The organism is Caballeronia sp. NCF2 (genome assembly GCF_023631205.1).
Taxonomy (GTDB): Bacteria; Pseudomonadota; Gammaproteobacteria; order Burkholderiales; family Burkholderiaceae; genus Caballeronia; species Caballeronia zhejiangensis.
Genome location: NZ_JALQDN010000030.1, coordinates 1 through 56,268, shown reverse-complemented (window position 1 = coordinate 56,268; position 56,268 = coordinate 1). Strand labels below are relative to the sequence as shown.

General features: G+C 63.1%; 58 protein-coding genes, 1 tRNA gene, 1 pseudogene and 1 riboswitch (1 of these 61 only partly in view). Of the genes and pseudogenes, 53 read left to right on the top strand and 7 right to left on the bottom strand.

Going from position 1 to position 56,268, the window contains the following annotated elements; all coding sequences use genetic code 11:
• Window positions 1-184, top strand: the 3' portion of a protein-coding gene (msrQ, locus tag NCS02_RS12875) for a protein-methionine-sulfoxide reductase heme-binding subunit MsrQ (protein ID WP_008344065.1). Its footprint begins 455 nt before the window's first position; 184 of the gene's 639 nt are visible here — the last part of the coding sequence; the start codon falls outside the window, past its left edge; it ends in the stop codon at window positions 182-184.
• A 50-nt stretch (window positions 185-234) separates the two neighbouring features.
• Here msrQ and lysA read toward each other — a convergent pair whose 3' ends face one another.
• Window positions 235-1,497, bottom strand: coding sequence for a diaminopimelate decarboxylase (lysA, locus tag NCS02_RS12870; protein WP_250519792.1), 1,263 nt, complete (start codon window positions 1,495-1,497; stop codon window positions 235-237).
• Window positions 1,498-1,541: 44 nt separating this feature from the next.
• A complete protein-coding gene (gene lptM, locus NCS02_RS12865) occupies window positions 1,542-1,823 on the bottom strand; it encodes an LPS translocon maturation chaperone LptM (RefSeq protein ID WP_250519791.1) in 282 nt (93 codons plus the stop codon).
• 35 nt (window positions 1,824-1,858) lie between these two features.
• Here lptM and cyaY point away from each other — a divergent pair, with 35 nt between their 5' ends.
• Window positions 1,859-2,176 (top strand): iron donor protein CyaY, encoded by a 318-nt coding sequence (gene cyaY, locus NCS02_RS12860; protein WP_175983047.1) that lies wholly within the window; start codon window positions 1,859-1,861, stop codon window positions 2,174-2,176.
• A 62-nt stretch (window positions 2,177-2,238) separates the two neighbouring features.
• Here cyaY and NCS02_RS12855 read toward each other — a convergent pair whose 3' ends face one another.
• Window positions 2,239-4,647, bottom strand: a complete 2,409-nt coding sequence (locus tag NCS02_RS12855; protein WP_175983048.1) for a penicillin-binding protein 1A — start codon at window positions 4,645-4,647, stop codon at window positions 2,239-2,241.
• A gap of 262 nt (window positions 4,648-4,909) precedes the next feature.
• Between NCS02_RS12855 and pilM the strand changes: the two genes are divergently transcribed.
• From pilM to ugpQ, 12 genes and pseudogenes are all read left to right on the top strand, one after another.
• Complete coding sequence (gene pilM / locus NCS02_RS12850; RefSeq protein WP_250523164.1) at window positions 4,910-5,911, top strand: type IV pilus biogenesis protein PilM; 1,002 nt, start codon at window positions 4,910-4,912, stop codon at window positions 5,909-5,911.
• Window positions 5,908-6,588 (top strand): PilN family protein, encoded by a 681-nt coding sequence (locus NCS02_RS12845; RefSeq protein WP_250519790.1) that lies wholly within the window; start codon window positions 5,908-5,910, stop codon window positions 6,586-6,588. The genes pilM and NCS02_RS12845 overlap by 4 nt, the downstream gene beginning before the upstream one ends.
• On the top strand, window positions 6,585-7,454 hold the full coding sequence (locus NCS02_RS12840) for a type IV pilus inner membrane component PilO (RefSeq protein ID WP_250519789.1): 870 nt from the start codon (window positions 6,585-6,587) through the stop codon (window positions 7,452-7,454). The genes NCS02_RS12845 and NCS02_RS12840 overlap by 4 nt, the downstream gene beginning before the upstream one ends.
• Before the next feature lie 53 nt (window positions 7,455-7,507).
• On the top strand, window positions 7,508-8,971 hold the full coding sequence (locus tag NCS02_RS12835; RefSeq protein ID WP_250519788.1) for a type IV pilus secretin PilQ: 1,464 nt from the start codon (window positions 7,508-7,510) through the stop codon (window positions 8,969-8,971).
• A 93-nt stretch (window positions 8,972-9,064) separates the two neighbouring features.
• Window positions 9,065-9,610, top strand: a complete 546-nt coding sequence (locus NCS02_RS12830) for a shikimate kinase (protein ID WP_008344080.1) — start codon at window positions 9,065-9,067, stop codon at window positions 9,608-9,610.
• Window positions 9,611-9,626: 16 nt separating this feature from the next.
• A complete protein-coding gene (gene aroB / locus NCS02_RS12825; RefSeq protein WP_034473117.1) occupies window positions 9,627-10,703 on the top strand; it encodes a 3-dehydroquinate synthase in 1,077 nt (358 codons plus the stop codon).
• A 44-nt stretch (window positions 10,704-10,747) separates the two neighbouring features.
• The gene (locus tag NCS02_RS12820; protein WP_034473118.1) at window positions 10,748-11,968 is read left to right on the top strand and encodes a deoxyguanosinetriphosphate triphosphohydrolase; all 1,221 of its coding nucleotides are present in this window, start codon (window positions 10,748-10,750) and stop codon (window positions 11,966-11,968) included.
• Between the two features lie 29 nt (window positions 11,969-11,997).
• Window positions 11,998-13,323: a sn-glycerol-3-phosphate ABC transporter substrate-binding protein UgpB gene (gene ugpB / locus NCS02_RS12815; protein ID WP_034473119.1), complete on the top strand. Its 1,326-nt coding sequence runs from the start codon at window positions 11,998-12,000 to the stop codon at window positions 13,321-13,323.
• 49 nt (window positions 13,324-13,372) lie between these two features.
• Entirely contained in the window at window positions 13,373-14,257 is an 885-nt protein-coding gene (gene ugpA / locus NCS02_RS12810; protein WP_008344088.1) for a sn-glycerol-3-phosphate ABC transporter permease UgpA, read from the top strand.
• A pseudogene (gene ugpE / locus NCS02_RS12805) lies at window positions 14,254-15,096 on the top strand (sn-glycerol-3-phosphate ABC transporter permease UgpE); the annotation flags it as partial. The gene ugpA and the pseudogene ugpE, both read left to right, overlap by 4 nt.
• A 6-nt stretch (window positions 15,097-15,102) precedes the next feature.
• Window positions 15,103-16,188, top strand: coding sequence for a sn-glycerol-3-phosphate import ATP-binding protein UgpC (locus tag NCS02_RS12800; protein WP_008344091.1), 1,086 nt, complete (start codon window positions 15,103-15,105; stop codon window positions 16,186-16,188).
• A gap of 13 nt (window positions 16,189-16,201) precedes the next feature.
• On the top strand, window positions 16,202-16,951 hold the full coding sequence (gene ugpQ / locus NCS02_RS12795) for a glycerophosphodiester phosphodiesterase (protein WP_008344094.1): 750 nt from the start codon (window positions 16,202-16,204) through the stop codon (window positions 16,949-16,951).
• Window positions 16,952-16,961: 10 nt separating this feature from the next.
• On the opposite strand, the gene NCS02_RS12790 is transcribed toward ugpQ, so the two are convergent.
• Together NCS02_RS12790 and NCS02_RS12785 are read right to left on the bottom strand one after the other, a co-directional pair.
• On the bottom strand, window positions 16,962-17,339 hold the full coding sequence (locus tag NCS02_RS12790; protein ID WP_033536968.1) for an ElaB/YgaM/YqjD family protein: 378 nt from the start codon (window positions 17,337-17,339) through the stop codon (window positions 16,962-16,964).
• Between the two features lie 294 nt (window positions 17,340-17,633).
• A complete protein-coding gene (locus NCS02_RS12785) occupies window positions 17,634-18,359 on the bottom strand; it encodes an OmpW/AlkL family protein (RefSeq protein WP_034473121.1) in 726 nt (241 codons plus the stop codon).
• 206 nt (window positions 18,360-18,565) lie between these two features.
• Here NCS02_RS12785 and NCS02_RS12780 point away from each other — a divergent pair, with 206 nt between their 5' ends.
• The 3 genes from NCS02_RS12780 (at window position 18,566) to NCS02_RS12770 (ending at window position 25,842) form a co-directional block, all read left to right on the top strand.
• A complete protein-coding gene (locus NCS02_RS12780; protein WP_008344100.1) occupies window positions 18,566-19,273 on the top strand; it encodes a transposase in 708 nt (235 codons plus the stop codon).
• A 330-nt stretch (window positions 19,274-19,603) separates the two neighbouring features.
• Window positions 19,604-24,307 carry a glutamate synthase-related protein gene (locus NCS02_RS12775; RefSeq protein WP_250519787.1) on the top strand — a complete coding sequence of 1,568 codons (4,704 nt, stop codon included), beginning with the start codon at window positions 19,604-19,606 and terminating at the stop codon, window positions 24,305-24,307.
• Between the two features lie 68 nt (window positions 24,308-24,375).
• Complete coding sequence (locus NCS02_RS12770; protein WP_008344103.1) at window positions 24,376-25,842, top strand: glutamate synthase subunit beta; 1,467 nt, start codon at window positions 24,376-24,378, stop codon at window positions 25,840-25,842.
• A gap of 69 nt (window positions 25,843-25,911) precedes the next feature.
• Here the strand turns inward: NCS02_RS12770 and NCS02_RS12765 are convergent, their stop codons facing one another.
• Entirely contained in the window at window positions 25,912-27,654 is a 1,743-nt protein-coding gene (locus tag NCS02_RS12765) for an ABC transporter ATP-binding protein/permease (protein ID WP_250523163.1), read from the bottom strand.
• Between the two features lie 231 nt (window positions 27,655-27,885).
• Window positions 27,886-28,010, top strand: a riboswitch (TPP riboswitch).
• A gap of 187 nt (window positions 28,011-28,197) precedes the next feature.
• Here NCS02_RS12765 and NCS02_RS12760 point away from each other — a divergent pair.
• The 29 genes from NCS02_RS12760 to tatC all read left to right on the top strand — a co-directional run bounded on the left by NCS02_RS12760 (window position 28,198) and on the right by tatC (window position 49,571).
• On the top strand, window positions 28,198-29,340 hold the full coding sequence (locus tag NCS02_RS12760) for an FAD-dependent oxidoreductase (RefSeq protein WP_250459027.1): 1,143 nt from the start codon (window positions 28,198-28,200) through the stop codon (window positions 29,338-29,340).
• Between the two features lie 16 nt (window positions 29,341-29,356).
• Complete coding sequence (gene thiS / locus NCS02_RS12755; RefSeq protein ID WP_175983054.1) at window positions 29,357-29,554, top strand: sulfur carrier protein ThiS; 198 nt, start codon at window positions 29,357-29,359, stop codon at window positions 29,552-29,554.
• A 23-nt stretch (window positions 29,555-29,577) separates the two neighbouring features.
• Window positions 29,578-30,384, top strand: a complete 807-nt coding sequence (locus NCS02_RS12750) for a thiazole synthase (RefSeq protein WP_008344109.1) — start codon at window positions 29,578-29,580, stop codon at window positions 30,382-30,384.
• Window positions 30,381-31,454 carry a thiamine phosphate synthase gene (gene thiE / locus NCS02_RS12745; RefSeq protein WP_250519785.1) on the top strand — a complete coding sequence of 358 codons (1,074 nt, stop codon included), beginning with the start codon at window positions 30,381-30,383 and terminating at the stop codon, window positions 31,452-31,454. The genes NCS02_RS12750 and thiE overlap by 4 nt, the downstream gene beginning before the upstream one ends.
• Before the next feature lie 97 nt (window positions 31,455-31,551).
• On the top strand, window positions 31,552-32,367 hold the full coding sequence (locus NCS02_RS12740; RefSeq protein WP_008344112.1) for an ABC transporter ATP-binding protein: 816 nt from the start codon (window positions 31,552-31,554) through the stop codon (window positions 32,365-32,367).
• Entirely contained in the window at window positions 32,364-33,131 is a 768-nt protein-coding gene (gene mlaE / locus NCS02_RS12735) for a lipid asymmetry maintenance ABC transporter permease subunit MlaE (RefSeq protein ID WP_008344114.1), read from the top strand. Before NCS02_RS12740 ends, mlaE begins: the two co-directional genes overlap by 4 nt.
• A 93-nt stretch (window positions 33,132-33,224) precedes the next feature.
• Window positions 33,225-33,821 carry an outer membrane lipid asymmetry maintenance protein MlaD gene (mlaD, locus tag NCS02_RS12730; RefSeq protein WP_239295404.1) on the top strand — a complete coding sequence of 199 codons (597 nt, stop codon included), beginning with the start codon at window positions 33,225-33,227 and terminating at the stop codon, window positions 33,819-33,821.
• Between the two features lie 10 nt (window positions 33,822-33,831).
• Window positions 33,832-34,734, top strand: coding sequence for an MlaA family lipoprotein (locus tag NCS02_RS12725; protein ID WP_250519784.1), 903 nt, complete (start codon window positions 33,832-33,834; stop codon window positions 34,732-34,734).
• A gap of 124 nt (window positions 34,735-34,858) precedes the next feature.
• The gene (locus NCS02_RS12720) at window positions 34,859-35,488 is read left to right on the top strand and encodes an MlaC/ttg2D family ABC transporter substrate-binding protein (RefSeq protein ID WP_008344118.1); all 630 of its coding nucleotides are present in this window, start codon (window positions 34,859-34,861) and stop codon (window positions 35,486-35,488) included.
• A complete protein-coding gene (locus NCS02_RS12715; RefSeq protein WP_081851876.1) occupies window positions 35,485-35,772 on the top strand; it encodes an STAS domain-containing protein in 288 nt (95 codons plus the stop codon). The genes NCS02_RS12720 and NCS02_RS12715 overlap by 4 nt, the downstream gene beginning before the upstream one ends.
• A gap of 198 nt (window positions 35,773-35,970) precedes the next feature.
• On the top strand, window positions 35,971-36,897 hold the full coding sequence (locus NCS02_RS12710) for an ABC transporter ATP-binding protein (protein ID WP_008344124.1): 927 nt from the start codon (window positions 35,971-35,973) through the stop codon (window positions 36,895-36,897).
• A complete protein-coding gene (locus tag NCS02_RS12705; RefSeq protein ID WP_008344126.1) occupies window positions 36,894-37,649 on the top strand; it encodes an ABC transporter permease in 756 nt (251 codons plus the stop codon). The genes NCS02_RS12710 and NCS02_RS12705 overlap by 4 nt, the downstream gene beginning before the upstream one ends.
• A gap of 20 nt (window positions 37,650-37,669) precedes the next feature.
• Window positions 37,670-37,909, top strand: a complete 240-nt coding sequence (locus NCS02_RS12700) for a BolA family protein (RefSeq protein ID WP_008344127.1) — start codon at window positions 37,670-37,672, stop codon at window positions 37,907-37,909.
• A gap of 151 nt (window positions 37,910-38,060) precedes the next feature.
• Window positions 38,061-39,332 carry a UDP-N-acetylglucosamine 1-carboxyvinyltransferase gene (murA, locus tag NCS02_RS12695; RefSeq protein WP_008344128.1) on the top strand — a complete coding sequence of 424 codons (1,272 nt, stop codon included), beginning with the start codon at window positions 38,061-38,063 and terminating at the stop codon, window positions 39,330-39,332.
• Entirely contained in the window at window positions 39,329-40,021 is a 693-nt protein-coding gene (gene hisG / locus NCS02_RS12690; RefSeq protein WP_008344130.1) for an ATP phosphoribosyltransferase, read from the top strand. Before murA ends, hisG begins: the two co-directional genes overlap by 4 nt.
• A gap of 46 nt (window positions 40,022-40,067) precedes the next feature.
• Entirely contained in the window at window positions 40,068-41,390 is a 1,323-nt protein-coding gene (hisD, locus tag NCS02_RS12685; RefSeq protein ID WP_008344133.1) for a histidinol dehydrogenase, read from the top strand.
• Between the two features lie 75 nt (window positions 41,391-41,465).
• Complete coding sequence (gene hisC, locus NCS02_RS12680; RefSeq protein WP_244807662.1) at window positions 41,466-42,542, top strand: histidinol-phosphate transaminase; 1,077 nt, start codon at window positions 41,466-41,468, stop codon at window positions 42,540-42,542.
• A gap of 16 nt (window positions 42,543-42,558) precedes the next feature.
• Entirely contained in the window at window positions 42,559-43,146 is a 588-nt protein-coding gene (hisB, locus tag NCS02_RS12675; protein ID WP_244807661.1) for an imidazoleglycerol-phosphate dehydratase HisB, read from the top strand.
• 41 nt (window positions 43,147-43,187) lie between these two features.
• Window positions 43,188-43,808: a YchE family NAAT transporter gene (locus tag NCS02_RS12670; RefSeq protein ID WP_008344137.1), complete on the top strand. Its 621-nt coding sequence runs from the start codon at window positions 43,188-43,190 to the stop codon at window positions 43,806-43,808.
• Window positions 43,805-44,446, top strand: a complete 642-nt coding sequence (gene hisH, locus NCS02_RS12665) for an imidazole glycerol phosphate synthase subunit HisH (RefSeq protein WP_244807660.1) — start codon at window positions 43,805-43,807, stop codon at window positions 44,444-44,446. The genes NCS02_RS12670 and hisH overlap by 4 nt, the downstream gene beginning before the upstream one ends.
• Before the next feature lie 152 nt (window positions 44,447-44,598).
• Entirely contained in the window at window positions 44,599-45,351 is a 753-nt protein-coding gene (gene hisA, locus NCS02_RS12660; RefSeq protein ID WP_008344140.1) for a 1-(5-phosphoribosyl)-5-[(5-phosphoribosylamino)methylideneamino]imidazole-4-carboxamide isomerase, read from the top strand.
• Between the two features lie 77 nt (window positions 45,352-45,428).
• Window positions 45,429-46,202 carry an imidazole glycerol phosphate synthase subunit HisF gene (gene hisF / locus NCS02_RS12655; RefSeq protein WP_008344141.1) on the top strand — a complete coding sequence of 258 codons (774 nt, stop codon included), beginning with the start codon at window positions 45,429-45,431 and terminating at the stop codon, window positions 46,200-46,202.
• A gap of 16 nt (window positions 46,203-46,218) precedes the next feature.
• Window positions 46,219-46,611: a phosphoribosyl-AMP cyclohydrolase gene (hisI, locus tag NCS02_RS12650; RefSeq protein ID WP_174447750.1), complete on the top strand. Its 393-nt coding sequence runs from the start codon at window positions 46,219-46,221 to the stop codon at window positions 46,609-46,611.
• A complete protein-coding gene (locus NCS02_RS12645) occupies window positions 46,608-46,976 on the top strand; it encodes a phosphoribosyl-ATP diphosphatase (RefSeq protein ID WP_008344143.1) in 369 nt (122 codons plus the stop codon). Before hisI ends, NCS02_RS12645 begins: the two co-directional genes overlap by 4 nt.
• A gap of 32 nt (window positions 46,977-47,008) precedes the next feature.
• Window positions 47,009-47,401 (top strand): DUF4870 family protein, encoded by a 393-nt coding sequence (locus NCS02_RS12640; RefSeq protein ID WP_008344144.1) that lies wholly within the window; start codon window positions 47,009-47,011, stop codon window positions 47,399-47,401.
• 30 nt (window positions 47,402-47,431) lie between these two features.
• Window positions 47,432-47,794 (top strand): histidine triad nucleotide-binding protein, encoded by a 363-nt coding sequence (locus NCS02_RS12635; RefSeq protein ID WP_008344145.1) that lies wholly within the window; start codon window positions 47,432-47,434, stop codon window positions 47,792-47,794.
• 155 nt (window positions 47,795-47,949) lie between these two features.
• On the top strand, window positions 47,950-48,186 hold the full coding sequence (gene tatA, locus NCS02_RS12630; protein WP_008344146.1) for a Sec-independent protein translocase subunit TatA: 237 nt from the start codon (window positions 47,950-47,952) through the stop codon (window positions 48,184-48,186).
• A 36-nt stretch (window positions 48,187-48,222) separates the two neighbouring features.
• Window positions 48,223-48,750, top strand: a complete 528-nt coding sequence (gene tatB, locus NCS02_RS12625) for a Sec-independent protein translocase protein TatB (RefSeq protein ID WP_008344147.1) — start codon at window positions 48,223-48,225, stop codon at window positions 48,748-48,750.
• A gap of 44 nt (window positions 48,751-48,794) precedes the next feature.
• A complete protein-coding gene (gene tatC, locus NCS02_RS12620; protein ID WP_008344148.1) occupies window positions 48,795-49,571 on the top strand; it encodes a twin-arginine translocase subunit TatC in 777 nt (258 codons plus the stop codon).
• A 97-nt stretch (window positions 49,572-49,668) separates the two neighbouring features.
• Here tatC and NCS02_RS12615 read toward each other — a convergent pair whose 3' ends face one another.
• A complete protein-coding gene (locus NCS02_RS12615; RefSeq protein ID WP_008344149.1) occupies window positions 49,669-50,886 on the bottom strand; it encodes a S1C family serine protease in 1,218 nt (405 codons plus the stop codon).
• 20 nt (window positions 50,887-50,906) lie between these two features.
• On the opposite strand from NCS02_RS12615, the gene NCS02_RS12610 reads away from it, so the two are divergent.
• The 7 genes from NCS02_RS12610 to NCS02_RS12580 all read left to right on the top strand — a co-directional run bounded on the left by NCS02_RS12610 (window position 50,907) and on the right by NCS02_RS12580 (window position 55,998).
• The gene (locus NCS02_RS12610) at window positions 50,907-51,653 is read left to right on the top strand and encodes a Nif3-like dinuclear metal center hexameric protein (protein ID WP_250519783.1); all 747 of its coding nucleotides are present in this window, start codon (window positions 50,907-50,909) and stop codon (window positions 51,651-51,653) included.
• Window positions 51,654-51,871: 218 nt separating this feature from the next.
• Complete coding sequence (gene petA / locus NCS02_RS12605) at window positions 51,872-52,492, top strand: ubiquinol-cytochrome c reductase iron-sulfur subunit (protein WP_008344151.1); 621 nt, start codon at window positions 51,872-51,874, stop codon at window positions 52,490-52,492.
• Window positions 52,493-53,875 (top strand): cytochrome b, encoded by a 1,383-nt coding sequence (locus NCS02_RS12600; protein ID WP_250480705.1) that lies wholly within the window; start codon window positions 52,493-52,495, stop codon window positions 53,873-53,875.
• A gap of 23 nt (window positions 53,876-53,898) precedes the next feature.
• Window positions 53,899-54,654, top strand: a complete 756-nt coding sequence (locus NCS02_RS12595) for a cytochrome c1 (RefSeq protein WP_008344153.1) — start codon at window positions 53,899-53,901, stop codon at window positions 54,652-54,654.
• Between the two features lie 93 nt (window positions 54,655-54,747).
• Complete coding sequence (locus NCS02_RS12590; RefSeq protein ID WP_008344155.1) at window positions 54,748-55,359, top strand: glutathione S-transferase N-terminal domain-containing protein; 612 nt, start codon at window positions 54,748-54,750, stop codon at window positions 55,357-55,359.
• A 62-nt stretch (window positions 55,360-55,421) separates the two neighbouring features.
• Complete coding sequence (locus NCS02_RS12585) at window positions 55,422-55,904, top strand: ClpXP protease specificity-enhancing factor (RefSeq protein ID WP_008344157.1); 483 nt, start codon at window positions 55,422-55,424, stop codon at window positions 55,902-55,904.
• 18 nt (window positions 55,905-55,922) lie between these two features.
• A tRNA-Thr gene (locus tag NCS02_RS12580) sits at window positions 55,923-55,998 on the top strand.
• Window positions 55,999-56,268: the final 270 nt, after the last annotated feature.

The window sequence follows — 56,268 nt, the reverse complement described above, 5'->3', positions numbered from 1 at the left end:
GCTCGGCCGTCGCTGGCAGACCTTGCATCGCGCGATCTATCTGATCGCCGCGCTCGCGATCCTGCATTTCTGGTGGATGAAGGCGGGCAAACACGATCTCGAACTGCCGAAGATCTACGGCTCGATCGTGATCGTGCTGCTCGGCTGGCGCGTGATCGCCTGGCTCAAAGCGCGACGCGCATGAAAAAAGCGATGCTCGTCAGGGCATCGCTTTTTCGTTCGAAGCGCGGCGCTTCAGTCCGGCAGAATCGATTCGCCGGCGAACAGCTGCTTCACTTCCTCACGCTCGCGCACGAGCCGCGCGCGTTCCCCATCGACCATGATTTCGGCGGCGCGCGGACGCGTGTTGTAGTTTGAGCTCATCACGAAGCCGTACGCGCCCGCCGAGCAGATCGCGAGCAGATCGCCGGGCGCGATGGACAGCTCGCGATCGCGTCCGAGCCAGTCGCCGCTTTCGCATACCGGACCGACGACATCGTATGTATGCGCTTTCTCGTCGCGCTTCACGACCGGCACGATGCGATGAAACGCCTCGTACATCGCGGGACGCGCGAGGTCGTTCATCGCGGCATCGACGATGGCGAAGTTCTTTTCCTCGCCCGGCTTCAGGAACTCGACGCGCGTCAGCAGCACGCCCGCGTTGCCGACGAGCGAGCGCCCCGGCTCGAAATACACTTCGCGCTGACCGTGGCCGCGCTTCTCGATGTGATCGAGCAGCGTCTTCACGAACACGCCGATATCGGGCGGCGTTTCGTCGTCGTAGGTGATGCCGAGACCGCCGCCGACATCGACGTGACGAATGCTCATGCCGTCCGCTTCGATCTGCTCGACGAGTTCGAGCAGCTTGTCGAGCGCGTCGAGATACGGGCTGATTTCGGTGATCTGCGAGCCGATATGGCAATCGATGCCGACGACATCGAGATTCGGCATGGCATGCGCTTGCGCGTACGTCGCGCGCGCATCGCTGAACGCGACGCCGAACTTGTTCGACTTGAGGCCGGTGGAGATGTACGGATGCGTTTTTGCATCGACGTCGGGATTCACGCGCAGCGAAACCGGCGCTTTCTTGCCGAGCGACTTCGCGACTTCGTTGAGCGCGTGCAACTCGGGAATCGACTCGACGTTGAAGCACTTGACGCCCGCTTCGAGCGCCTCGCGCATTTCGGCCGCCGTCTTGCCGACGCCCGAAAACACCGTGTTCTTCGCCTTGCCACCGGCCGCGAGCACGCGCGCGAGCTCGCCCGACGACACGATGTCGAAGCCCGCGCCCATGCGCGCGAACACGTTGAGCACCGCGAGATTGCTGTTCGCCTTCACCGCGACGTGCACCGTTGCCTTGCGGCCGGCGCAGGCATCGGCGTAAGCGTGATAGGCGCGCGTGAGGGCATCGCGCGAATAGACGTAGAGCGGCGTGCCGAACTGGTCCGCGAGCGACGCGGCTGAGACGCCTTCGACGTGCAACACGCCGTCGACATAGTGGAATGCGGAATCACTCATGCGTGGAATCGAAAGTGCGCCACGAAGGCGTTAAGGCTCGAGGATCAGTAAGCGGTCGACGCGGCTTTCGGCGCCGATGCACCATTGGGACTGGTTTTGAGATCGGTCTCGGGCGAAAGCGAGAGCGGCTGTCTCGATGCCGTTTCGCTGTCCGGAGCGACGTTCGAAGGCGGCGTATTCTGGAGGTCGTTGGGACGTTGCGGCAGCGGCGGCACTCTTGGCAGATACAGCGGACCGCGTTGCCCACAACCGCCGAGCGAGAGCGTTGCCGCGGCGCCGATGCTCAAAGCCGCTACAATCGCGCTCATCTTGAAAACGACTCGCATGACCGTCCCTATACGTTTAATCGATGGAGTTTAGCATGACAGACCAGGAATACCTGACGCTGGCGGAGGCCGCGCTGACGGCCATCGAGCGCTCGGTGGACAACGCCGAAGCGGACATCGAATTCGAGCGCAGCGGCAATGTGCTCACGCTGGAATTCGAGAATCGCACGAAGGTGATCGTCAACTTGCAGCCGCCGAAGCACGAAATCTGGCTCGCGGCGAAGGCGGGCGGATTCCACTACAAATACCGCGACGGCGCCTGGCGCGACACGCGCGACAACAGCGAATTCTTCGCGACGCTGAGCAAATATTCGAGCGAGCAGGCCGGCGAGCCGATCCGCTTCAAGGCATAAATCGAGGCGTAAAAAAAACGAGCGGCCTTTCGGTCCGCTCGCTTTGCTTTGCAGGGGCCGGGTTACTGCCCCTTGAACAGATTCATGATGTCCTGCTTTTCCTGCTCGCCAACCTCGGGCGCGGGCGCAGTCACGCCTGACACGCCTTCCTGCGGCGGCGCCTGGCTCACACCGATCGTTGCGACGAAGCCGCGGCCCGGCGTCATGTCGTCGTAGTACAGCTCGTTGCCGAGCGACGTGATATCGGGCGGCATCATCGGCTTGTACTCGGGCACGCCCTTCAGCGCGCGGCCCATGTAATCCATCCACACCGGCAGCGCGAGACCGCCGCCCGTTTCCTTGTCGCCGAGGCTGCGGGGATTGTCATAGCCGATCCACGCGATCGCCACGAGCGTGCGCTGATAACCGGCGAACCACGCATCGCGCGAATCGTTCGTCGTGCCCGTCTTGCCGGCCAGATCGCCGCGCTTCAGTTGATTCGTCTTCGCGCCCGTGCCGTGCTGCGCGACGCTCTGCAACAGGCTGTTCATCACGAAAGCGTTGCGCGGCGTGATCGCGAGCGGCGCGCTTTGCTGCGCGACGAGCGGCTGCGGATGCGACACGACGCGCCCGTACGGATCGGTGATATCGGCGATCAGATACGGATTCACACGATATCCACCGTTCGCGAACACCGCGTAACCGGCTGCCATTTGCAGCGGTGTGACGAGGCCGGCGCCGAGCGCCATCGGCAGATAGGCGGGATGACGGTCCGCATCGAAGCCGAAGCGCGTGATGTACTGCTGCGCGTACTTCGTGCCGATATGACTCAGGATGCGGATCGACACCATGTTCTTCGAGCGCTGCAACGCGGAGCGCATGGTCATCGGGCCGTCGAAGCCGCCGCCGTAGTTCTTCGGCTCCCACGCCTGGCCGCCCGTCTCGGCGGCGCTGAAGAAAAGCGGTCCGTCGTTGATGATCGTCGCGGGCGAGAGACCCTTTTCGAGCGATGCCGAATAGATGAACGGCTTGAAGCTCGATCCCGGCTGGCGCCATGCCTGCGTAACGTGATTGAACTTGTTCTTGTTGAAGTCGAAGCCGCCGACGAGCGCACGGATCGCGCCGTCCTGCGGCACCATCGACACGAGCGCGCCTTCGACTTGCGGCAATTGCGTGATGATCCAGTCGCCGTCGTCGTCCTTCATGAGACGCACGATCGCGCCCGGACGAATGCGCGAGTTCGGCTGCGCGCGCGACGAGAGCGCGAACTGCACGAAACGCAGATCGTTGCCGCTGATGGTTGCCGTGTTGCCGTCGATGAAGCTCGCCTTCACTTCCTTCGGACTCGCCGACGTCACGACCGCCGCGACGATCTCGCCGTTGTCGGGATGCTCGGCGAGCGCATCGTCGATGGCCTGCTCGCGGTCATCCGCGTTCGCCGGCAGATCGATGTAACCTTCCGGCCCGCGATAGCCGTGCCGGTGCTCGTAATCCATCAGGCCCTTGCGCACCGCGCGATACGCGGCGTCCTGGTCGGCGGAATCGATCGTCGTCACGACATTCAGGCCGCGCGTGTACGCTTCTTCGCGGTATTGCGCGTACAGCATCTGACGCACCATTTCCGCGACGTACTCGGCGTGCACGCTGAATTCGCGGCCCTGTCCCTTCACGACGAGCGGCTGCTGCACGGCCTGCTCGTACTCAGCCTGCGTGATGAAGTTCAGCTCGCGCATGCGTTGCAGGATGTACTCCTGCCGCACCTTCGCGCGCTTCGGATTGACGACCGGGTTGTACGCCGAGGGCGCTTTCGGCAGACCCGCGAGCATCGCCGCCTCGGCGAGCGAGACGTCCTTCAGATCCTTGCCGAAATAGACCCGCGCCGCGCTCGCGAAACCATACGCGCGCTGCCCGAGATAGATCTGATTCATATAGACCTCCAGAATCTGATCCTTCGTCAACGCGCGCTCGATCTTGTACGCGAGCAGCATTTCATAAATCTTGCGCGTGTAGGTCTTCTCGCTCGACAGGAAAAAATTGCGCGCGACCTGCATCGTGATCGTGCTCGCGCCTTGCGACGCGTGGCCGTTGGTCAGGGCGACCGAGCCCGCGCGCAGAATGCCGGTGAGATCGACGCCGCCGTGATCGTAAAAGCGCGCGTCTTCGATGGCGAGCACGGCTTTTTTCAGATGATCGGGCACGTCCTGAATGCGCACGACACTGCGGCGCTCTTCGCCGAATTCGCCGATCAGAACGTGATCGGCCGTGTAGATGCGCAGCGGCACCTTCGGCTTGTAATCGGTGAGCGCTTCGAGCGACGGCAGGTTCGGCATCGCAACGACGAGCGCGTAGCCGAGCACCAGACCCGCGCAGACGACGAGCGCGAAAACGCTGACGAAAAATCCGAGCATGAGCCTCGCCCACCATGGGCGTTTGGCTTTTTTCGGCTTCTCGGGCGGCGTGGACGGCGGGTTGGACGGGGAAGAGGATTGCATAGCACCACCAAAAACAGTCACGCGATTATAGCTGCCCGGGTTTCGGACTTTTCTTGACGCACACGGCGCACGCTGCCGCCGTGTGCGCCTGCACACGCGTCTGCCGTTGTCTTCAAGATACGCGCGATCCTGCGCGGAAGCATCCCTCCGACGCGAGCGTTGGCCATTCGGCCGAGTGTTCGCCGCGATCGGCGCTCGCGACAATTCTTCCGACAACAAGCGCCCGAACGGTTCGGTGCGCGATCGAATGGAAGGAGCGGTCATGAGCAAGGAAAACATGCTGCGCGGCACGATGCTGACGGTCACGCGGCGCTACGCGGCGGGCATCGACGTGAGCGAGGACGCGGTGCGCCTCGCCATCGTGAGCAGGCGGTTGAGGGCGAATGCGGCGGTGTGCGTCGAGCATCTGGAGTCGGTGGCGCTGCCGTCAGGTGCGGTGGTCGGCGGCGACTTCGTCGATCGCGCGCCTATCGTCGCGGCGTTGCGCGAGGCGTTCGGGCGGCTGCCGGAAAGCGGCGCTTGGCGTGCGCTGCGTTGCGCGATGGGCTTGCCGTCGTCGGCGACGCTTACGACGCAAGTTCCGCTCGCCCGACTCATCGACACCCACGAGCAGCTCGCAGCCCCGATCGGCGGCGATCCGCGCGGCTTGCTCGAGCCGGCCGTACTCGCCGAAGCCGAGCGCGCGGCGGGCATCGAACGCGGCGCGCTGGCGGTCGACTGGTCCGTGCAGACGCGGGAAGACGGCGACGCGCTGGTCGCGATAGCGGCGACGGCGCGGCGACACGTCGAGGCGCGAGTCGAGACCGCGGCGGAGGCGGGCATCGCGCTATCGGCCATCGACAGTGAGCCGGCCGCCGCATTGCGCGCGATGCGCCATGCAGGTTCCGTCGAACTGGACGCCGACGCGCGCTATCTCGTCTGCTGGCTGGAAAGCAGCGGCTTGCACGGCTGGCTCGTCGGCTCGCGCGGCGTCGAAAACGAAGTCCGGTATCCCGCGCCCGAGCATCGGAGCATTTCGGACGCGTTGCACGAACTCGCTGGCGAACACGCGCCGCTCGATTGCATCTACGTCGCCGGGCAGATCGAGTTGATGGCGCACGCGGGCCTTCCGCTTCCCGTGCTCGGCAAGACTTTCGGCTGCGCGGCATTGCCGTTCGAAGCCGCGCCTTATTGCAACGGGGTGGCCGAGATTCAGACGGTGCACAAGCATTCGCCGCGTTTCGCGGTTGCGGTAGGCCTGGCGTTGCGCGAGGTGATGCAATGAACGCTGCCATGCTCGACGGATTCAATCTGTTGCCTTATCGCGCGCGAAAGCGACGCGAGCTACGGCGGCAGCGGCTCGCGCTGATCGGCGCGGTGACGCTCGCGGGCTGCGCGGTCGTTGGCGCCGTCGCTGGCCGCGACTTGTTCGAGCGCGCGCGACTGGATGAACGGCGTGTCGCGCTGGAGACGTCGCTGCGTGCTTCGAGCGCGCAGATCGACGAACACGCACGGCTCGTGCGCGCAGAAAGCGAACGGCGGCGCGCGCGTGAGGCCGCGCAGCCGTTGGCGTTGCCGCGCGAGCGTTTCCTCGCGCTGCTCGAAGCGCTCGCCGACTCGCCTCTTCAACGCGGCGTCGCGCTTCAACGCGTGTCGCAGCGAACGAATGAGGTCGAGCTGGCGGCGCTCGCACCCGATTCGCAGGCAGCGTCGCAATGGCTCAAGCGGCTGGAGCGCCTGCGCGGCGTGCAGGCGGTGGAAGTGATCGAAATGAAACGGCGCGCGAACGGAATTCCGTCGACGCAGCCTGCCAGGCGCGCTGCATCGACGGCCTCCGACGAGCACGCCGCGCGATTCGAGTTCGTCGCGCTGGTGCGCTATGCGCCGGATCATTCGCGCGATGAAACGGCGTCGCGTCAGGCACGTCCGGTTTTGGCGGCAACGCAGGGGGAACGCCCATGAGCACGATTCCGATGAACATCGCCATGAAGACGCGCCCGCGCGGCGCGCTCCCCATCCTGCAACCGCTCGACGACTGGTCGTGGCGACGGACCGCGTGTGTCGCGCTCGCGTTGAGTGTCGTCGTGTTTGCGTTCGGCCTGCGCGCGTGGCGCATGTCGGACGCGAGCCGGCTCGATGAAAGCCGCGTCGCGTTGGCCGCGGCACAAGCGAAGGCGCAGGACGCGGCGCGCATTGCCGACGAACTGTCCGGCTTGCGAGCGCGCGCGTCGTCGGGGCGCCTCGATCCGGAGCACTGGAGCGCCGCCGACGCGTTGCGCGCGGTCGCGGATCTGGCCGCCCAGAGCGGCGTGCGCGTCGCGGACATCGAGCCTGTCGCCGTCAAGGGCGGGGCGCCGAAGCAGCGCGAGCCGTTTCCTGAGCGCGCGCTCAAGCTGCGCGCGGACGGCAGCTTCGCGGAGCTACGGCGCTTTCTCGATGCGCTCGCCGGCCTGCCGCGACTCGTCGTTCCCGAGAACGTGCAGATCAAGCGGCAGGCGAACGCGCTTGCCATCGAAGCGACATTGCGCATCTTCGAAACGTTGCCGGCGGTCGCGCCCGCCGCAGTGTCGCGCGCCAACGCGTTCGTCATCGATCCGTTCGGCAGCGCGGACGCCGCCGCGCAGGGAAGCGACATGCTGCTGGTGGGCACGTTCGTCGCACGGCGTCGCGCGATGGCGCTTTTGCAAAGCGGCCGCGACGTCGACAGCTTCGCGCCGGGGCAGAAAATCGGCGACGAACGGCTCGGGCGCGTCGTGCCGCGCGCAATCGAACTCGCCCGAGAAGACGGCATGTCGCGCAAGCTGACTTTCGCGGAGGATCGCACGTGAGCCGGTTCGCGAAGCTTTCAGGCAGATTCATCGGAATGGCGGCTGCGCTGTCGATGTCTGCGCACACGGCGTTTGCCGCCGATAGCGCCGATGCGATCGTCCCGCCGCTACCGCCGCTACCGCCGCTGCCCGCATCGTTCGACGCGCAGGCTGTCGACCCGCCTATCGTCGCGACGTCCGACGCGCAGCCCGCGAAGCCCGCGGCGGAGCAGGCGGAAACGGAGAAGACAGAAACGGCAGAGGCGCTGGAAGGCCCGCCCGTGCCTTTGCCGAAACTCGAGCGTCTGAGCGACGCATCGCAGAGCGACGACGACGGCAAGCCGATCACGCTCGATCTAAAAAACGCCGACTTGAGCGCCGCGCTGCACGCATTCGCGCGCTTCACCGGCCTGAACATCGTCGCGAGCGAAAAGGTGCGCGGACAAGTGTCGATGAATCTCGTCGCCGTGCCGTGGCGGCGCGCATTCGACACGTTCCTCGAAGTCCACGGACTCGCGATGGAGCGGCACGGCAATGTCATTTGGGTCGCGCCGCTCGCGGAACTGGCGGCGCGCGAGAAGCTGCGGTTCGAGGCCCACGCGCGCGCCGCGGACCTCGAACCGCTCGCGAGCCGTACGTTCGTGCTGCGCTATTCGCGCGCGGAAGAGCTGCGCAAGATGCTGTCCGGCTCGGGCAGCCAGCGCGTGCTGTCGAAGCGCGGTTCCGCCATCTCCGATGCGCGCACGAATCTGCTCTTCATCACCGATCTCGACGCTCGCGTGCGGCAGATCGCCGAACTCGTCGCGCTGATCGACAAGCCGACGCCGCAGGTGATGATCGAGGCGAAGATCGTCGAGGGCGAGGCGGGACTGTCGCGCAATCTCGGCGTCAAGCTGGGCATCGCGGCGCAGAACGATCCGGCGACCGGGTTCGCGGGCGGCGCGGACGGTGTGGTATACGATTTGTCGGCGGGGCCGATCAACGGTTTCGACGCGGCGACGGCCGGGCTCACGTTGTTCGTCGCGCAGGCCACCCGGCTGCTCAACGTGCAACTGAGCGCGCTGGAGGCGCAAGGGCGCGGACAAATCGTTTCGCGGCCGCGCGTCGTGACGGCGGACCGCGTGAAGTCGATCGTCGAGCAGGGCATGGAAGTGCCGTATCAGGCGAAGGTTGGCAATGGCATGTCGGGCGTGCAGTTTCGGCGCGCAACGCTCAAACTGGAGGTTGAGCCGCAGATCACGCCGCATGGCCACGTCATTCTCGATCTCGACATCACGAAAGACAGTGTCGGCGAGCAGACGGCGAACGGGCCGGCAATCCATACCAAGCATATCCAGACGCGCGTGGAAGTGGAAAACGGCGGCACCGTGGCGATCGGCGGCATTTATTCCGATGACGAACACGAAGACACGACCGGCGTGCCGGGACTGTCGAAATTGCCGCTGATCGGCTGGCTGTTTCGCAACGACGCGCGGCGCAGCTCGAAGAGCGAGCTCGTCATTTTGATTACGCCGCATGTGATCGCGTCGAGCGGCTAGGCCCGTCACGAGGGCCGCGAAACTCGACAAAGCGGGCGGTTTGCCCTTAAGCTGCCGCACGAACAAATTGCATCGAACTGGAAGGAAACCGAGTTGCAGGAAGGGCACGCGAACGCGAACATTTTTTTCGTCGGACTCATGGGGGCGGGTAAAACCACCGTGGGACGTGCGGTTGCGCGCCGTCTGCAGCGCTCCTTCATCGATTCGGATCATGAGATCGAGGCGCGCACGGGCGCCCGCATCCCGGTGATCTGGGAGCTCGAGGGCGAAGCGGGTTTCCGCCAGCGCGAGGCGAACGTCATCGACGAGCTGTCGCAGCGCGATGGCATCGTGCTCGCGACGGGCGGCGGCGCGGTGCTGCGCCCCGACAATCGCGAACATCTGAAGAATCGCGGCATCGTCATCTATCTGCGCGCCAATCCGCACGATCTCTGGCAGCGCACACGGCGCGACAAGAATCGCCCGCTGCTGCAGACCGAAGATCCGCGCGGCAAGCTCGAAGCGCTCTTTCAGGCGCGCGATCCGCTGTACCACGAATGCGCGCATTTCGTCGTGGAAACCGGACGGCCGACCGTGAACGCGCTCGTCAATATGGTCCTGATGCAACTGGAGGTCGCCGGCGTCGTCAAACCGGCCTGAAGATCACATGTCCGCCATGATTACCGTCAACGTCGAACTGGGCGAGCGCGCCTATCCCATTCATATCGGTGCAGGGCTGATCGGCCGCACCGAGCTCTTTGCTCCGCACATCAAGGGCGCGTCCGTGGCGATCGTCACGAACTCGACCGTCGATCCGCTCTACGGCGAGCAGTTGCGCGCGGCTCTCGCGCCGCTCGGCAAGAAAGTCACGACCGTCGTGCTTCCGGACGGCGAAGCGCACAAGAACTGGGAAACGCTCAACACGATCTTCGACGCGCTCTTGACCGAGCGCGCCGACCGCAAGACGACGCTGATCGCGCTAGGCGGCGGCGTCGTCGGCGACATGACGGGCTTCGCGGCCGCATCGTATATGCGCGGCGTGCCGTTCATCCAGGTGCCGACCACGCTGCTCTCGCAAGTGGATTCGTCGGTGGGCGGCAAGACGGGCATCAATCATCCGCTCGGCAAGAACATGATCGGCGCGTTCTATCAGCCGCAAGCGGTAATCGCGGACATCGGCGCGCTGCACACCTTGCCGGAGCGCGAGCTGGCGGCGGGCATCGCGGAAGTCATCAAGACGGCCGCCATCGCGGACGCCGAATTCTTCGACTGGATCGAAAGCAATATCGACGCGCTGAATCGCCGCGACGACGACGCCCTCGCGCACGCGGTGAAGCGTTCGTGCGAGATCAAGGCGTCGGTGGTGGCATCCGACGAGCGCGAGGGCGGGCAGCGCGCGATTCTCAATTTCGGCCATACGTTCGGTCATGCGATCGAAGCCGGTCTCGGCTACGGCGAATGGCTGCACGGCGAGGCGGTCGGTTGCGGCATGGTGATGGCGGCGGATTTGTCCGTGCGCCTCGGCAGGCTCGACGAAGCCGCGCGCCAGCGTCTCGTGCGCGTGATCGAAGCGGCGAAGCTGCCGGTCACGGCGCCGAAGCTCGGCGACGACCGCTACGTCGATCTGATGAAGGTCGACAAAAAGGCCGAAGCCGGTGAAATCAAATTCATTTTGCTGACTCGCTTCGGCGCGACCGAGATCACGAGCGCGCCAGATCAGGCCGTGCGCGCGACGCTCGCAGCCAGCGTCTGATCCGCGCGAGCGGCGGCCAGAACCATGACGATGCGGAGCAGCCGGTGAGCGAAGAAGAGCATCAAGTTTTGCCGGGCGCGCCGTCGACGCTCGCGCTCGAAGCGCATCTCGCGGCGTACGCCGCGCACGCGTCGCAATCGCGCGGACGGCGTTTCGCCGAAGCGCCCCCGGCGGCGCGCACCGAGTTCCAGCGAGATCGCGACCGCATCGTGCATTCGACCGCGTTTCGGCGGCTCGAATACAAGACGCAGGTCTTCGTCAATCACGAAGGCGACCTGTTTCGCACGCGCCTCACGCACAGCCTCGAAGTCGCGCAGATCGCGCGTTCCGTCGCGCGCAATCTGCGGCTGAACGAGGATCTCGTCGAAGCCATTTCGCTCGCGCACGATCTCGGCCATACGCCGTTCGGTCACGCCGGACAGGACGCGCTGCACGACTGCATGCGCGATCACGGCGGCTTCGAGCACAACCTGCAAAGCCTCGCGGTGGTCGATCAGCTCGAAGAGCACTACGGCGCGTTCAACGGCCTGAACCTGTGCTTCGAGACGCGCGAAGGCATTCTCAAGCATTGCTCGCGCGAGAACGCGCGCAAGCTCGGCGATCTCGGCGAGCGCTTTCTCACGGGCAAGCAGCCTTCGCTCGAAGCGCAGATCGCCAATGTCGCCGATGAAATCGCGTACAACAATCACGATGTCGACGACGGCCTGCGCTCCGGCCTCATCACGCTCGAGCAGCTTTCCGAAGTGAGCCTCTGGCACACGCATTTCGACGCGGCGCGCGCGGAGTATCCGGACATCGAAGGGCGCAGGCTCATTCACGAAACCATCCGCCGCATCATCAATACGCTGATCGTCGATCTGATCGAGGCGACGAGCCGCAATCTCCAACGCGTCGCGCCGCAATCGCTCGACGACGTGCGCAACGCGCCCACGCTCGTCGCGCACAGCGATGAAGTCGCGGCACAGGCGGCGCAACTCAAGCGTTTCCTGTTCAAGAACCTGTACCGGCACTATCGCGTGATGCGTATGGCCAACAAGGCGAAGCGCGTCGTGACGGGCCTTTTCGAAGCCTTCTCCGACGATCCGCGTCTCTTGCCGCCCGCGTATCAGGCGCGCGGACCGGTGACGGAGGAATCGGCGAACGACGCGGCTTCGTCGAGCCACGACAGTTCGCAGGCGCGGCTCATCGCGCATTACATCGCCGGAATGACGGACCGTTACGCATTGAAGGAATATCAACGACTGTTTGTCATCGATAACAATTAACTTATAACGTTTTATACGGAGACTCATCGATGGTCCGCAAGCCCCTGTTTCGCCTGGTCACGACCGCTGCCGCCTTGACGTTCGGCGTCAGCACCGCCGCGCACGCCGCGACGGAAATCCAGTTCTGGCACGCGATGGAAGCCGCGCTCGGCGAGCGCGTGAACGACATCGCCAACGATTTCAACAAGTCTCAGAGCGATTACAAGATCGTCCCGGTGTTCAAGGGCACGTATGACCAGGCGCTCGCAGCGGGCATCGCGGCGTATCGCAGCGGCAATGCGCCCGCGATCCTGCAAGTCTACGAAGTCGGCACCGCGACGATGATGCAGGCGAAAAAGGCCGTCATCCCGGTCTCCGACGTGTTCAAGCAGGCCGGCGTGCCGCTCGACGAAAAGGCGTTCGTGCCGACCATCGCCGGTTACTACAGCGACGCGAAGACCGGCCATCTCATCTCGATGCCGTTCAACAGCTCGACGCCCGTTCTCTACTACAACAAGGACGCGTTCAAGAAGGCCGGCCTCGATCCGAACCAGCCGCCGAAAACCTGGGCCGATGTCGAAGCCGACGCGAAGAAGCTGAAGGCCGCGGGCTATTCGTGCGGATATTCGTCGGGCTGGCAGAGCTGGATTCAGCTCGAGAACTACAGCGCGTGGCACGCCGCGCCGTTCGCGACGAAGAACAACGGCTTCGACGGACTCGATGCGAAGCTCGAATTCAACAAGCCGCTGCAGGTCGCGCACATCCAGTTCCTGCAAAACATGGCGAAGGAAGGCACGTTCACGTATGTCGGCCGCAAGGACGAGCCGGTGTCGAAGTTCTATAGCGGCGATTGCGGGATCATCACGAATTCGTCGGGTTCGCGCGCGACCATCGCGAAATTCGCGAAGTTCGATTACGGCGTCGGCATGATGCCGTACGACGCGAATGTGAAAGGCGCGCCGCAGAACGCGATCATCGGCGGCGCGAGTCTGTGGGTTCTGGCGGGCAAGGATCCGGCCGTCTATAAGGGCGTCGCCAAGTTCCTCGCGTATCTCGCGACGCCGGAAGTGGCGGCGAAGTGGCATCAGGACACGGGCTATCTGCCGGTCACGCAGGCCGCGTACGAGCTCACGCAAAAGCAGGGCTTCTACGACAAGAATCCCGGCGCGGACATCGCGATCAAGCAGATGCTGAACAAGCCGCCGCTCGCGTACACGAAGGGCCTGCGCCTCGGCAACATGCCTCAGATCCGCACGATCGTCGACGAAGAGCTCGAGCAAGTTTGGGCCGAGAAGAAGACGCCGCAACAGGCGCTGGACGCGTCGGTGCAACGCGGCGACGAACTGCTGCGCCGCTTCGAGAAGGCGGGCAATTAAGGTCACGCGCCCGCGTGTAGAAGCGCGGGCGCTTCCGGGAAATCAAAGCATGGAAAAGCGCTCTCGTTTCGATACGAGCGTCTTGCCGTATCTGCTCGTCGCGCCACAACTCGCGATCACCGCGCTGTTCTTTCTCTGGCCCGCGGGCGAAGCCCTCTGGCAGGCCACGCAAAGCCAGGATGCGTTCGGCACGTCGAGCGAGTTCGTCGGCCTGCAGAACTTCAAACAACTGTTCGCCGATCCGCTCTACCTGTCGTCGTTCAACACGACGATGATCTTCTGCGCGCTCGTCACCGTGTCGGGCCTCGTGATCTCGCTTCTGCTCGCCGCGTGCGCCGATCGCGTGACGCGCGGCGCGAAGGCGTATCAGACGCTGCTCATCTGGCCGTATGCGGTCGCGCCCGCGATCGCCGCCGTGCTGTGGTCGTTCCTGTTCAATCCGAGCATCGGGCTCGTGACGTATGCGCTGGCGAAGCAGGGCGTCATCTGGAATCACGCGTTGAACGGCACGCAGGCCATGTTCCTCGTCGTGCTCGCGTCGGTGTGGAAGCAGGTCAGCTACAACTTCCTGTTCTTCTATGCGGGTCTTCAGGCGATCCCGAAATCGCTGATCGAAGCCGCCGCCATCGACGGGGCCGGTCCGGTGCGCCGCTTCTTCGGCATCGCGCTGCCGCTCCTGTCGCCGACGTCGTTCTTTCTGCTCGTCGTGAATCTCGTCTACGCGTTCTTCGATACGTTCCCCGTCATCGACGCCGCGACCGGCGGCGGTCCCGCGCAATCGACCAAGACGCTCATCTACAAGATCTTCGCGGAAGGCTTCCAGGGACTCGACATCGGCAGTTCGGGCGCGCAGTCGGTCGTGCTGATGGTGATCGTCGTCGTGCTCACCGTGGTCCAGTTCCGCTTCGTCGAACGCAGGGTGCAATACTCATGATCGAAAACCGTCGCGGCTTCGATATCTTCTGTCACGCGGTGCTGTTGCTCGGCGTCGCGCTGATCGTGTTTCCTGTGTACGTCGCGTTCTGCGCGGCCACGATGAATTCGAAGGAAGTGTTCAGCGTGCCGCTCTCGCTCGTGCCGAGCACGCATCTGTTCGAGAACATCGCGTATATCTGGGCGCACGGCAGCGGCAACGCGGCCGCTCCCTTCGGACGCATGCTGGCGAACAGTCTCGTGATGGCGCTGGTCATCTCCATCGGCAAGATCGCGGTGTCGATCGTGTCCGCCTATGCAATCGTCTTCTTCCGCTTTCCGCTGAAGAACCTCGCGTTCTGGCTCATCTTCATCACGCTGATGCTTCCCGTCGAAGTGCGTATCTTCCCGACGGTGCAAGTCGTTTCGTCGATGCATCTGTCGAACACGTATGCGGGATTGACGCTGCCGCTGATCGCCTCCGCAACGGCTACGTTCCTCTTCCGGCAGTTCTTCATGACGCTGCCCGACGAACTGATGGAAGCGGCGCGCATCGACGGCGCGGGGCCGCTGCGTTTCTTCTGGGACGTTGTGCTGCCGCTTTCGAAGACCAACATCGCGGCGCTTTTCGTCATCACGTTCATCTACGGCTGGAATCAATATCTCTGGCCGATTCTCATCACCAACGAAGTGTCGCTGCAGACGGCGGTGGTCGGCATCAAGAGCATGATCGCGTCCGGCGACACAGCGACCGAATGGCACTACGTGATGACCGCGACGCTGCTCGCGATGCTGCCGCCGCTCGCGGTCGTCCTGACGATGCAGCGCTGGTTCGTGCGCGGACTCGTCGATTCCGAGAAATATATCATGGCTGCATTGAATCTAAAAAGCGTCAAGAAAACATACGACGGCTCGAACTACGTACTGCACGGCATCGACGCCGCGATCGAGGACGGCGAATTCGTCGTGATGGTCGGGCCGTCGGGCTGCGGGAAGTCGACCTTGCTGCGCATGGTCGCGGGGCTCGAAAGCGTGTCCGAAGGCGCGATCGAAATCGGCGGCAAGGTCGTGAACAAGCTGGAGCCGAAGGATCGCGACATCGCGATGGTTTTTCAGAACTACGCACTTTATCCGCACATGAGCGTCGCGCAGAATATGGCGTACGCGCTGAAGATCGGCGGCGCGGACAAGAAGACCATCGAGTCGCGCGTCGCGAATGCCGCGCGTATCCTCGAACTCGAACATCTGCTCGAACGCAAGCCGCGCGAATTGTCGGGTGGTCAGCGGCAGCGCGTTGCAATGGGCCGCGCGATTGTCCGCGAGCCGGCGGTGTTCTTGTTCGACGAACCGTTGTCGAATCTCGACGCCAAACTGCGCGTGCAGATGCGCCTCGAAATTCAGCGGCTGCACGCGCGTCTCGCGACCACGAGCCTTTACGTTACGCACGATCAGATCGAAGCCATGACGCTCGCGCAGCGCGTCATCGTGATGAACAAGGGTCACGCGGAGCAGATCGGCGCGCCGACCGAAGTGTACGAACGCCCGGCAACCGTATTCGTGGCGAGCTTCATCGGATCGCCGGCGATGAATCTGCTCGAAGGACGTCTGTCCGAAGACGGATCGACTTTCGAGATCGCGGGCGGCGGTCCGAAGCTGCCGGTCGCGGGCGCGAATGGCGTGACGAGCGCGATGCACGGGCGCGAGTGGATCGTGGGCATTCGTCCCGAGCACATGACGCCCGGCAACGAGAACGCGCCAAGCGCCACGCTCGATGTGGATTCGGCTGAACTGCTTGGCGCGGACAATCTCGCGCACGGCAAGTGGGGCAAGCACGACGTCGCAGCGCGCTTGCCGCATGAGCATCGCCCGCAGCGTGGCGAGCGGTTGAGCGTATCGTTGCCCGCGCGGCATCTGCATTTTTTCGATCCGGCAACGCGACTGCGCGCGAACTAAAGGAGGCGATGCGATGAGAACCTGGCCTTATCCCGCGATCGTCGCGCATCGCGGCGGCGGCAAACTCGCGCCGGAGAACACGCTCGAAGCAATCGACGTGGGCGCGCGCTTCGGTCACAAGATGATCGAGTTCGACGCGAAGCTTTCTGCTGACGACATCGTCTTCCTGCTGCACGACGACGCGGTCGATCGAACGTCGAACGGACGCGGCGCGGCAAAAGCGATGACCTACGCGCAGTTGCGCGCGCTCGATGCAGGCACCTGGTTCGGCGCCGAATTCGCAAACGCGCGTATGCCGACGCTCGCCCAAGTGCACGAGCGATGCGTGAAGCATGGGCTTGCGGTGAACATCGAGATCAAGCCGAGTCAGGGGCGCGACGTGGAAACAGGCGTGCTCGTCGCGCGTGAGGCGGCGCACTTGTGGGCAGACGCTGAAGTTGCGCCGCTGATGTCGTCGTTCTCATATGCGGCGCTGGAAGCCGCACGCGACGTCGCGCCGAATCTTCCGCGAGGGATGCTTTACGAGCGCGTTCCCGTGAACTGGCGCGCGCAAACTTCAGCGTTATCGTGTGTGTCGCTGCACGCGAACCATCGCACGCTCGATGAAGCGCTCGTCGCGCAGATCAAGGATGCCGGCTTGCGCATTCTCGCCTACACGGTGAACGATCCGGCGCGCGCGCGGTTGCTCGCGCAATGGGGCGTCGATGCGATCTGCACGGATCGCATCGACATTATTGGCGCGGATTTTCTGGAGGCGTCGTAGGGTTGAAATGTCAGCGAACGCGAGCGAGCAGCACGCCCGCAACCAGCGCCAACCCGCCAACCAATGCAATGGTTTGCCAGGGCTTTTCGTGAAGGAAGGCGTCGGCGTCTTCGAACGCTGCGCCCGCGCGCTCGCGAAGCGCCGCGTGCGTATCGTTCAGACGTGCGCGCGCGCTGACGAGCCGGTCGCTGATCTGCGCGCGTAGCGCAGCCGCATCGGCCGACGTGCCTTCGGCCAGGGTGTTTTCGAGTTCGCTGAGAAGGGTGCGCAGTTCGGAGCCGATATCCTCGGCTGCTTCGCGGCCATGCCGTGCCATGCGTCGTGCGCGGCGGCTCGTCGTGGTCCAGGAATCTCCGATGGCGTCTCGCGTATTAGGCAGTGCGTTCATAGATCGCTCCGTCGATGGATGAGTCGTGGATAGCCCGCGCGAGGTGGCGGGGAAACTTATCATGCAGCAAATTCGATGCCGATGCTTCGACGTTGCGCAAAGCTTCGGTAAGCGCGACCGCGAAACACATTCCGCGCGCGATCGCGCGTAAGAACTGCAAGCAAACCGTTTTTAGGAAGGTCACATTTACAAGGGCGATGCAAAAAGTAACGCCGGCATATGTGAATCATGCCGGCGTTATCTCTCTTTTTATGGCGCTTATATCGTCGTTACATGCTTGTGAGCAGTCTCACTTCAGAATCGATAGCCCACTCGCAAATATGTGACGATCGGGTTCAGCGTGATTTTCGCCTGCGATTGAACGTTGAGCGTGCCGACAGGCGTTTGAGCCTGCGTGTTCAACTTCGCGGTGGCCTTCAACGGAATGAACGACACGGAAAATCCGGCGAACCAGTGCTCCGTGAAATTGTAGGTTGCGCCGACATTAAACACGGGCGCCCACGAACTATCCGTGTCGACGGTGGTCGGACCATGCAGGACCGAGCCTTCGAATTGCTGATTCGTGATCTGCGCGTCGGTGAACCAGGTGCGCGTCACGCCAAGACCCACGAACGGACGGAACTTCGCCGTGGGAGCATTGAAGAAGTATTTGAATAGCAGCGTCGGGCTCCACTGCTTCGCGCTGCCGAGCTTTCCGTACTGGGACAAGGTGCCCTTGCCTTCGAGATCGAACGTGGGCGGCACGCCCATTTCGAGTTCGGCGGCAATGTGGTCGGTCGCGAAGTAGCCCAACGTGAAGCCGGCGGTGTCGGCGCTCGAAATGCCTGCGCCTGTGCCGGGAACGTCGATATTGACCGGAGATCCGCCTACACTTGTTTCTTTGAGCGGACCACTACTGTCTTGCGGGGCGAAGTGAAACCAGCCTGCTGTTGCATAGAAGGATCCAGCAGATTGCGCATGTGCCGCGGTGGACACACACGCTAATGCCGCGATCCCCGTGATGACTTGTTTTATTTTCAATTTGTGCTCCTCCGAAAAAGCACGCTCATTATGAACACAAGATTTCACATTAACCATAGCGGTGCCGTAGAGCATTCTCCCTAGGGCAAAGAGCGGCTTTGGGGTCTGGTTGCACGGCAATTGCATGTGTTTTGTCCACGCTGCCGCAACGGCTCCAAAAGGTCCCCGAACGGGGTAACACAAACGCGACCAACGGAAAATCCAGAATGGCACGGCTTGCACGACTCTACGTTCCCGAACAGCCGCAGCATGTCATCCTGCGTGGTCTCGACCAGCAACCCGCCTTCGTCGACGACCAGGACTACGAGCTCTTCATCGACTGCTTGAGGACTGCTTCACGTGATCATCACCTCTCTATCCACGCCTATGCGCTGATGCCGCAGGCGGTACATCTGCTCGTCACGCCGCGCGACGAATCCAGTCTGCCCAAAGCGATGCAAGCGGTGGGACGTCGTTACGTGGCGCACTTCAATCGTCGATACATGCGACGCGGCACGCTCTGGGAAGGCCGCTATCGCGCGACGGTCATCGAGGGCGAACGATACTTTCTGCTCGCCACGCGCGTCGTAGAAATGGCGCCCGTGCGCGCGCAACTGGTCGCGGCGCCGCAGGACTACAAATGGTCCAGCTTCCGTCATCACATCGGGCTCACGCTCGATAGCCTCATCACCGACCATCCGCTGTTCTGGTCGCTCGGCAATACGCCGTTCGAACGCCAGCACGCCTACAAGGAACTGTGCGAGCAACCGCCCGATGAGCGCGAGGCCAACCGTCTCCTGCAAGCGACACTTAAAGGCTGGGTGCTCGGCAGCGATGCCTATCGGGAATGGGCGTCGCATGCTGCCAACCGCCGGGTGTCGCCGCTGCCGCGCGGACGTCCGCGCAAAATTCGCGAAACTCCACAGACTCAATAACGGCCTTCACGGGCGTTCCTGAAGCAAAAAACGAAACGGCGTCTCGAATTTTCCGAGTCTCGCCGTTTCTTTTTGACTGCCGGCGATGCGGCCCCAATATGTTGGGGCACATTTGCACCATATCGATAATCGGTGTCAGATCATCAAGTTTTATTTGCCATCGCTTTGATTCGTCGCGTATATTTCGATTTCCGGCAATTGCCGCGGTGCAGCGTGCCGCGCACGACCGTGCTTCGTGACACATCAAGTTGAAAGAAACCGTCGCAAGCGACAAGAAAATGGTTCAACGGCCGAGTCGATTCGGCCCCTCACAGTAGAGACGGTGTCCCCATGAACGATCATCAGCAGCCGGCAGCCGGTTCGCTTCCCGCCGCGCAGGGCATGTACGACCCTGCGAACGAACACGACGCGTGCGGCGTCGGTTTCGTCGCCCATATCAAGGGAAAAAAGAGCCACGAGATCATTCAGCAGGGTCTCAAGATTCTTGAGAATCTCGATCACCGCGGCGCGGTCGGCGCCGATCCGCTGATGGGCGACGGCGCCGGCATCCTCATTCAGGTGCCGGACGGCTTCTATCGCGAAGAAATGGCCAAGCAAGGCGTGACCTTGCCGCCTGCTGGCGAATACGGCGTCGGCATGATCTTCCTGCCGAAGGAGCACGCATCGCGTCTGGCATGCGAGCAGGAACTGGAGCGCACGGTCAAGGCCGAGGGCCAAGTCGTGCTCGGCTGGCGCGACGTGCCGGTCGATTCCACCATGCCGATTTCGCCGACCGTGAAGGCGAGCGAGCCGCTGATCCGCCAGATCTTCATCGGGCGCGGCAAGGACATCGTCGTGACGGACGCGCTCGAGCGCAAGCTGTACATCATCCGCAAGACGGCGAGCCATCGCATCCAGGCGTTGAAGCTCAAGCACGGCAAGGAATACTTCGTGCCGTCGATGTCGTCGCGCACGGTCGTCTACAAGGGTCTGCTGCTGGCCGGCCAGGTCGGCGTGTATTACCGCGATCTGCAGGACGAGCGCGTCGTGTCGGCGCTCGCGCTCGTGCACCAGCGCTTCTCGACGAACACGTTCCCCGCGTGGGAACTCGCGCACCCGTATCGCATGATCGCGCACAACGGTGAAATCAACACCGTGAAGGGCAACGTCAACTGGCTGAACGCGCGCACCGGCGCGATCGCGTCGTACGTGCTCGGCGACGATCTGCCGAAGCTCTGGCCGCTGATCTATCCGGGCCAGTCCGACACGGCTTCGTTCGACAACTGTCTCGAACTGCTCGTGATGGCCGGCTACCCGCTCGTCCACGCAATGATGATGATGATCCCGGAAGCGTGGGAACAGCACACGCTGATGGACGACAACCGCCGCGCGTTCTACGAATACCACGCCGCGATGATGGAACCGTGGGACGGCCCCGCCGCCATCGCGTTCACGGACGGCCGCCAGATCGGCGCGACGTTGGACCGTAACGGCCTGCGTCCGGCGCGCTATCTCGTCACCGACGACGATCTCGTGATCCTCGCGTCGGAATCCGGCGTGCTGCCTATTCCCGAGTCGAAGATCGTCAAGAAGTGGCGTCTGCAGCCGGGCAAGATGTTCCTGATCGACATGGAGCAGGGCCGCATCATCGAGGACAAGGAGTTGAAGGACAACCTGTCCAACGCGAAGCCGTACAAGAGCTGGATCGACGCGGTTCGCATCAAGCTCGACGAGATCGAGCCGAAGGCGGAAGACGTCGAAACGCAGCGCCGCGAAGCCGCCGCACTGCTGGACCGTCAGCAGGCGTTCGGCTACACGCAGGAAGACCTCAAGTTCCTGATGGCGCCGATGGCGCAATCGGGCGAAGAGGCCGTCGGCTCGATGGGCAACGACTCGCCGCTCGCGGTCATGTCCAACAAGAACAAGACGCTCTACAACTACTTCAAGCAGCTGTTCGCGCAGGTGACGAACCCGCCGATCGACCCGATCCGCGAAAACCTCGTCATGTCGCTCAACTCGTTCATCGGCCCGAAACCGAACCTGCTCGACACGACGAACATCAACCCGACGATGCGCCTCGAAGTGTCGCAGCCCGTGCTCGACTTCAAGGACATCGCGAAGATCCGCGCGATCGACAAGTACACCGGCGGCAAATTCAGCTCGTATGAGCTGAACATCTGCTATCCGGTGGCGTGGGGCAAGGAAGGCATCGAGGCGCGTATCGCGTCGCTGTGCGCGGAAGCCGTGGATGCCGTGCGCTCCGGCTACAACATCCTGATCGTGTCCGATCGCAAGATGGACCGCGACAACGTCGCGATCCCGGCGCTGCTCGCCACCTCCGCGATCCACTCGCATCTCGTCGCGCACGGTCTGCGCACGAGCACGGGTCTCGTCGTGGAAACGGGCTCGGCGCGCGAAACGCATCACTTCGCGCTGCTCGCGGGCTACGGCGCGGAAGCCGTTCACCCATACCTCGCGCTGGAAACGCTCGCCAACATGGCCGAAGGCCTGAAGGGCGATCTGTCGGCGGAGAAGGTCATCTACAACTTCACGAAGGCGGTCGGCAAGGGCCTGTTGAAGGTCATGTCGAAGATGGGCATTTCGACGTATATGTCCTACACCGGCGCGCAGATTTTCGAAGGCGTCGGCCTGTCGTCGGAACTCGTCGAGAAGTATTTCAAGGGCACGGCGACCAAGGTCGGCGGCATCGGCATCTTCGAAGTGGCGGAAGAAGCGATTCATCTGCATCGCGAAGCGTTCGGCGACAACCCGGTCCTCGCGAACATGCTCGACGCGGGCGGCGAATATGCGTATCGCGTGCGCGGCGAAGAGCACATGTGGACGCCGGATGCGATCGCCAAGCTGCAGCACTCGGCGCGCAGCAACTCGTATCAGACGTACAAGGAATACGCCCACATCATCAACGACCAGACGAAGCGTCACATGACGTTCCGCGGTCTGTTCGAGTTCAAGGTGTCGCCGTCGAAGGCGATTCCGCTCGATGAAGTCGAATCGGCGAAGGAAATCGTCAAGCGCTTTGCGACGGGCGCGATGTCGCTCGGCTCGATCAGCACGGAAGCGCACGCCACGCTCGCCGTCGCGATGAACCGCATCGGCGGCAAGTCGAACACGGGCGAAGGCGGCGAGGACGAAACGCGTTATCGCAACGAACTGCGCGGCATTCCGATCAAGAACGGCGACACGCTGCAATCGATCATCGGCAAGGAAGTCGTCACCGACATCCCGCTGAAGGAAGGCGATTCGCTGCGCTCGAAGATCAAGCAGGTCGCGTCGGGACGTTTCGGCGTGACGGCGGAGTATCTGTCGTCGGCGGACCAGATCCAGATCAAGATGGCGCAGGGCGCGAAGCCGGGCGAAGGCGGTCAGCTGCCGGGCCACAAGGTGTCCGAATACATCGGCAAGCTGCGTTATTCGGTGCCGGGCGTCGGCCTCATTTCGCCGCCGCCGCACCACGACATCTATTCGATCGAAGACCTCGCGCAACTCATTCACGATTTGAAGAACGTGAATTCGTCGTCGAGCATTTCGGTGAAGCTGGTGTCGGAAGTCGGTGTCGGCACGGTGGCCGCGGGCGTTGCGAAGGCGAAGGCGGATCACGTCGTGATCGCGGGTCATGACGGTGGCACGGGCGCATCGCCGCTGTCGTCGCTCAAGCACGCTGGCACGCCGTGGGAACTCGGCCTCGCCGAAACGCAGCAGACGCTGGTGCTGAACCGTCTGCGCGGGCGCATTCGCGTGCAGGCCGACGGTCAGATGAAAACCGGCCGCGACGTCGTGATCGGCGCGCTGCTCGGCGCGGACGAATTCGGCTTCGCGACGGCGCCGCTCGTCGTCGAAGGCTGCATCATGATGCGCAAGTGCCATCTGAACACGTGCCCGGTCGGCGTCGCGACGCAGGACCCGGTGCTGCGCGCGAAGTTCTCGGGCCAGCCGGAACACGTCGTCAACTTCTTCTTCTTCGTTGCGGAAGAAGTGCGCGAAATCATGGCGCAGTTCGGTATCCGCAAGTTCGACGACCTGATCGGCCGCGTCGATCTGCTCGACATGAAGAAGGGCATCGAGCACTGGAAGGCTAAGGGCCTCGACTTCTCGCGCATCTTCTATCAGGTGCCGGTGGGCGAAGACGTCGCGCGCAAGCACGTCGACGTGCAGGATCACGGTCTCGACAAGGCGCTCGATCACGTGCTGATCGAGAAGTCGAAGGCGGCGATCGAGAAGGGCGAGCATGTGTCGTTCATCCAGCCGGTGCGCAACGTGAATCGCACGGTCGGCGCGATGCTGTCCGGCCTCATCGCGAAGACGCACGGTCACGACGGCCTGCCCGACGACTCGATTCACATCCAGTTGAAGGGCACGGCGGGCCAGAGCTTTGGCGCGTTCCTCGCGAAGGGCGTGACGCTGGATCTCGTCGGCGACGGCAACGACTACGTCGGCAAGGGCCTGTCGGGCGGGCGCATCATCATTCGCCCGACCAACGACTTCCGCGGCAAGTCCGAGGAAAACATCATCTGCGGCAACACGGTGATGTACGGCGCGATCGAAGGCGAATCGTATTTCCGCGGCGTCGCGGGCGAGCGCTTCTGCGTGCGCAACTCGGGTGCGACGGCGGTCGTCGAAGGCACGGGCGATCACGGCTGCGAATACATGACGGGCGGCACGGTGGTCGTGCTCGGCGAGACGGGCCGCAACTTCGCGGCGGGCATGTCGGGCGGCATCGCGTTCGTGTACGACCCGGAAGGCGCGTTCGCCGGCAAGTGCAACAAGTCGATGGTCGCGCTCGATCCGGTGCTGCAGCAGGCCGAACAGGAGCGCACGGTGGATCGCACGCTGTGGCACGCCGGCAAGACCGACGAAGCGCTGCTCAAGGGGCTGATCGAGCGTCACTTCCAGTTCACCGGCTCGCCGCGCGCGAAGTCGCTGCTGGAAAACTGGGATTCGGCTCGCCGTCAGTTCGTCAAGGTGTTCCCGACCGAGTACCGTCGCGCGCTCACCGAAATGGGCGCGAAGAAGGGCAAGGAAGCGGTCGCGGCTTAAGCCTCGTTCAATCAGACAGACGCGCGCTCCGGGAGCGCCCGCGATCCTCACCAAATACAGAGAAAGAAATGGGCAAGGCAACCGGTTTTCTCGAGTTCGAACGCCGCCACGAGGCGTACGAAGCTCCGCTTACCCGCGTCAAGCATTACAAGGAATTCGTCGCCGCGCTGACCGATGAAGACGCGAAGGTTCAAGGCGCGCGCTGCATGGACTGCGGCATTCCGTTCTGCAACAACGGCTGCCCGGTCAACAACATCATTCCGGACTTCAACGATCTCGTGTTCCAGCAGGACTGGAAGAGCGCGATCAACGTGCTGCATTCGACCAACAACTTCCCGGAATTCACGGGCCGCATCTGCCCGGCGCCGTGCGAAGCGGCGTGCACATTGGGCATCAACGACGATCCGGTCGGCATCAAGTCGATCGAGCACGCGATCATCGACAAGGCTTTCGCCGAAGGCTGGGTCGTGCCGCAACCGCCGAAGCACAAGACGGGCAAGAAGGTCGCCGTCGTCGGTTCGGGGCCCGCGGGTCTCGCGGCCGCGCAGCAACTCGGACGCGCGGGCCATGAAGTCGTCGTGTTCGAGAAGAACGATCGCATCGGCGGTCTGCTGCGTTACGGCATCCCCGATTTCAAGCTGGAGAAGTGGCTGATCGATCGCCGCATGCGTCAGATGGAGGCGGAAGGCGTGTCGTTCCGCACGAACGTGTTCATCGGCAAGGATGCGCTGCCGGAATACATCGCGAATACGGCGAAGGAAACCATCACGCCCGACGAGCTGAAGGAACAGTTCGACGCGGTCGTGATCGCGGGCGGCTCGGAAACGCCGCGCGATCTGCCGGTGCCGGGGCGCGAGCTCGAAGGCATCTACTACGCGATGGAATTCCTGCCGCAGCAGAACAAGGTCAACGCGGGCGACAAGCTGCCGGATCAACTGCTCGCGAAGGGCAAGCATGTCGTCGTGATCGGCGGCGGCGATACGGGTTCGGATTGCGTGGGCACGTCGAATCGTCATGGCGCGAAGAGCGTGACGCAGTTCGAACTGCTCGCGCAGCCGCCCGAGGAAGAGAACAAGCCGCTCGTGTGGCCGTACTGGCCGATCAAGCTGCGTACGTCGTCGTCGCATGAAGAAGGTTGCGAGCGCGACTGGTCGGTTGCGACGAAGCGCTTCGAAGGCAAGAACGGCAAGGTCGAGAAGCTGATCGCCGTGCGCGTCGAGTGGAAGGGCGGCAAGATGCAGGAAGTGCCGGGTTCCGAGTTCGAGATGAAGGCCGATCTCGTGCTGCTCGCGATGGGCTTCACGCAGCCGGTGTCGCCGGTGCTGGATGCGTTCGGCGTCGAGAAGGATGCGCGCGGCAACGTGCGCGCCGCGACCGAAGGCGACAAGGCGTATTACACGTCGGTCGATAAAGTCTTCACCGCCGGCGATATGCGTCGCGGGCAGTCGCTGGTCGTCTGGGCGATTCGCGAAGGACGTCAGTGCGCACGATCGGTGGATGCGTATCTGATGGGATCGAGCGAGTTGCCGCGGTAAGCGTCGCTCGACGCTTCATGCAAAAAGGCCACGCAATCGCGTGGCCTTTTGCTTTTGAGCGCGGACGGGTCAAACCTCCGCCATCGCCCTCTCGATCTCGATCTTGTAATCATGGAACATCGCGACCGACTCGCGATGCGCCACGCTCACAATCGCCGCCTTCGGAAGCCGCTCGACCAGCATGTTGTAGATATGCATCTCGTTCTCGGCGTCGAGCGCGCTCGTGGCTTCGTCGAGGAACACGAAGTCCGGCTTGTGCAACAGCACGCGCGCGGCAGCAAGCCGTTGCTGCTCGCCCGGCGACAGACTCCGCGCCCAATGCGCGCTTTCCTCCAGCCGATCCGCATACGCCTCGAGATTGCACAGACGCAGCGCGTCGCGCGACTCTTCATCACTGAACGTTCCGCCCGCCGACGGATACGAAAGCGCCGCGCGCAACGTGCCGATCGGCAGATAACTCATCTGCGGGACGAACATCATCTTCGCGTCGACGGGCGCGTCGATCGTGCCGTCGCCGAACGGCCAAAGACCCGCGAGCGCGCGCATCAACGTGCTCTTGCCCGAGCCCGATGGACCGACGACCAGCCAGCGCGAACCCGGCTCGATCGACACGTTCGCCACGCGCGAAAGCGGCGTGCCGTTGGGCAGCGCGAGCATGAGCCCGTTCGTCGTGAGCGACGGCGTGCTCGTGTAGTGCAGGTTGATGCCGCCGCGCTCCGTCGCCGGCGACGTTTCTTCGCGGATATGCGTCGAGCGCATCACGCGCTTGAATTCGCGCAGACGATTCACGGTCGCGCGCCATTCGACCAACGTCGAATAACTGTTGATGAACCACGAAAACGAATCGCTGACCGTGCCGAACGCCGATGAAATCTGCATCAGCACGCCGAACGAAAACGCGCCCGCGAAGTAGCGCGGCGCGGCGACCATGATCGGGAAAATGATCGCGATCTGCCCGTAGAACGACAGCACGAAGGTCATGCGCTTCGTGTACTTCATGATCAACCACCAGTTGTCGCGAATGCGCTGGAAGATGGTCTTTGCGTTCGCCGTTTCGGTCGCGATGCCGTCATAAAACGCAATCTGTTCGGCGTTCTCGCGCACGCGGATCAGGCCGAAACGGAAATCGGCCTCGACCTTCTGCTGCTGATAGTTGATCGACACGAGCGGATGCCCGACCTTCTGGATGATCAGCGAGCCGAGAATCGCGTAGAGCGCGGCGGCCCAGACCATATAGCCCGGAATCGTGATCGGCGTGCCGCCGAGCGAGAAGGTCAGCGCGCCCGCGATGGTCCAGAGAATCGTGATGAAAGTGACGAGCGTGACGAGCGTCGAAAGCAGATCGAGCGAGAGCGAAAGCGTGGTGGTGGCGAAGGATTGCAGGTCGTCGGAAATACGCTGGTCGGGGTTGTCGGCGAGGCGGTCGCGCTCGATGCGGTAGAACGCCTTGTCACCGAGCCATTGTTCCAGAAAGCGGTTGGTGAGCCATTGACGCCAGCGAAACGCGAGCATCTGCCGCAGATATCGACCGTACACCGCGAGCAGGATGTACGCGAACGCGAGGCCCGTGAAGATCAGCAGCAGATGCGGAAAGTCCTTGACGTTCTTGTTCTGCAGCGCGTTGTAGAAGTCGGCGTTCCAGCTGTTGAGCCGGACGTTGATCCACACAACGGTCATGTTGATCGCGATGATCGCGACGAGAAGGCCCCACGCGAAGCCGCGCTCCTCCGACACCCAGTAGGGCTTGATGAGGCTCCACGCCGAGACTTCGTCGGCCTTCTGCTGCGTGCTTTCGGTATGGGTGTTGGTCATGAGCTTCCTGCTGATGCGCCTCGTGGCGCCCGATTGTTACGTCCGCGGCCGGGCCGCGCGCGGCGTTTTCCGGCTCCGCAGATTGTTCCGGGGTTCGCTTAACGCTCACTTAATTTCGGGCGATCGTCCTGCGAACCATGTTCGCGGCATTGTGCCAGAGTGCCGCCGCGCACGATAAAAGGCGGGGAATCCCGGTTTGCAGCGCCTTCGCCTTTCATGTTTTAATGACCCTCGACGAAACAGGGGTGCTTCGCGTGCATCGGCGGCCGGAACGGTCGGCAGCGCGGCGAGGCTGAGAGAGACCCTTTGCACCCGATCCGGGTAATACCGGCGAGGGAAGTTTCCGGAGACCGCGCGAGCCTCGCGCCATTCCTCCAGTCTCTTCCAGTCCTTTCTTCGCGCCCGGCGCGCTTCATGCGCTGCCGAGCCGGTCTCTCCCGCTGATTTCGTCCTCGTGATGTGGCGCCGCGCCAGCACGATCGGGATCGCGTCTTTCGTCTCCATCGTGCAGCGCAGCGTTACGCGTATGGAGACATCGAATTGATGAACAGAATCGATCAGGGCGCCGCGCGCCGGCCGGATTTCGCCGTCGTCGGCGGCGGGCTCGTCGGACGGCTCGTCGCCTGGCAACTCGCGGGCGCGGGCCACGACGTCGCGCTTTACGAACGCGGCGACGCCGCCGGCACACAGTCGGCCGCGTGGGTCGCCGCCGCCATGCTCGCGCCGCTCGCGGAAGCGGCGAGCGCGGAGCCGCTCGTCGTCGGGCTGGGGGCGGCATCGCTCGAACGCTGGCCTGAACTCATCGCGCAATTGCCCGAGCCGGTTTTCTTTCAGCGCAACGGCACGCTCGTCGTCTGGCACGGCGCGGATCGCGCCGAAGCGCCGCTCTTCGAACGCCGTCTCAAGGCCAATTCGCCCGCCGATCTGCTCGACGGCGGCTTCGTCAAGCTCGCGGGCGCGCAAGTCGCGCAAGCCGAGCCGGCGCTCGGAACGCGCTTCGCGCAGGGCTGGCTGCTGCCGAACGAAGGCCAACTCGACAACCGTCAGGCGCTTGGCGCGCTCGCCGCCGGACTTGCCGCGCGCGGCGTGCGTACGCACTGGAACACCGCCGTCGATGCGATGCCCGACGCGCGCTGGATCATCGATTGCCGCGGCCTCGGCGGGAAGCCCGCGTGGCCCGCGCTGCGCGGCATTCGCGGCGAAGTCGCGCGCGTGCACGCGCCGGGCATCGGGCTGACGCGGCCGGTGCGGCTCTTGCATCCGCGCTATCCGCTCTACATCGCGCCGAAGGAGAACGATCTCTACGTGATCGGCGCGACGGAAGTCGAGGGCGAGGACATGTCGCCCGTGAGCGTACGTTCGGCGCTCGAGCTGCTGAGCGCCGCGTTCGCGGTGCATCCGGGTTTCGGCGAGGCGCGCATCCTCGAACTGAACTCGCATTGCCGGCCGACCTTGCCGGATCACCGGCCGGCGATCGTCTGGGACGGGGCGCGGACCTTGCGCGTGAACGGCTTGTACCGGCACGGCTTCATGATCGCGCCCGAAGTCGCGGATGCCGCGTGCCGTCTCGCCGACGCGCTCGCTTCCGGCGATATCGCCGATGCCGAGGCCTTCTCCGATTTCCGCAGCGCCGCGCGCTGGCCCGAACTGCTGCACGGCGAGTTCGCGGTTGCGCCAGCGCTCTAGTCATCAGGAAACAACCATGAACATCCACATCAATCAGCGCGTCTTCGATTTGCCCGACGCCACCACCGTCACCGACGCGCTCGCCGCGTTCGGCGCGAAACCGCCGTTCGCGGTCGCGCTGAACGGCCAGTTCGTCGCGCGCGGCGAACACGCCACGAAAACGCTCGTCGCCGGCGACAAGCTCGACGTCGTGTCGCCCGTCGCGGGCGGCTGAACTCCGAACCGAAGGATCGAACCATGACCATTTCCACCGCCGACGTCCTCACGCTCTACGGCGAGACGTTTCCGAGCCGCGTGCTGCTCGGCACGTCGCGTTATCCGTCGCTGCAATCGCTTTCCGACTCCATCGACGCCGCTCGGCCGGGCATGGTCACGGTCGCGCTGCGCCGTCAGTCGGAGACCGGGGAAGCCGGCTTCTTCGATGTGCTCAAGCGCCACGGCGTCGCGCTTTTGCCGAACACGGCGGGCTGCCAGAGCGTCGACGAGGTGCTGACGACCGCGCACATGGCGCGCGAAGTGTTCGAGACGCCGTGGATCAAACTGGAATTGATCGGCGACGACTACACGCTGCAGCCCGATCCGATCGGCCTCGTCGAAGCGGCGGCCAAGCTGATCCGCGATGGCTTCAAGGTGCTGCCTTACTGCACGGAAGATCTCGTCATCGGCCGGCGTCTGCTCGATGCCGGCTGCGAAGCGCTGATGCCGTGGGGCGCGCCCATCGGCACGGGCAAGGGCGTGACGAATCCATACGGGCTGCGCACCTTGCGCGAGCGTCTGCCGGATGTGCCGCTGATCGTCGATGCCGGTCTCGGCGTGCCGTCGCATGCGTGTCAGGTGATGGAATGGGGCTTCGATGGCGTGCTGCTCAACACGGCCGTCTCGCAGGCAACCTTCCCGCCGCAGATGGCGCGCGCGTTCGCGCTCGGCGTCGAAGCGGGGCGCACCGCGTTCCTCGCGGGCCCCATGGCCGAGCGCGACAGCGCGCAGGCGAGCACGCCGGTCGTCGGCATGCCGTTCTGGCATCAGGACGGAGGCGCGGCATGAGCTTGTTGAATCGTGAAGTGTTCTGGCCGCCGGCGGACGAGCTGACTGAAGTCGCCGAGCGGATTCGCGCGCGTCTCGGCGAATGGCCCGCGGCGGAAACGCGCTGGCGCATCTGCCTGACCGCGCCGGAATCGCCGCAGGCGAGCGACATCATCGTGTTCAACGAGCCGCACGATGTGGCCGCGAACGGCGCCGCGGCAATCCTCGAAGCGCATGGCGATCGCGTCACGCTGCGTCGTGGCGACGAGCGTTTCGCGCTCGAAGGCGAATGGTCGGATGATTGGCTTTCCGCGCTCGCCGCCTTCCTCGACTGCAATTTCGAGCCGCACGACGCGCTGACGCTCGCGCTCGCCTGGCGCGCGGGCGATGAGAACAAGGACGACGCGTGGCCCGTCGATTTCGCGACGTTTCCGCGCGTCGCCGATCTGCCCGCCGCGCCCGAAGGCGGATTCCCGGCGTGCCCCGATCGGCTCGGCCTGTATCCGGTGCTGCCGAGCGCCGACTGGGTCGAGCGCGTGCTCGATCTCGGCGTCCGCACGACGCAACTGCGCCGCAAAACCGCCGACGCCGCCGACTTGCAGCGCGAAATCTCGCGCTCGGTCGAGGCGGGACGTCGGCATGACGCACAGGTTTTCATCAACGATCATTGGCGCGAGGCGATTGCGGCGGGCGCGTACGGCGTGCACCTCGGACAGGAAGACGTGCAGACGGCCGACCTGAGCGCCATCGCGAAAGCCGGCGTGCGGCTCGGTCTGTCGACGCACGGCTATTACGAGATGTTGCGCGCGCTGCACTTCAAGCCGAGCTACCTTGCGCTCGGCGCCGTCTTCCCGACCACGACGAAAGTCATGCCGACCAAGCCGCAAGGGTTGGCGCGCCTGTCGCGCTACGTGCAACTGCTGTCGGGGCGGGTGCCGCTTGTCGCCATTGGTGGAATCGACGCCAAGGCGATGCCGGGCGTGCTGGAAACCGGCGTGCTCAGCGCGGCGGTCGTGCGCGCGGTCACCGAGGCACCGGACACAGCCGCGGCGGTTTTGTCACTGCAAAAAATGTTCGCAGGTCAACGGTGAAAAGTCCCAAAAGCAAGGGGATACACGCCTAGGCAAAGCACCGATTGCGCGCAGGCCCTATAATTCGGCCTCTTGCGCCAACGGAATCTCTTACCCAGTGCCTGCTTTCTCCGAGACTCTGCTAGAGCTACGCGACGTCGACTTCGGCTACGGCGACCGGCTCGTCCTGTCGAACCTGAACATGCGATTCACGCGTGGGCAGGTGGTCGCGGTCATGGGCGGCTCAGGCTGCGGCAAAACCACGACCTTGCGTCTGGTCGGCGGTCTCGTGAAGGCGAGTCGCGGCAAAGTCATGTTCGACGGACAGGACGTCGGCGCCCAGACGCGCGACGGTCTGTACGCGCTGCGCCGGAAGATGGGCATGCTGTTCCAGTTCGGCGCGTTGTTCACCGACCAGACGGTGTTCGAGAACGTCGCGTTCCCGCTGCGCGAACACACGGACCTTCCGGAAGCGCTGATCCGCGATCTCGTGCTGATGAAGCTGAACGCGGTCGGCCTGCGCGGCGCGCGCGATCTCGCGCCGTCGGAGATTTCGGGCGGCATGGCGCGCCGCGTGGCGCTCGCCCGCGCAATCGCGCTCGATCCCCAGTTGATGATGTACGACGAGCCGTTCGCCGGCCTCGATCCCATTTCGCTCGGCATCACGGCGCAGCTCATCCGCACGATCAACGACGCGCTCGGCGCAACGTCCATTCTCGTTACGCACGACGTACCGGAATCCTTCGCGATCGCGGACTACGTGTATTTCATCGCGAACGGCGGCATTCACGCCGAAGGCACGCCGGCGCAACTGCGCGCATCGCAGGATCCGACCGTGCGCCAGTTCATCGACGGCACGCCCGACGGCCCATTCAAGTTCCACTATGCGAGCACGCCGCTCGCCGCAGATTTCGGCATCGGAGGGCAGGCATGATCAGCGCGCTCGGACGCTGGGTGCTCGACGGTTTCGGCACCGCAGGCTACGCAACGCGCATGTTCCTGCGCCTCGTGGTCGAATTTTTTCCGCTGTTGCGCCGCCCGCGCCTCGTCACGAAACAGATCCACTTCGTCGGCAATTATTCGCTCGTCATCATCGCGGTGTCGGGTTTGTTCGTCGGCTTCGTGCTCGGCTTGCAGGGCTATTACACGCTGAGCCGCTACGGTTCGGAACAGGCGCTCGGGCTTCTGGTGGCGCTCTCGCTCGTGCGCGAGCTCGGGCCGGTCGTCACGGCGCTACTGTTCGCGGGGCGCGCGGGCACGTCGCTGACCGCCGAAATCGGCTTGATGAAAGCCGGCGAGCAACTCACCGCAATGGAAATGATGGCGGTCGATCCGCTCAAGGTGGTCGTCGCGCCGCGCATGTGGGCGGGCATCGTCGCCATGCCGGTGCTGGCGGCCATTTTCAGCGCGGTCGGCATCATCGGCGGCTACGTCGTCGGCGTGATGCTGATCGGCGTCGATCCGGGCGCGTTCTGGTCGCAGATGCAAGGCGGCGTGGACGTGTGGCGCGATGTCGGGAACGGCGTCATCAAGAGCATCGTGTTCGGCTTCGCGGTGACGTTCATCGCGTTGTTCCAGGGATACGAAGCACGGCCAACGCCCGAAGGCGTGTCGCGCGCGACGACGAAAACGGTCGTATATGCGTCGCTCGCCGTGCTCGGGCTCGATTTCCTGCTCACCGCACTGATGTTCAGCTAATGAACCAAGCGCAGGCGCCGCACGAGGCGCAGGCGTTGTGAAGGGCACAGACCGTCACGCGCCATCTGCGAAAAGATTCTCTTTGGGAAGACGATGAAAAAGACTGCTCTCGACTTTTGGGTCGGCCTCTTCGTGGTGCTCGGTTTCGTGGCGCTGCTCTTTCTCGCGCTGAAGGCGGGCAACATGAGCTCCCTGTCGTTCCAGCAAACCTACGCGGTGAAACTGAAGTTCGACAACATCGGCGGACTGAAGGCGCGCGCGCCCGTGAAGAGCGCGGGCGTGACGGTCGGGCGCGTCGGCAGCATCGGCTTCGATGCGAACACGTATCAGGCCGTGGTCACGATCGATATCGACAAGCAGTATCAGTTTCCGAAGGATTCGTCCGCGAAGATCCTGACTTCCGGCTTGCTCGGCGAGCAATACATCGGCCTCGAGCCGGGCGGCGACGATCAGATGCTCAAGAACGGCGACACCATCACGATGACGCAATCGGCCGTGGTGCTCGAAAACCTGATCGGCCAGTTCCTCTACAACAAGGCGGCGGATTCGGGCGCCTCGAAATCGTCGGGGGCGCCGGCTGTGCCCGAGCCCGCACCCGCGCCGGCTTTCCCGGGCGCGGCGAGCGCGATGGGCGCATCGGGTGCGGCGGGCGCGGCAGGTGCGAGCGCCGCATCGGCCGCCGCTCAATAAGGAGAAGAACATGCAGGCGATTGGGTTGCGGCGCGCAATCATGGTGGCGGGCGTCGTTGCGCTCACCGGTTGCGCGACGGTGACGACGCCGACCAAAGGGGACCCATTCGAGAGCTATAACCGGACGATGTTCACGATCAACGACACTGTTGATCAGTACGCGGTGAAGCCGGTGGCGAAGGGTTACGTGTGGCTCGTACCGGAGCCGGTGCGCAACAGCGTGACCAACTTCTTCTCGAATATCGGCGACGTGTACATCGCCGCGAACAATCTGGCGCAACTGAAAATTGCGGACGGCGTGTCGGACATCATGCGCGTCGCGATCAACACGCTGTTCGGCGTCGGCGGCCTGTTCGACGTCGCGACCATCGCGCGGCTGCCGAAGCATTCCGGCGATTTCGGGCTGACGCTCGGCCACTATGGCGTGCCGTCCGGTCCGTACGTGGTGCTGCCGCTGCTCGGGCCGAGCACGGTGCGAGATTCCGCCGGACTCGTGGTCGACTATTTCGGCAATCCGCTCACCTACGTGAGCCCGGATTCGGTGAGCTGGGCGCTCTATGGCGTGAACCTCGTCAACGTGCGCGCGAATCTTCTGGGCGCGACTGACGTGCTCGCCGATGCCGCGCTCGACAAGTATTCGTTCGTCCGAAACGCATACTTGCAGCGTCGTCAGTATCTGATTTCGGGCGGCGACGGCAGCATGCCGGACTACGGCGAAGCGCCGCTGCCGAATTACGGCGATGAAGGCACGGAAGGCGCATCGGCGACGGCGGCGCCTGCCGCGGCCGCATCGGCGGCTTCGGGTACGGCGGCGGCACCCGCACCGGCGAGTGGTAGCGCCAACACCGTGCCGGGCAACCAGTATGTTCCGCCGCGCGCGCCGCCGGGTTTCCCTTCATTCCGCTTGCGTTGAGCGGCCTGTCGCTAACGCGCGGTAACATATCTAACGATATTTCTTACGCTTTGGATGCCGCGTCGCCTGAACTCGAATCGGGCGGCGCGCTCAAACCGGAGCATCTACTTTTGCAGGGTCCGTGATGAAAAAATTCTTGCTTCTCCCCATCTTCGCGATGTTCGTCGCGTTTTGTGGCACAGCGTCGGCGCAAAGCGTCGATACGAGCTCGCCCGACACGATGATCAAGACGGTCACGCAACAAGTCCTCGACGAAATCAAGTCGGACTCGAAGATCCGCTCGGGCGACATCAACAAGATCACCGAGCTCGTCAATCAAAAGATCCTGCCGTACACGGATTTCACGCGCACGACGCGTCTCGTGATGGGCCGCAACTGGAATTCGGCGACGCCCGAACAGCAGAAGCAGATCGTCGAGCAGTTCAAGATGCTCCTGATCCGCACGTATTCCGGCGCGCTCGCGCAAGTGCGCGACCAGACGGTTCAATACAAGCCGTTCCGCGCCAATCCGGACGACACCGACGTCGTTGTCCGCTCGGTCGTGATGAACAACGGCTCGCCGGTCGAGCTCGACTATCGCCTGTACAAGACGGCGCAAGGCTGGCGCGTGTACGACATCAACGTGCTCGGCGCGTGGCTGATCCAGGCGTATCAGCAGCAATTCAACGAGCAGATTTCGCGCAATGGCGTGAGCGGCTTGCTGCAGTTCCTGACGCAGCGTAACGAGCAACTCGCGAGCGGCAAGGCATCGTGAGCACGCCAGCCACAGGCGGCCGTTTTCAGACGGCCGCGACGCTGACCCACGAGAGCGCGAAGGCCGCGCTCGAAGCGGGTCTGTCGCGCATCGCTGCGGGCGCGACCGAAGTCGATTGCGCGCCGCTCACGCAGTTCGATTCTTCCGCGCTCGCCGTGCTGCTCGCATGGCAGCGCGCAGCCACCGCGCGCGGCGCCGCGCTCGGCGTCGTCAATCTTCCTTCCGGGCTCGTCAGTCTTGCGCGAGCCTATGGCGTCGATACGCTCCTCTCGTTCCGACATTGATCCTGTTCTGACTCCGCGCAGAAGCGGCGGCCCTGCGTCGCCGCAATCAGGATCGCTCCGAAGTCGGCTCCAACGGCTTTGCCCTATAATCAAACGTTTTTTTCGCAGCCGCTCCCGGCCCTTTTTGTCTGAGGAAGGGAACGTCAGGCGAAAGTCCGCACAATCGAGGCGCGGCCGCACGAGGCGCGCGCACTGTCCATGTCAGCCATAGAAATCCGAAACGTCAGGAAGCGCTACAAGGATCTCCAGGCGCTCAAAGGCGTGAGCCTCACGGTGGAAGAGGGCGAGTTCTTCGGCTTGCTCGGCCCCAACGGTGCGGGCAAAACCACGTTGATCAGCATTCTGGCCGGTCTGGCGCGCGCCGATAGCGGCACGATCTCCGTGCGTGGCCACGATGTCGTCAGCGACTTCCGGGCCGCGCGCCGTGCGCTCGGCGTCGTGCCGCAGGAACTGGTGTTCGATCCGTTCTTCACCGTGCGCGAGTCGTTGCGCATCCAGTCGGGCTATTTCGGCTTGCGCAACAACGACGACTGGATCGACGAGGTCATGGCCAATCTCGATCTCACCGAGAAAGCCGACGTCAACACGCGCGCCCTCTCCGGCGGGATGAAGCGCCGCGTGCTCGTGGCGCAGGCGCTCGTGCATCGGCCGCCGGTGATCGTGCTCGACGAGCCCACCGCCGGCGTCGATGTCGAACTGCGTCAGACACTCTGGAAATTCATCTCGCGCCTGAATCGCGAGGGCCACACGATCGTCCTGACGACGCACTATCTCGAAGAAGCCGAGTCGCTGTGTCATCGGCTCGCGATGCTTCGTCGCGGCGAAGTCGTCGCCCTCGAACGCACGAGCACGCTGCTGCAGCGCTTTTCAGGCATGCAACTGTATCTGCGTCTGTCGAACGGCGCGTTGCCGGCGGACTTGCGCGCGCTCGAAGTCGATCCGCACGCGGTGATGGGCGCGCAACATCTGCTGCGTCTCGCGAGCTATGACGACGTCGAGCCGATTCTCGCGAAATGCCGCGCGGCCGGCTGCACGTTCGATGAAATCGAAGTGCGCAAGGCGGATCTGGAAGACGTGTTCGTGCAGGTGATGAACGAGCCGGAAGTGGTCGAGGGACTTTCATGAGCGGCTTCCAGACGTTGTTCTACAAGGAGCTGCTGCGCTTCTGGAAGGTTTCGTTTCAGACGGTCCTCGCGCCGATCGTGACGGCGCTTCTGTACCTGACGATCTTCGGTCATGCGCTTTCCGGCCGCGTCGAGGTGTATCCCGGCGTCGGTTATACGAGTTTTCTCGTGCCCGGCCTCGTGATGATGAGCGTGCTGCAGAACGCGTTCGCGAACAGTTCGTCGTCGCTGATCCAGTCGAAGATCACCGGCAATCTGGTGTTCGTGCTGCTGCCGCCGATCGCGCATTGGGAGATGTTCTTTGCGTATGTGCTGGCGTCGGTCGTGCGCGGCCTGTGCGTCGGCTTCGGCGTGTTCGTCGTGACGATATGGTTCATCCCGATGTCGTTTTCCGCGCCGCTCTACATCATTGCGTTCGCGATCCTCGGTTCGGGCATTCTCGGCACGCTGGGTCTGATCGCGGGCATCTGGGCCGACAAGTTCGACCAGCTGGCCGCTTTCCAGAACTTCCTCATCATGCCGCTCACGTTTCTTTCAGGCGTGTTCTACTCGACACATACGCTGCCGCCCGTGTGGCGCGCGGTGTCGCATCTGAACCCGTTTTTCTACATGATCGACGGCTTTCGCTATGGCTTCTTCGGCCTGTCCGACGTGAATCCGTTGATGAGCCTCGGCATCGTCGGCGGATTTTTGGCCGTGCTGGCGTTGATCGCCGTGCGACTGCTCGCGAGCGGCTACAAGCTGCGTCACTAATTCTCAAGGAGACTTCCACCATGTTGCCGACTCCGGAGCAGGTGAAGGATTACATCGCCAAAGGCCTCGCTTGCCAGCATTTGGAAGTGGAGGGCGATGGCCAGCATTTTTTCGCGACCATCGTGAGCGACGCGTTCGTCGGCAAGCGGCTGATCGCGCGTCATCAACTGGTTTATGCGGCGCTCGGCGAGCGCATGAAACAGGAGATTCATGCACTCAGCATGAAGACCCTGACCCCCGACGAGTGGAAATCGGCCTGAGTCCACCCGGCGAAGCCAAATCAGGTCATACGACTCAACACACGTAACACCGGCATCACCGGAAAGACAAAGGCAGTAAAGAGTGCGATTCATTCAAGACAACGGCGGCGCTGAAAAGGGCACCGCAGGCAGCTCGGTCGAAGGACAAGCCATGGATAAACTGGTCATCACGGGAGGCGCGAAGCTCTCCGGCGAAATCACCGTTTCGGGTGCGAAGAACGCGGCGCTGCCGATTCTTTGCGCAAGCCTTCTCACCGCCGACGACGTCCATCTGTCGAACGTGCCGAATCTTCAGGACGTTCGCACGATGGTCAAGCTGTTGCGCCAGATGGGCGTACAGTCCGAAGTGTCCGGCGACGGGCGCGTGAACCTCAACGCGTCGAAGGTCGACAAGCTCGTCGCGCCGTACGAAATGGTCAAGACGATGCGCGCGTCGATTCTCGTGCTCGGTCCGCTCGTCGCGCGCTTCGGCGAAGCGAAGGTGTCGCTGCCCGGCGGCTGCGCGATCGGCGCGCGTCCGGTCGATCAGCACATCAAGGGCCTGCAGGCGATGGGCGCCGAGATCAACATCGAGCACGGCTTCATCGAAGCGCGCGCGAAGCGTCTGAAGGGCGCGCGCATCATCACCGACATGATCACCGTCACCGGCACCGAGAACCTGCTGATGGCGGCGGTGCTGGCCGATGGCGAGACGGTCATCGAGAACGCCGCGCGCGAACCGGAAGTGAGCGACCTCGCGCATCTGCTCGTGAAGATGGGCGCGAAGATCGACGGCATCGGCACCGACCGTCTCGTGATTCAGGGCGTCGACAAGCTGCACGGCGCGAAGCACGACGTCGTGCCGGACCGCATTGAAGCGGGCACGTTCCTGTGCGCGGTCGCGGCCGCGGGCGGCGACGTCACGCTGCGTCGCGTGAGCTCGCATCTGCTCGACGCCGTGACGGCGAAGCTGCGCGAAGCCGGCGTGACGATCGAGGAAGGCGACGACTGGATGCGCGTGCGTATGGGCAAGCGCGCCGAAGCGGTGAATATCCGCACGTCCGAATACCCGGCGTTCCCGACCGACATGCAGGCGCAGTTCATGGCGCTCAACACGATCGCGAAGGGCACGTCGCAAGTCGTCGAGACGATCTTCGAGAACCGCTTCATGCACGTTCAGGAGCTGAATCGTCTGGGCGCGAGCATCACCATCGACGGCAACACGGCGCTCATCGCCGGCGTCGAGAAGCTGTCCGGCGCGAAGGTCATGGCGACCGATCTGCGCGCGTCGGCGAGTCTCGTGATCGCGGCGATGTGCGCGGACGGCGAAACGCTGATCGACCGCATCTACCATCTGGATCGCGGCTACGACCGCATGGAATCGAAGCTGACGGCGGTCGGCGCGAACGTGCGCCGCATCAAGGGCAGCGGGAGCGAGCAATGAGTTCGCTGCCGCAGACGTCGTCGTCGGTGCAGCCGAGCGCGCCCCTCACGCTCGCGTTGTCGAAAGGGCGTATCTTCGAGGAGACGCTGCCGCTGCTCGCCGCCGCGGGCGTGCAGGTGGCCGAAGATCCGGAAAGCTCGCGCAAACTGATCCTTCCGACGACGAATCCGAATCTGCGCGTGATCATCGTGCGCGCGACCGATGTGCCGACTTACGTCGAGTACGGCGCGGCCGATTTCGGCGTCGCGGGTAAGGACGTGCTGATCGAGCACGGCGGCAGCGGCCTGTATCAGCCGGTCGATCTCGATATCGCGCGCTGCCGTATGTCGGTGGCCGTGAAGAACGGGTTCGACTATGCGAGCGCGGTGCGCCAGGGCGCGCGTCTGAAGGTCGCGACGAAGTACACGGAGACCGCGCGTCAGCATTTCGCGGCGAAGGGCGTGCACGTCGATCTGATCAAGCTGTACGGATCGATGGAACTCGCGCCGCTCGTCGGCCTGGCCGATGCGATCGTCGATCTGGTCAGCTCGGGCGGCACGCTGCGGGCGAACAATCTCGTCGAAGTCGAAGAGATCATGCAGATTTCCTCGCGCCTCGTCGTGAATCAGGCGGCGCTGAAGCTGAAGCGCGCGGCGCTCAAGCCGTTCCTCGACGCGTTCGAGCGCGCGACGGTCAGCAAGGGAAATTAGGCGGGCCGCACGACGCGGCGCGCCAACAGCAAAACGGAAAACCAGCATGTCTATCAAGATTCGCAAACTCGATTCCAGCGCCGACGGTTTCCAGAAGGCGCTGCGTGCGGTCCTCGCGTTCGAAGCGAGCGAGGATGAGGCGATCGAGCGCTCGGTCGCGCAGATTCTCGCGGACGTGAAGGCGCGCGGCGACGAAGCCGTGCTCGAATACACCAACAAGTTCGATCGTCTGAAGGCGGACAGCGTCGCGGCGCTCGAACTGCCGCTCTCGGAGATGGAAGCCGCGCTCGAAGGGCTCGAACCGAAGCGCCGCGCGGCGCTCGAAGCGGCGGCGGCGCGCGTGCGCGGCTATCACGAGAAGCAGCGCATCGAATGCGGCAGCCATAGCTGGCACTACACCGAAGCCGACGGCACCGTGCTCGGCCAGAAGGTCACGCCGCTCGATCGCGCGGGCATCTATGTGCCGGGCGGCAAGGCGGCGTATCCGTCGTCCGTGCTGATGAACGCGATTCCGGCGCGCGTGGCGGGCGTGAAGGAAATCGTGATGGTCGTGCCGACGCCCGATGGCGTGAAGAATCCGCTGGTGCTCGCGGCGGCGCTGCTCGGCGGCGTGGATCGCGTGTTCACGATCGGCGGCGCGCAAGCGGTGGCCGCGCTCGCGTACGGCACGCAAAGCGTGCCTGCCGTCGACAAGATTTGCGGTCCGGGTAACGCGTATGTCGCGTCGGCGAAGCGGCGCGTGTTCGGCACGGTCGGCATCGACATGATCGCGGGGCCGTCCGAAATTCTCGTGATCTGCGACGCCACCACCGATCCGCGCTGGGTCGCGATGGACCTCTTCTCGCAGGCCGAGCACGACGAACTCGCGCAATCCATTCTGCTGTGCCCGGACGACGACTTCATCCAGCGCGTGGAAGACGCGATCGTCGAGCTGCTGCCGGCGATGCCGCGTCGCGACGTCATCCAGCGCTCGCTCGAAGATCGCGGCGCGCTCATCAAGGTGAAGGACATGGCCGAGGCGTGCGCGATCGCCAACGATATCGCGCCGGAGCATCTTGAGATTTCCGCGCTCGATCCGCATCAGTGGGCCGCGCAAATTCACAACGCAGGCGCGATGTTCCTCGGCCGCTACACGAGCGAAAGCCTCGGCGATTACTGCGCGGGCCCGAACCACGTATTGCCGACGTCGCGCACCGCGCGCTTCTCGTCGCCGCTCGGCGTCTACGACTTCATGAAGCGTTCGAGCGTGATCGAAGTGAGCGCGGACGGCGCGCAGACGCTCGGCGAAATCGCGGCGGAACTGGCGTACGGCGAAGGCCTGCAGGCGCACGCGAAGAGCGCCGAATACCGGATGAAAAAAGTCGGCTGAAGCGAAAACCGGCCCGAATGAACGAGGCGGCCTGAGAGCCGCCACCCGAACCGGCGAGAGAGACGCCGGGAAAACATGACGACATCACAAGACATCATCCGACCCGACGTCCTCGCGATGACGAGCTATCCCGTGCCCGATGCCACGGGCCTCATCAAGCTCGACGCGATGGAAAATCCCTACACGCTGCCCGCCGACCTCGCCAAAGCATTGGGCGAGCATCTCGCGGGCGTCGCGCTGAACCGTTATCCCGCGCCGCGTCCGGCGGAATTGCTCGCCAAGATCAAGCGCACGATGAACGTGCCCGACGCCTGCGACGTGCTGCTCGGCAACGGTTCGGACGAGCTCATCAGCATGATGTCGGTCGCGTGCTCGAAGCCGGGCGCGAAGGTCGTCGCGCCGGTGCCGGGCTTCGTGATGTACGAAATGTCGGCGAAATTCGCGCATCTCGAGTTCATCGGTGTGCCGCTGAAGGCCGACTTCACGCTCGACGCCGACGCGCTCGTCGCCGCCATCGATGAGCACGCGCCGGCGCTCGTCTATCTGGCGTATCCGAACAACCCGACCGGCACGCTCTACGACGACGCCGACATCGAACGCGTGATCGCCGCGTCGAAGATGAGTCTCGTCGTGATCGACGAGGCGTATCAGCCGTTCGCCGAAAAAAGCTGGATGCCGCGCGCGGCGGAGTTCGACAACGTCGTCGTGATGCGGACTGTCTCGAAGCTCGGGCTCGCGGGCATCCGTCTCGGCTACATGGCCGGCCGGCCCTCGTGGATCACGCAGTTCGACAAAGTGCGCCCGCCGTACAACATCAACGTGCTGACGCAGGCCACGGCCGATTTCCTGCTCGATCACCTCGACGTGCTCGACGCTCAAGCGGCCGAACTGCGCGCGCAACGCACGAAACTCGCACGCGAAGTGGCGGCGCTGCCCGGCATGACGGTATTCCCGAGCGCGGGCAATTTCCTGCTCGTGCGCGTTCCGGACGCCGCCGTTGCTTTCGAAACCCTTCTGACTTCGCGGGTTTTGGTAAAAAACGTGGGTAAAATGCACCCATTGCTGGCTAACTGCGTGCGTTTGACGGTCGGCTCTGCCGAAGAAAACGCGCAAATGGTCGCCGCGCTCAAGAAGCTCCCCACTCTCGATTAAGTCTCAAGGAATCACCATGCGTATTGCGGAAGTCGTTCGCAACACCAGCGAAACGCAGATCCGTGTGAAGCTCGATCTGGACGGCACCGGCAAGCAGAAGCTCGCCACCGGCGTCCCGTTCCTCGATCACATGCTCGACCAGATTGCCCGTCACGGGCTCATCGATCTCGACATCGAAGCGCATGGCGACCTCCATATCGACGATCACCATACGGTAGAAGACACCGGCATCACGCTCGGAATGGCCATCGCGAAGGCCATCGGCGACCGCAAGGGCATTCGCCGTTACGGGCATTCGTACGTACCGCTCGACGAAGCGCTGTCGCGCGTCGTCGTCGATTTTTCGGGGCGTCCGGGGCTCGAGTTCCATGTGCCGTTCACGCGCGCGCGCATCGGCACGTTCGACGTCGATCTGACCATCGAATTCTTCCGCGGATTCGTGAATCACGCCGGCGTGACGCTGCATATCGACAACCTGCGCGGCATCAACGCGCATCATCAGGTCGAAACCGTGTTCAAGGCGTTCGGCCGCGCGCTGCGCATGGCGTGCGAAGTCGACGAGCGCGCGGCGGGGCAGATTCCGTCGACCAAAGGCAGTCTCTAAGCCGACTGACCGGTTCGGCGCGTTGCTGCGCCGGAAAAAAGATGGATTTGTTCAAGTCGTTTATCTCATTGCTCGCGCTGATCAACCCGATCGGCGCGATACCGTTTTTTCTCAGCCTGACCTCGCAGCAATCCGATCTCGAAAGACGCAACACGATTCGCGTCGCTTCGATTTCAGTCTTCTGCGTGATCGCGGTGACGGCGCTGCTCGGCCAGCAGATCATCGCGTTCTTCGGGATTTCGGTCGGGTCGTTCGAAGTGGGCGGCGGCATCATCATGCTGCTCATGGCGATCAGCATGTTGAACGCGCAGGTCGGCAATGCGCGTTCGACGCCGGAAGAACGCATGGAAGCCGAGGAGCGCAATAGCATCGCGGTCGTGCCGCTCGCGATTCCGCTGCTCACCGGTCCCGGCTCGATCAGCACGGTGATCGTCTATGCTGCGAATGCGCAACACTGGTACGACCGCTTCGGGCTCGTCGTGCTGGGCGCGATCATCGCGGGGCTGTGCTTCGGCGCGCTGAATCTCGCCGAGCCCATCGCGCGCGTCGTCGGGCGCACGGGAATCAACATCGGCACGCGTCTCATGGGTTTGATGTTGTCCGCATTGGCGGTGGAGTTCATCGTCGACGGGTTGAAGGCCTTGATGCCATCTTTGAAATGAATACTTCGATTGCGATTGTTGATTACGGAATGGGCAACCTGCGCTCGGTCTACCAGGCGCTGAAGAAGGCTGCACCCGAAGCGAACGTGGCGATCGTCGATCAGCCGCAAGGCATTCACGCGGCGGATCGCGTCGTGCTGCCGGGCCAGGGCGCGATGCGCGACTGCATGGGGCATCTCGCCGAATCCGGTTTGCAGGCTGCGGTGATGCAGGCGGCGCGCGAAAAGCCGATGCTCGGCGTGTGCGTCGGCGAGCAGATGCTTTTCGACTGGAGCGAGGAAGGCGACACGAAGGGCCTCGGTCTTCTGCCCGGCAAGGTCGTGCGCTTCCAGCTCGACGGTCTGCTGCAGGACGACGGCTCGCGCTTCAAGGTGCCGCAAATGGGCTGGAATCGCGTGCGTCAGACACAGGCGCATCCGGTCTGGGACGGCGTCGCGGACGGCGCGTTCTTCTACTTCGTCCACAGCTACTACGTGGTGCCGGACAATCCGGCTCACACATCCGGCGAAACCGTGTACGGCAGCGCGTTCACGTCGGCGGTGGCGCGCGACAATATCTTCGCGACCCAATTCCACCCCGAAAAGAGCGCGGACGCAGGATTGCGTCTCTATCGCAATTTCGTGCACTGGAACCCGTGAAATACCGTGCCCGCTAGCGTTTTCGCCTATTACTACGGGCGCATGACCGTTGCAAGACTTGTACTACACTAGCGAGACGGCCCGCGGCACAGGCACGAAAGACCGCACGCGCGCCGTTTTGATCAACTTCACCCAGAAAATACGCGATACCTATGCTGCTCATTCCGGCCATCGATCTTAAGGACGGTCAGTGCGTGCGCCTCAAGCAGGGCGATATGGACCAGGCGACCATTTTTTCAGAGGATCCGGCGGCCATGGCCCGACATTGGGTCGATCGCGGCGCACGGCGATTGCATCTGGTCGATCTGAACGGCGCGTTCGCCGGCAAGCCCAGAAACGGCGACGCGATCCGCGCGATCCTCGATGAAGTCGGCAGCGAGATTCCCGTGCAGTTGGGCGGCGGCATCCGCGATCTGGAAACCATCGAGCGCTATCTGGACGACGGCCTGTCGTACATCATCATCGGCACGGCGGCGGTGAAGAATCCGGGCTTCCTGCAGGACGCGTGCAGCGCGTTCGGGGGACACATCATCGTCGGGCTGGACGCGAAGGACGGCAAGGTCGCGACGGACGGCTGGAGCAAGCTCACCGGTCACGAGGTCGTCGATCTCGGCCGCAAGTTCGAAGACTACGGCTGCGAATCTATCATCTACACGGACATCGGCCGTGACGGCATGCTTCAGGGCCTCAACCTCGAAGCAACCGTGCGTCTCGCGCGGGCGGTGAAGATTCCAGTGATCGCGAGCGGCGGGCTGTCGAGCATCGCGGACATCGAATCGCTCTGCGAAGTCGAGGACGAGGGCATCGAAGGCGTGATCTGCGGCCGCGCGATCTACTCCGGCGATCTCGATTTCAAGGCCGCCCAGACCCGCGCCGACGCGCTGCGCGAGGCCGACGGCGCCTGATACGCCCGAGCGCGAGCACATCTGAGCAGCACTCCGGGCGGCCGCGGCGCCGCCCTTACTCCGTAAGTGGCAAGAACATGGCTCTCGCAAAACGCATCATTCCCTGTCTCGACGTGACCGCCGGCCGCGTCGTGAAGGGCGTCAATTTCGTCGAGCTGCGCGACGCGGGCGATCCCGTCGAAATCGCGCGGCGTTACGACGATCAGGGCGCCGACGAACTCACGTTCCTCGATATCACCGCGACTTCCGATCAACGCGATCTCATTCTGCCGATCATCGAATCGGTGGCGTCGCAGGTGTTCATTCCGCTGACGGTCGGCGGCGGCGTGCGCGCGGTCGAAGACGTGCGGCGTCTGCTCAACGCGGGCGCGGACAAGATCAGCATGAATTCGTCGGCGGTCGCGAATCCGCAACTCGTGCGCGACGCGTCGGACAAGCACGGCTCGCAGTGCATCGTCGTCGCGATCGATGCGAAACGCGTGTCGGCCGAAGGCGAAACGCCGCGCTGGGAAGTCTTCACGCACGGCGGCCGCAAGGCGACGGGCATCGACGCGATCGAATGGGCGCGCAAGATGGCCGAATTCGGCGCGGGCGAAATCCTGCTCACCAGCATGGATCGTGACGGCACCAAAGCCGGCTTCGATCTCGCGTTGACGCGCGCCGTGTCGGACGCGGTGCCGGTGCCGGTGATCGCGTCGGGCGGCGTCGGATCGTTGCAGCATCTGGCGGATGGCATCGTCGAAGGTCACGCGGACGCGGTGCTTGCCGCGAGCATCTTCCACTACGGCGAGCACACCGTCGGCGAAGCGAAGCGCTTCATGGCCGATCACGGCATTTCGGTGAGGACTTGAAACCGTGAGCGATCAGATGATCTGGCTCGACAAAGTCAAGTGGGACGCGAACGGCCTCGTGCCGGTGATCGCGCAGGAAGCATCGACCAACGACGTGCTCATGTTCGCGTGGATGAATCGCGAGGCGCTCGCAAAGACCATCGAACTGAAGCGCGCGGTGTATTTCTCGCGCTCGCGGCAGCGCCTGTGGTTCAAGGGAGAAGAGTCGGGCCACGTTCAGCACGTTCACGACGTGCGCCTCGATTGCGACGAAGACGTCGTGCTGCTCAAGGTCGAGCAGGTTTCGGGCATCGCGTGCCACACCGGCCGCCATTCCTGTTTTTTCCAGAAATTCGAAGGCACGGCGGAGAACGGCGAGTGGGTCGCCGTCGAGCCGGTCCTGAAAGACCCAGAAAGCATCTACAAATGACGCAAGCCAATACGCTGGACACGCTGCTGCGCCTCGCCTCGGTCATCGACAGTCGCAAGGGCGGCGATCCGGAACAATCTTACGTTTCCCGACTCTTTCACAAGGGCGACGATGCGGTCCTGAAGAAGATCGGCGAGGAAGCGACGGAAGTCGTGCTTGCCGCGAAGGACGCCCGTCATGGCGGCGCGCCGAAGGCGCTCGTCGGCGAAGTCGCCGATCTGTGGTTTCATTGTCTCGTCATGCTGTCCCATTTCGATCTGAGCCCCGCCGACGTGGTCGCGGAACTGGAACGTCGCGAAGGTCTGTCGGGAATCGAGGAAAAGGCGCTGCGCAAGTCGCGCGAGCGTGAGCAGAACGGCGGCTGACGAGCGTCTGGCATCAGCGAAGGAGGGCACGAATGAACCGGCAATATGAACCCTATCCGCCGCCCGTCGTTCAGAACGCGAACGATCCCGAACGCCTGCGCAACATGCGCACGTTCACGCATGTTCTGTACGGCTTGTACGCCGTCTATTGGCTGACCGGCGGTCTCACGGGACTGGTCGCGATCATCCTCAACTACATCAAGCGCGGCGATGCGGCGGGCACGCCGTACGAAGATCACTTCACCTGGCAGATCCGCACCTTCTGGTGGGCGGTGCTGGGCCACGTGATCGGTTTCGCGACGATCTGGATCGGCATCGGCTTTCTGATTCTCGGTGCGGTCAGCATCTGGACGCTTTATCGCATCATCAAAGGCTGGCTGTTTCTCTACGAGAACAAGCCGATCGAACCGCGCGCGTGGTTTTGATCACATCCGTCAACGAAATCCGGCAACTCAATGAGTCAAGACAACTGCATTTTCTGCAAGATCGCTTCCGGGCAACTGCCGAGCACGAAGGTCTATGAGGACGATGAGTTCGTCGCCTTCAACGACATCAATCCTGCCGCGCCGGTGCACGTGCTGGTCATTCCGCGCAAACATATTGAAACACTTTCCCACTGCACAGAAAGTGACAGTCCGCTACTTGGTAGAATGGTGAGTCTCGTCGGACGGTTGGCGAAAGATCTGGGTGTCTCCTACACGGGAGGCGACACCGGCTTTCGAACGGTAATCAATACCGGTCCGGGCGGCGGGCAAGAGGTGTATCACATCCACGCGCATTTGCTGGCCGGCGAGCGCCCGTGGCGCCGAATGGGGTAATGCTGCAATCTTTGTTTGCATTCTCCTTTCCAATGAAATATTGGGCGAGCAAAATCGATAGTTGAGCCGAGGCGACGTGCCTCGGCCGGGGCCGCCAGGCCGATCTTCCGTCATCGGTACCCAAATCGGGGCGGAATCACGGAGAGTTTTCATTCATGGGTTCGTTAAGCATTTGGCATTGGTTGATCGTTCTGCTGATCGTAGCGCTCGTGTTCGGCACGAAGAAGCTGCGCAATATCGGCGGCGATCTGGGCGGCGCGGTGAAGGGCTTCAAGGAAGGCATGCGCGAGGGCGACACGCCGGCGAATTCGGCCGATCAGCGCGAACTGCCGCGTAACGGCGCCGTGGACGTCGAGGCGAAAGACAAGTCGCGCTCGGGCGACTATCGCTGATCCGTCTGCCGACGGTAACTCTCCACTTTTCGTTCAATGCTCGATCTCGGTCTGACCAAAATGGCGGTCATCGGCGTCGTGGCGCTGGTGGTCCTCGGGCCGGAGCGCCTGCCCGGCGTCGCACGTACGGCGGGGGCGCTCTTCGGGCGCGCGCAGCGCTATATCAACGACGTCAAATCGGAAGTCGCGCGCGAGATGGAACTCGATGAGCTGAAGAAAATGCGGACCGAGTTCGAAAACGCGGCGTCGAATGTCGAATCGACGATTCACGACACGCTGAAGCGCCACGAATCCGAGCTGAACGATGCCTGGAAAGACGGCACGTCGGTCGCGCCGAGCATCGCTGGCGGCGCTGATTCAGCGGACAGCGCCGCGTCGGACAAGCCCTGGGCCGCTACGTCTTCATCGACGTCGACCCGGCGCAAGAACTGGCGCGTGAAGCAGGCGGCGATTCCCAACTGGTACAAGCGCACGACCTCGCGTCGCACGCGGGTTCAATCGGGCGCGGCGCGCGTCGCTCGCCACACGCCCGCCACCCTGCGCCGGCAGACGAAGTTCTTCTGAGCGTGCCGCGATTCCTTCATCGATGATTTCTACCGAGGGCCGGCGTGAGCGACCCGCAACACACTAAAGAAGAGCCCGTCGAAGAGACGTTCATTTCGCACCTGGTCGAATTGCGCGACCGCATCATCCGCGCGGGCGCATCGGTCATCGTCGTGTTCATCGCGCTTGTGTATTGGGCGCCGGACATCTTCAAGCTGCTGGCGCGTCCGCTGATGCAGAACCTGCCCGCGGACGGCAAGATGATCGTCACGGACGTCACCGGCTCGTTCTTCGTGCCGATGAAAGTCACGATGCTCGTCGCCTTCGTGATCGCGCTGCCCTTCGTGCTGTATCAGGTCTGGGCGTTCGTCGCGCCGGGTTTGTATCAGCATGAGAAGAAGCTCGTCGGGCCGCTCGTTTTCAGCAGCTATACGCTTTTTTTGTGCGGCATGGCGTTCGCGTACTTCGTCGTGTTCCCGACCATCTTCCGCGTGATGGCGCACTACAACGCGCCGCTCGGCGCGGAGATGACCACGGATATCGACAATTACCTGAGCTTCGTGCTGACGATGTTCATCGCGTTCGGCGTGACGTTCGAGGTGCCGATCGTCGTCGTGCTGCTTGCGCGCATGGGCGTCGTGTCGATTCAGAAGCTCAAGCAGATTCGTCCTTACGTGATCGTCGGCGCGTTCATCATTTCCGCGGTCGTCACGCCGCCCGACGTTTTCTCGCAACTCATTCTCGCGATTCCGCTCGTCATTCTTTATGAAGCGGGGATCATCGCGGCGCGGCTCGTCGTCGGCAAGGAACAGGTCAAGAACGAGGAGCCGGCGGCGGAGTAAAGTGCGGCGTATTGTCGCGCCAGAGCGAGTGTTCGAGATAAGAAAAAGGCAGCTTCGAGCCATCGAAGCTGCCTTTTCGTTTTACGGACGTCGCGTTTTACTCGTCGCCCTGATCGCCTTGATCGTCATCCGGCATTTGCGGTGCGCGCGGCGGCGCGGGGCGCTTGCCGATCATCACGTTGAGATCCAGTTCCTTGTTCTTGCGCATCAGATGGACCTTCACCGACGTGCCCGGCTTGATCTGCGCGACGACGTTGAGCAGGCGCGTCGTGTCGGTGATCGTGTCGTCGTTGATCGACACGAGGATATCGCCCGGCTTGATGCCCGCCTTGTCCGCCGGGCCGCCCTGCAGCACGCCCGCGACAATCGCGCCGGACTTCTGATCCAGCCCGAACGATTCGGCGATCTCCGGCGTCACGTCCTGCGGTTCGACGCCGATCCAGCCGCGCGTCACGCTGCCCGTCGTGATGATGCTTTCCAGCACGCTGCGCGCGGTCGACACGGGAATCGCGAAGCCGATGCCGAGCGAGCCGCCGCTGCGCGAATAGATCGCCGTGTTGATGCCCAGCAGGTTGCCGTTCACGTCGACCAGCGCACCGCCCGAATTGCCGGGGTTGATGGCGGCGTCGGTCTGGATGAAGTTCTCGAACGTGTTGATGCCGAGGTGATTGCGCCCGAGCGCGCTGACGATGCCCATCGTGACCGTCTGGCCGACGCCGAACGGATTGCCGATCGCGAGCACGACATCGCCGACGCGCGTCTGATCCATTCGCCCGAGCGTGATGGTCGGCAGGTTGGTCATGTTGATCTTCAGCACGGCGAGGTCGGTTTCCGGATCGACGCCGATCACTTTCGCGCTGGACGTGCGACCATCGGCGAGCGCGACTTCGATTTGATCCGCCCCGTCGACGACATGCTGGTTCGTTAGAATGTAACCTTCCGAGCTGACGATGACACCGGAGCCGAGATTCGACGCGGGCGGCTCGTCGCTCTTGCGCTTGTTCTTGTCGCCGAAGAAGTAGCGGAACAGCGGGTCTTTCGCGCGCGGGTCGGGCGGCAGATTGCCGTCCTTGCTGGAGAACACGTTCACGACGGCCGGCATCGCCTTTTGCGCGCCTTCCGAAAAGGACGACTGAACGGGGCGCGAGCCGATGCTCGGCGCCACTTCCTGCAACGCGACGATCGGCTCGGCAAGCTGCTTGCCGAATTGACCCTGACGTTGAAGCCACTGCGGCTTCAAGGTCGCGATGATGAACATCAGGGCCAAAAGCACGGTGACCGCTTGGGCAAAAAATAGCCAGAAGCGTCTAAGCATTTGAAGGGATAGAGGAATTCATGGATCGGATCGAACTCGAATTGTATCTGAACAATCTGCTGGAAATCGGCCGCTTCAAGGACTATTGCCCGAACGGTCTGCAGGTTGAAGGCGCGCGCCGCGTGCAGAAGATCGCAACCGGCGTGACCGCCTCGCAAGCCTTTCTCGAAGCCGCGCTGGAGTGGGGCGCGGACACGGTGCTCGTGCATCACGGCTACTTCTGGCGCAATGAGGCGCCGCAGATCACCGGGCGCAAGCATCGAAGATTGCGCACGCTGATTGCCAACGACATCAATCTCTTCGCCTATCATCTTCCGCTCGACTCGCATCCGGAACTCGGCAACAACGCGCAGATCGGCGCACGCCTCGGACTGATCGCGGACGCGCGCTTCGCGAATCAGGATCTCGGCTGGATCGCGACGCTCGGCATGCCGCTCCCGCTCGAGCACTTCAGCGCGATGGTCGAGAACGCGCTCGGCAGGAAGCCGCTCGTGTTCGGCGACATAGACAAGGAATTGCGCCGCGTGGCGTGGTGCACGGGCGGCGCACAAGGTTACTTCGAAGAGGCCATCGCGGCGGGCGCGGACGTGTATCTGAGCGGCGAAGTCTCGGAGCAAACCATGCATATCGCGGCGGAATCGGGCGTGGCGTACATCGCGGCCGGGCATCACGCGACGGAGCGCTATGGCGTGCAGGCCGTGGGCGCGCATCTGTCCGAGCAATTCGATATCGAGCATCTTTTTATCGATATCGATAATCCGGTTTAATGACCGATTAAGCTGTGGGCGCGATTATCTGCGCTTGCGGTTGCCTTAAATGAACGCTTCACGATGTTGCGCGAAAAACGTGGGGAAAACCCTGAAGCATCAATCACTTCGAGTGATTTTTGCTAGTCAGCCCTTGTAAATGCCAACTCCATTCGCGCACACTAACGGCGGAACAACTGATGTGACGGTATAAATCCAACTCAGAAGTGGGGCGTGTGATGCGAGACAAGGATGAAAAACGCGTCGACGGCGGCCGCCGTACCTGGCTGATTGCGACGACCGCAGCAGGTGGTTTCGGAGCAGTGGCAACCGTAGTTCCCTTTGTAGGTTCGTTTGCTCCATCGGAGAAGGCCAAGGCGGCGGGCGCGCCTGTCGAGGTCGATATCAGCGGACTGAAGCCGGGCGACATGATGACCGTCGCCTGGCGCGGCAAGCCGGTGTGGATCGTGAATCGCACCGACGAAATGCTGGCCGACGTCAAGAAGGCCGACAACGAAGTAGCCGACCCGAAGTCGAAGATGGAATTCTCGATGCCGTTGCCCGAGTACTGCAACAACGAGTATCGTTCGCGCGCGGATCACAAGAACATTTTCGTGGCGGTTGCCGTGTGCACGCATCTGGGCTGCACGCCGACGCCGCGTTTCACCGAGGGTCCCCAACCCAATCTCCCCGATAACTGGCCGGGCGGCTTCCTTTGCCCGTGCCACGGCTCGACCTATGACATGGCCGGCCGCGTCTTCAAGAACAAGCCCGCGCCGCAGAATCTGGACATTCCACCGTTCATGTTCACTTCCGCGACGCAACTCGTGATCGGCAAGGACGAAAAGGGAGAGGCGTAAATGGCGACCGCAGACAAGGAAGTAGAGACAACGGGCCTGACCGGTTGGATCGATCGCCGGTTTCCGCTGACCTCGACCTGGAAGAAACACGTATCCGAGTATTACGCGCCGAAGAACTTCAACTTCTGGTACTTCTTCGGCTCGCTGGCGTTGCTGGTGCTGGTGAATCAGATCGTCACCGGTATTTTCCTCACGATGAACTACAAGCCCGATGCGACGCTCGCGTTCGCCTCGGTCGAGTACATCATGCGCGAGGTGCCGTGGGGCTGGCTCATTCGCTACATGCATTCGACGGGCGCGTCGATGTTCTTCGTCGTCGTGTATCTGCACATGTTCCGCGGGCTGATGTACGGGTCGTATCGCAAGCCGCGCGAACTCGTGTGGATCTTCGGTTGCGCGATCTTCCTGTGCCTCATGGCCGAAGCGTTCTTCGGCTATCTGCTGCCGTGGGGGCAGATGTCGTTCTGGGGCGCGCAGGTGATCGTCAACCTGTTCTCGGCGATTCCGTTCATCGGTCCGGATCTGTCGCTGTGGATTCGCGGCGATTACGTCGTCTCCGATGTCACGCTGAACCGCTTCTTCGCGTTCCATGTCATCGCGATTCCGCTCGTGCTGATCGGACTCGTGGTCGCGCACCTCGTCGCGCTGCACGAAGTCGGCTCGAACAATCCGGACGGCGTCGAGATCAAGGCGAAGAAGGACGCGAACGGCATTCCGCTCGACGGCATTCCGTTTCATCCGTACTACTCGGTGCACGACTTCATGGGCGTGTGCGTGTTCCTGCTGATCTTCGCGGCGATCATCTTTTTCGCGCCGGAAATGGGCGGCTATTTCCTCGAAGCCAACAACTTCGTGCCGGCCAATCCGTTGCAGACGCCGCCGGAAATCGCGCCGGTGTGGTACTTCACCGCGTTCTACGCGATGCTTCGCGCGACGACCGATCCGTTCAAGATCGTGCTGATGATCGTGATCGCGCTGCTCGGCGTGCTCGCGCTCGTCAAGGCGCGCGGGAAATGGAAGCTCGGCCTGCCGGTGCTCGCCGTGGTGGTGCTGGTTTTCATGGCGATGACGGAATCGAAGTTCTGGGGCGTCGTCGTGATGGGCACGGCGGTCGTGTCGCTGTTCTTCCTGCCCTGGCTGGACCGCAGTCCGGTGAAGTCGATTCGCTATCGGCCGCTCTTTCACAAGGTCTTCTACGCGATATTCGTGTTCGCGTTCCTGATGCTCGGCTTCCTGGGCACGCGACCGCCATCGCCGGCCGCGACGCTGATCGCGCAGATCTGCGCGCTGATCTACTTCGCGTTCTTCCTCGGCATGCCTTTCTGGACGCCGCGCGGCAAATTCAAGACGCCGCCTGAGCGAGTGCACTACAAACCTCACTGAGCGCACGTCCGGAGACGAATACGATGAAAAAATGGCTCTCTACAATAGCGATGATCGGTGCGGCGATGCTCTCGTTCTGCGCACCGCCGGCGTTCGCGCAGGAAGAAGCGGTGCTCGATCGGGCGCCCGACAGTTCGGACAATCTCGCGTCCTTGCAGCACGGCGCACAAGTTTTTGTAAACTACTGCCTGAATTGCCACAGCGCGACGTTGATGCGGTACAACCGGCTGACCGATATCGGCATCAGCGAGAAGCAGATTCGAGAGAATCTGCTCTTTACTACGGACAAGGTCGGCAACACGATGTCGATCGCGATGCGCCCGGAAGATGCGAAAGCGTGGTTCGGTGCGTCGCCGCCGGATCTGTCCGTCGAAGCGCGGGCGCGCGGCAGGGACTGGCTCTACACGTACCTGCGGAGTTTCTATCACGATCCGACGCGGCCGACCGGCTGGAATAATCGCGTCTACGAAAACGTCGGCATGCCGCACGTGCTTTGGACGCTCCAAGGCGTCCGGGACGCGAAATTCGAGACCGATACGGACGAAAAGACGGGCGAAAAGGTACGAAGATTCGTCGGTTACACTCAGGTTACACCTGGTGCCATGTCGTCCGTGGATTATGATTCAACTGTGGCCGATCTCGTTTCGTACATGTCGTGGATGGCGGAACCCGCGCAGCAGACGCGCAAGCGGCTCGGCGTCTGGGTTTTGCTGTTCCTGGCGTTCTTGAGCTTCCTCGCGTGGCGCCTGAACGCGGCATACTGGAAAGATATCAAATAGCGCGCCTTCGAAGGCGTGGGTCGGCGCGACGGCGTTTTCCGCGAGGAAACGCCGCGGCCGGCCCTTCGAGTTTACTGAAGGAACTTTAAAAACATGATGGTTCTGTATTCCGGCACTACTTGCCCCTTCTCCCAGCGCTGCCGGCTGGTGTTGTTCGAAAAGGGCATGGATTTCGAGATTCGCGACGTTGACCTGTTCAACAAGCCGGAAGACATCGCGGTGATGAACCCTTACGGACAGGTCCCGATCCTCGTCGAGCGCGACCTGATCCTGTACGAGTCGAATATCATTAACGAATATATCGACGAGCGTTTCCCGCATCCGCAACTCATGCCGGCCGATCCGGTGCAGCGCGCCCGCGCACGCCTGTTCCTGCTGAACTTCGAAAAGGAACTGTTCGTTCACGTCGGCACGCTGGAAAACGAAAAGGGCAAGGCCGCCGAGAAGAATCACGAGAAGGCGCGCAGCGCGATCCGCGATCGCCTCACGCAGCTCGCCCCGATCTTCCTGAAGAACAAGTACATGCTGGGAGAGGAGTTCTCGATGCTCGACGTCGCGATTGCGCCGCTGCTGTGGCGTCTGGATCACTACGGCATCGAACTGTCGAAGAACGCAGCACCGTTGATGAAGTACGCCGAGCGGATTTTCAGCCGTCCGGCCTATATTGAAGCGCTGACGCCTTCCGAAAAGGTGATGCGTCGATAGTTTGAGTGCGTTGGGACGCGGCGGCGCGCGTTGCGCGGCCGCATTCCGACAGAGGAAAGTTGATGCAAGAGATTTCCACCAAGCCGTATTTGTTGCGCGCACTGTACGAATGGTGCACGGACAATGGTTTTACGCCTCACATCGCCGTTCGGGTCGATGCGGCTACGCGCGTGCCGCGCCAGTTCGTCCGCAACGACGAGATCGTGTTGAACATCAGTTTCGAGGCGACGAGCCAGTTGCAGATGGGCAACGAGTGGATCGAGTTCAGCGCGCGTTTCTCCGGCAAGTCACACAAGATCGAAGTGCAGGTCGCGAACGTGCTCGCTATCTACGCACGCGAGAACGGACAGGGGATGGCGTTCCCGGTCGAGCAGTCGCATTCCGGCTCGGATTTGACGAGCGCTCCCGTGGGCGCGCGATCGGCCGAGCGCGATACGCGGCAGATCGAGGAACCCGCAGACACCGCGCCGAAAGAGGATGCGCAAACTGCAGCGGATGACGATTCGAAATCGCCTGCGAGGTCTCACCTCAAAGTCGTTAAATGAAGTAGAATTCCGTGCTTCGCCGGCTTAGCTCATCTGGTAGAGCAGTTGATTTGTAATCATCAGGTGGCGGGTTCGAGTCCTGCAGCCGGCACCAAGACTTATGTCGACGGGTCGTGCGATGTCCGCACGACCCGTTTGCTTTGAGTCGGTAAGACGAGTAGGTCGAATCGATAAGAAACGTTTCAAAAACTTGTTGACACGAACCGAAACGTTCTTCATAATCTCGTTTCTCTGCTGCTGATGCAGCGACGCAAGACAGAAGTTGAAGTAAGGCTTGTCTTGCGATGTGCTCTTTAAAAACTAACAGCCGATAAGTGTGGGCGCTTGATGGCGAGTGCGGCTGGTTCTTCGGAATCGGCGATAG

Coding starts and splice junctions, on each gene's coding strand:
- tatA (WP_008344146.1), top strand. CDS start 47,950: ATGGGTTCGTTAAGCATTTGGCATTGGTTGATCGTTCTGCTGATCGTA.
- NCS02_RS12840 (WP_250519789.1), top strand. CDS start 6,585: ATGAGCACGATTCCGATGAACATCGCCATGAAGACGCGCCCGCGCGGC.
- cyaY (WP_175983047.1), top strand. CDS start 1,859: ATGACAGACCAGGAATACCTGACGCTGGCGGAGGCCGCGCTGACGGCC.
- NCS02_RS12750 (WP_008344109.1), top strand. CDS start 29,578: ATGACCATTTCCACCGCCGACGTCCTCACGCTCTACGGCGAGACGTTT.
- NCS02_RS12770 (WP_008344103.1), top strand. CDS start 24,376: ATGGGCAAGGCAACCGGTTTTCTCGAGTTCGAACGCCGCCACGAGGCG.
- NCS02_RS12585 (WP_008344157.1), top strand. CDS start 55,422: ATGCAAGAGATTTCCACCAAGCCGTATTTGTTGCGCGCACTGTACGAA.
- NCS02_RS12705 (WP_008344126.1), top strand. CDS start 36,894: ATGAGCGGCTTCCAGACGTTGTTCTACAAGGAGCTGCTGCGCTTCTGG.
- petA (WP_008344151.1), top strand. CDS start 51,872: ATGCGAGACAAGGATGAAAAACGCGTCGACGGCGGCCGCCGTACCTGG.
- hisC (WP_244807662.1), top strand. CDS start 41,466: ATGACGACATCACAAGACATCATCCGACCCGACGTCCTCGCGATGACG.
- pilM (WP_250523164.1), top strand. CDS start 4,910: ATGAGCAAGGAAAACATGCTGCGCGGCACGATGCTGACGGTCACGCGG.
- mlaE (WP_008344114.1), top strand. CDS start 32,364: ATGATCAGCGCGCTCGGACGCTGGGTGCTCGACGGTTTCGGCACCGCA.
- NCS02_RS12845 (WP_250519790.1), top strand. CDS start 5,908: ATGAACGCTGCCATGCTCGACGGATTCAATCTGTTGCCTTATCGCGCG.
- NCS02_RS12645 (WP_008344143.1), top strand. CDS start 46,608: ATGACGCAAGCCAATACGCTGGACACGCTGCTGCGCCTCGCCTCGGTC.
- ugpQ (WP_008344094.1), top strand. CDS start 16,202: ATGAGAACCTGGCCTTATCCCGCGATCGTCGCGCATCGCGGCGGCGGC.
- NCS02_RS12780 (WP_008344100.1), top strand. CDS start 18,566: ATGGCACGGCTTGCACGACTCTACGTTCCCGAACAGCCGCAGCATGTC.
- hisD (WP_008344133.1), top strand. CDS start 40,068: ATGTCTATCAAGATTCGCAAACTCGATTCCAGCGCCGACGGTTTCCAG.
- NCS02_RS12790 (WP_033536968.1), bottom strand. CDS start 17,339: ATGAACGCACTGCCTAATACGCGAGACGCCATCGGAGATTCCTGGACC.
- ugpB (WP_034473119.1), top strand. CDS start 11,998: ATGGTCCGCAAGCCCCTGTTTCGCCTGGTCACGACCGCTGCCGCCTTG.
- hisA (WP_008344140.1), top strand. CDS start 44,599: ATGCTGCTCATTCCGGCCATCGATCTTAAGGACGGTCAGTGCGTGCGC.
- lysA (WP_250519792.1), bottom strand. CDS start 1,497: ATGAGTGATTCCGCATTCCACTATGTCGACGGCGTGTTGCACGTCGAA.
- hisH (WP_244807660.1), top strand. CDS start 43,805: ATGAATACTTCGATTGCGATTGTTGATTACGGAATGGGCAACCTGCGC.
- hisB (WP_244807661.1), top strand. CDS start 42,559: ATGCGTATTGCGGAAGTCGTTCGCAACACCAGCGAAACGCAGATCCGT.
- NCS02_RS12800 (WP_008344091.1), top strand. CDS start 15,103: ATGGCTGCATTGAATCTAAAAAGCGTCAAGAAAACATACGACGGCTCG.
- NCS02_RS12855 (WP_175983048.1), bottom strand. CDS start 4,647: ATGCAATCCTCTTCCCCGTCCAACCCGCCGTCCACGCCGCCCGAGAAG.
- NCS02_RS12725 (WP_250519784.1), top strand. CDS start 33,832: ATGCAGGCGATTGGGTTGCGGCGCGCAATCATGGTGGCGGGCGTCGTT.
- hisI (WP_174447750.1), top strand. CDS start 46,219: ATGATCTGGCTCGACAAAGTCAAGTGGGACGCGAACGGCCTCGTGCCG.
- NCS02_RS12720 (WP_008344118.1), top strand. CDS start 34,859: ATGAAAAAATTCTTGCTTCTCCCCATCTTCGCGATGTTCGTCGCGTTT.
- NCS02_RS12590 (WP_008344155.1), top strand. CDS start 54,748: ATGATGGTTCTGTATTCCGGCACTACTTGCCCCTTCTCCCAGCGCTGC.
- aroB (WP_034473117.1), top strand. CDS start 9,627: ATGATTACCGTCAACGTCGAACTGGGCGAGCGCGCCTATCCCATTCAT.
- NCS02_RS12775 (WP_250519787.1), top strand. CDS start 19,604: ATGAACGATCATCAGCAGCCGGCAGCCGGTTCGCTTCCCGCCGCGCAG.
- NCS02_RS12835 (WP_250519788.1), top strand. CDS start 7,508: ATGTCTGCGCACACGGCGTTTGCCGCCGATAGCGCCGATGCGATCGTC.
- thiS (WP_175983054.1), top strand. CDS start 29,357: ATGAACATCCACATCAATCAGCGCGTCTTCGATTTGCCCGACGCCACC.
- ugpA (WP_008344088.1), top strand. CDS start 13,373: ATGGAAAAGCGCTCTCGTTTCGATACGAGCGTCTTGCCGTATCTGCTC.
- murA (WP_008344128.1), top strand. CDS start 38,061: ATGGATAAACTGGTCATCACGGGAGGCGCGAAGCTCTCCGGCGAAATC.
- NCS02_RS12615 (WP_008344149.1), bottom strand. CDS start 50,886: ATGCTTAGACGCTTCTGGCTATTTTTTGCCCAAGCGGTCACCGTGCTT.
- NCS02_RS12710 (WP_008344124.1), top strand. CDS start 35,971: ATGTCAGCCATAGAAATCCGAAACGTCAGGAAGCGCTACAAGGATCTC.
- hisG (WP_008344130.1), top strand. CDS start 39,329: ATGAGTTCGCTGCCGCAGACGTCGTCGTCGGTGCAGCCGAGCGCGCCC.
- tatB (WP_008344147.1), top strand. CDS start 48,223: ATGCTCGATCTCGGTCTGACCAAAATGGCGGTCATCGGCGTCGTGGCG.
- NCS02_RS12700 (WP_008344127.1), top strand. CDS start 37,670: ATGTTGCCGACTCCGGAGCAGGTGAAGGATTACATCGCCAAAGGCCTC.
- mlaD (WP_239295404.1), top strand. CDS start 33,225: ATGAAAAAGACTGCTCTCGACTTTTGGGTCGGCCTCTTCGTGGTGCTC.
- hisF (WP_008344141.1), top strand. CDS start 45,429: ATGGCTCTCGCAAAACGCATCATTCCCTGTCTCGACGTGACCGCCGGC.
- NCS02_RS12765 (WP_250523163.1), bottom strand. CDS start 27,654: ATGACCAACACCCATACCGAAAGCACGCAGCAGAAGGCCGACGAAGTC.
- NCS02_RS12595 (WP_008344153.1), top strand. CDS start 53,899: ATGAAAAAATGGCTCTCTACAATAGCGATGATCGGTGCGGCGATGCTC.
- NCS02_RS12670 (WP_008344137.1), top strand. CDS start 43,188: ATGGATTTGTTCAAGTCGTTTATCTCATTGCTCGCGCTGATCAACCCG.
- NCS02_RS12640 (WP_008344144.1), top strand. CDS start 47,009: ATGAACCGGCAATATGAACCCTATCCGCCGCCCGTCGTTCAGAACGCG.
- lptM (WP_250519791.1), bottom strand. CDS start 1,823: ATGCGAGTCGTTTTCAAGATGAGCGCGATTGTAGCGGCTTTGAGCATC.
- NCS02_RS12760 (WP_250459027.1), top strand. CDS start 28,198: ATGAACAGAATCGATCAGGGCGCCGCGCGCCGGCCGGATTTCGCCGTC.
- thiE (WP_250519785.1), top strand. CDS start 30,381: ATGAGCTTGTTGAATCGTGAAGTGTTCTGGCCGCCGGCGGACGAGCTG.
- NCS02_RS12610 (WP_250519783.1), top strand. CDS start 50,907: ATGGATCGGATCGAACTCGAATTGTATCTGAACAATCTGCTGGAAATC.
- NCS02_RS12635 (WP_008344145.1), top strand. CDS start 47,432: ATGAGTCAAGACAACTGCATTTTCTGCAAGATCGCTTCCGGGCAACTG.
- NCS02_RS12600 (WP_250480705.1), top strand. CDS start 52,493: ATGGCGACCGCAGACAAGGAAGTAGAGACAACGGGCCTGACCGGTTGG.